Genomic DNA, 56,673 nt, shown 5'->3' on the forward strand with positions numbered 1-56,673 from the left:
TGAGCGCGGTGCGGTCGAACACGAGCACGCTGTTGAGCGCCCCCATGGCGCAGAGCACCTGGGTGATCAGCACGCTGGGGCCCCACTGGTCGCCGAACACCAGCGGGACGACGACGGGCGCCAGGGCGGCGAACGTGGCGTAGGTGAGCACCCCGATCGCCGCCGAGGCCCCGGTGAGGGAGAGGAAGGCCCGGCGGAAGCGCGGCGCGTCGTCCTGCACCCGGGACAGCGCGGTGAGCGAGACGCTCTGGATCACCGCGGTCTGGACGTCGGACAGGATGCTGATGATCCGGGTGCCGATGTAGTAGTAGCCCAGGGCCGCGGGGCTGATCACCGCGCCGATGACGAACTTGTCGGCCTGGGCGTTGAGGAACGCGAAGAGCTGGATGCCGATCACGCTGGTGCCCACCCCGCGCAGGTCCCGCACGGCGGCGCGGCTGACCCGCAGCCGCGGGCGCCAGGGCAGTACGGTCCACAGCACCAGGACGCCGACGACCGCCGAGGTCAGGCTCTGGGCCACGATCGCCCACACCCCGGCACCGAGCACCGCGGCGACCACGCCGACCACCCCGCCGAGCAGGTTCGCGGTCACCCGCCGCTGGGTGAGCCGCTTGAAGCCGAAGTCGCGCTGCAGCAGCGCGGCCGGGGTGAGGCTGAGCGCGGACAGCACGAGCGTCAGGCACAGCACCTGCAGCACCGGGGCCAGCTGCGGGGCGTCCAGTGCCGCGGCGATCGGCCCGGCGCAGGCGGCCAGGGCCGCGGCCAGGACGACGGCGCTGCCCAGCGACACCCAGAACGCGGCCTCGGGGTGCTCCCGGTCCAGGTCGCGGCGCTGGACGAGGGCGTCGGAGAACCCCTGCTCGGCGAGCACCTGGAACAGCGCCACGAAGGTCGCGGCCAGCGCGGCGACACCGATCTCGGCCGGGTCGAGCAGCCGGCCGATGACGGCGAAGACCAGCAGCGAGGCCAGCCGGTTGACCCACTTGTCGGCGGCGACCCACAGGGCGGAGGTGACCGTCCGGCCCCGGAGGTCCCCGGGCGGCACGGGTGCGGTCCCCACGCCGGTCACGCGGCGGGCTCCTCGGCCCGGGCCGCCCGCCGGCGGCGGCGCCGGCCGCGCACCCGCACCGCGGCGAGCACCAGCCGGTCCAGCAGCACCGCGGCCAGCACGGCGACCACCAGCCCGGCCAGCGCGAGGCCGACCACCGAGCGCAGCCGGTCGGGGTAGTCGCGCAGCGGGTAGTCCGCCGGGGAGCCCACGGCGGTGGTGAACAGCTGGTCGGCCGGGGCACCGGCCTCCAGCTGCACCCGCTCGACCACGGTGCCGGCGCCCTCGACGAGGGCGACCATCAGGTCGGTGGCGCCCTCCGGGGTGTCGCTGACCGTGGTCAGCCCGACCAGCTGCGCCGCCTGGGAGTCCCACAGCGCGCTGGCCCGGCCGGACCCGCCGGTGAGCACCTCGTCCTGGACGGTGGCGGTGTTCAGCGCGTCGGCGAGCACCGCGGCCAGCGTGGAGCCACCGGTCTGGGCGTTGAACGGGTTGGTGGTCAGGCCACCGCTGCCCGAGGTGGGCAGCCGGGCGGCGACCAGCGACGGGGAGGGCAGCACCACCAGCGAGGCGGTGACGGTGTACTCGGGTCGGGACTCGCGGTGGGCCTGCACGGCACCGGCCGCCGCCAGCGCCAGGACCACGACGAGCACGTACCAGCGTCGGGCGCACGCGCGCAGGACGTCGGAGAAGGTCACAGGTCCCCTGCCTTCGGGATCGGAGTGGGGGGTGCGGGATCGGGGGTGGGTCCCCAGGAGCTGCGGACGACGACGGAGGTCAGCCCGACCAGGACGAAGACCAGCAGCGCGCTCTGCTGGAAGGCGAGGGTGTCGAAGGTGTAGGCGGCCACCCCGGAGGCGACCAGGCCGGCGAGCAGGGCCCCGGCGAGGCTGGCGCGCTCGTCGTCCCGGGGCCGTCGGCGGGCCGCGACCACCGCGCAGACCGAGGGGACCAGGAGCAGGGCGAGGAACCCGAGCACCGACACCACCCCGCCGCGCACCAGGAAGCCCAGCCACTGGTTGTCCAGCACGCCGTCCCCGCTGGTGAGCACACCGCCCAGCCAGGGGCTCTCGGCGAACACCCGCTGGACACCGACGTAGTCGGCGAGCCGGCCGGAGATGCTGTCGTCGGCGGCCGCGGCGTCGGTGGCCACCCCGCTGAACAGCTCGACGAAGGCGTCGACCACCCGCGGGACGGCGAGCACCGCGAGCGCGGGGGCCAGCAGTGCCCCGGCCAGCACCGACCACCGCTGGGCCCGGGTGGCGAAGGGCACGTAGAGCAGCAGCCCGACCGCGATGCACAGCAGCCCGGAGCGGCTCAGCGCGAACGGGGTCGCCAGGGCGATCACCCCGGCCGCCGCCGCGCTGGCCACCCGCCGGCCGGGGGTGGTGGCGAAGCGGGCCAGGTGGATCGCCAGGGGCAGGGTGACGGCCAGGCAGACGGCGAACTCGATGGGGTGCGAGGTGGTGCCCAGCACCCGGACGAAGTCCAGCCGCTCGCGCAGCACCCCGGGGTTGGAGGTGAACGCCATGCCGGGGACCCGGACCACGTCGGCCCAGGACAGGTCGGCCCCGACCGCCTGGACGAGGCCGACGCCGGCGTTGAGCACGCTGCCGGCCAGCAGCCAGCCCAGCAGGCGCCGGGCCCCGGCGAGGTCGGTGACAGCGACCGCGACGAGCAGGGCGATGCCGACGCCGGCGGTGAGCACCAGCGCGTAACGCAGGCTGGTCGCCGAGGCCGTGGCACTGAGGGTCCGGCCGGCCTCGACGCCGTAGGAGAACAGCGCCTGGGCCAGGAAGAGCAGCAGCAGGACGACGACCGGGTCGACCCGGCGCGGGGTGGCCGGACGGCTCCGCCCGCGGACCAGGCCCAGGGCGACCAGGGCCAGCGCGGCGAAGCCGAGCAGCCGCCCCGGGGACCCGTTGGACTTCAGCGGCCCGGCCAGCACCACCTCGCTGGGGAAGACGAACAACAGCGCGCAGAACACCGCGGCCAGCGCCGCGGGCGGGCCGGCGCCCGGCGGCGGGGTGAGCCGGTCCTCCAGCGAGCGCCGGTGACTGCCCCGGGCGCGGCGGGCCGGGGCCGGCAGGAGCGCGGTCACTCCCGCGGCCCCGCGACCCGGGGGGCGTCGGCGGACAGGAACCGGCCGTACCGGCCGACCTCGATGTCCCGGCGGATGACCACCGCCGGGTTGCCGGCCACGATCGTGCCCGGCGGCACGTCCTTGGTCACCACGGCGCCGGCGGCCACGATGCTGCCGTCGCCGACGGTCACCCCGGGCAGCAGCATGCTGCGGGCGCCGACAAAGCAGTTGCGGCCGACGACGGTGTCGGCCTTGATCCCGCGGGTGCGGTCGTGGCAGAGCACGGTGGCCCCGATCGCGACGTAGCTGTCCGGGCCGACGTGCACCCCGCGCGGGTAGGTGCGGTCGAAGTAGGCCGACAGGGAGAACATCGCCGTGGGGTCGATGTGCATCCCCCAGACGCGGTTGTAGTACTGCCGCTTGGCCCCCTGCAGGGCGGAGCGGAGCAGGCGGAGCCGGTTGAGGCTTCTCACTGGGGCACTCCTCGGTCGGGGGTGGAGGTGCTGCGGCGGCGGATCAGGGCGGTGTCCAGGGCGACGGCGACGGTGACCGCGGCCAGTCCCCCGGCGGCGACCACGACGACGGCCATCCGGGTGCGGGCGGGCCGGTCGAGACCGGGTGCGTCCGGGCCGGACCCGGAGACGGCCAGGAAGGCGGCGTCGGCACCGACGCCCTGCCGGTCCTGGAGGTCGGCCAGCGCCGCGGTGGCGGCGTCCCGGGCCGCGGCCAGGGCGGTCCGGGCGCCGGCCGGGTCGGCCGCGGTGGCCGAGAGCAGCACCAGGCTGGGCCGCAGACCGTCCCAGCTGGCCGAGGTCGTGGCGCCGGCGGGCAGGTCCATCCCGCGGTCGCCGACGTCGACGGTGCGGCTGACCAGCAGGGCCAGGGTCGCCGGGGAGCCGAACGGGTTGGTGTCGCCCGGTCCGTCCTCGCCGACGGCGGGGTCGCGGGCCACGGCCAGCCCCGGTGAGGGGACGACGACCAGCGTCGCGGTCGCCGTCCAGGACGGCTGGGCGCCCTGGGCCAGGTGTCCGGCGAGCAGCACGAAGAGCGGGACGACGACCAGCGGCACGTACCAGCGCCGCAGACAGCCGGCCACCACCTCGGTCAGGTCCACCGGGCCACCACCGACCGTCGTCGGACCGACACGGAGTGCAAGGTCACACCCGGGAGGCCCTCGGGCGTGCCACCGTCGACCGGGTGCTGAGCCTCCGCCGCGCCGTGGCCCTCCTCGCCGCGCCGACGACCGTGCTGCTGCTGGCCGGGTGCGCCGCCGGGACCGACACCGACTACGTCCGGCCCACCGCGTCGGCCGCGGTCGGCGAGCCGGACGACACGCAGCCGCCGGGGCCGGACAACACCGGTGTGCCCGCCGGTGTCACGCTGCGGCCGAGCGGCGACCTGGTCCTCACCGAGGCCGGCGAGGTCGTCGACGGGCTGGACGTGGACGGCTGCGTGCAGGTGCTCGCCTCCGACGTGACCATCCAGAACACCCGCATCCGGTGCGGCGACCCGGAGACCGCCAACGTCGTCCAGGTCGGCGACGGGGTCACCGGACTGCTGGTGCGCGACACCGAGATCGACGGCCTGGGCACCGCGGACATCGGGGTGGGCTGGAACGACTACACGCTGCTGCGGGTCGAGGTCCACGGCACCAACGACGGCGTCCGGCTCGGTGACGACGTGACCGTCGAGCGCTCCTGGATCCACGACATGACCCGCCAGGGCGACCTGCACCCCGACTGCGTGCAGGCCACCCAGGGCAGCGACATCGTCGTCCGCGGCAACACCCTGGACGTCTACGCCCGCGACACCGGCGACCTGAACAACGCCGCGGTGATGCTGGGCAGCGAGACCGGCTCCCGCCGCCTGGAGCGGGTGCTGGTCGAGGGCAACTGGTTCAACGGCGGCAACTACACCGTCAACGTCCGGCAGGACGCGACCCTGGACGACGTGGTCTTCCGGGACAACGTCTACGGACCGGACAGCCGCTACGGCCCGGCCCAGGCCCCGGCCGGTGTGCTGTTCGAGGGCGAGTCCATGGCCGGGTCCGGGGAGGACTGGACGCTCAACGAGGTCGGCTGAGCTCACGCCGTCACCGGGGTCAGCTCAAGGTCGGCGTCCACGTCGGCCGGCACCGGCGCCCAGCCGCTGCGCCACTCGGACCGGCGGGACCACGCCGCCCGCCACACCCGGTCGGCCACCGGCCGTCGCCCCTCCAGCAGGGCGCGCAGCCCCACCCCGGTGTGCAGCAGCAGGGTGGAGACCGCCCGGCGCACCGCGCGCGGGTGCCGGGCGTGCAGCGTGGCCTTGCCGCGCAGCACCATCACCGTCTTCTCGGCCGAGGACGACGACGCCCCGCCGGCGTGGGTGGCCACCACGATCGGCAGGAAGGAACGCCGGGACCCCAGCTCGCCGGCCCGGGTGCTCAGGTCGACGTCCTCGCCGTACATGAAGTAGCGCGGGTCGAAGCCGCCGAGCGCGTCGTAGAGCGAGGCGCGGACCAGCAGCACGCAGCCCGACACCACCCCGATGTCGCGCTCGGAGTCCCGGGCCCAGCCGTGCAGGTCGAAGGTGTTGGCCCAGGCCGAGCGCGGGAACGCCGTCGACAGGCCCGTTCCGAAGCAGACCTCGCTCCACAGCGTCGGGCGGCCCAGCGCCGAGTAGGGGTCCAGCGAGCCGTCCGGGCGCTCCAGGCGACCGGTGACGATGCCCCGGCGCGGGTCGGCGTCCAGGTGGGCGACCAGGGCCTCCAGGGCACCCGGTCGCAGCAGCGCGTCGGGGTTGAGCAGCAGCAGGAGCTCGCCGGTGAGGAGCCGGCGGGCCCGGTTGGCGGCCCGGCCGAACCCGGTGTTGACCTCCGAGCGCAGCGCGGTCACCCGGTCCAGGTGCGGGCGCAGCACCGGGGCCAGCGGCGGGTCCGAGGCGTTGTCGACCACGACCACCTGCACCTCGGGCGGCAGCACCTCGGCGACCGTGGTGAGGCAGCGGTCCAGCCACTCCGGCGATCCGTAGCCGACCACCAGCACGCTGACCCGGGACGGGTCGAGGGCGCTCACGCGGCCACCCGGGACGACTCGTCCCGGCTCCACACCGCGGTGCGGCCACGCCGCACCCGCACCCACGCTGCGACCCGGACCAGCACCGAGACCCCCACGAAGACCAGCCGGTCACCGACGGCGACACCGGGGGTGGCGAGCAGACCGCGCACCCCGCGCGGCCCCTCACCGCCCGCCAGCGCCACACCCGGCGACCCCGACTCCAGCTGCACGTTGCCCGCCCGCACCCGCACCAGCCGGCGGAGCAGGTCGACCAGCCCGCGTGGCGGGTGCGTGGTGAACCCGACGTCGGCGGTGGCCCGCTCGGCCGGTGCGAACACCCGCCGGGCCCACAGGTCGTCGGCCACCACCGGCGGGAACGGGGCCAGCCGCCGGTGCCCGGCAGCCGAGACCGCGAAGACCCCCGAGCCGACGTACCGGTCCTGCAGCACCGGCAGTGCCGCCCAGACCCGGGTGTAGGCGCGCACCCACACCGAGCAGCCGGCCAGGTCCGGGGTGGGCCGGGCGCCGGCGACCTGCACCGTGTCGCCGGTCAGCTCACCGACGACGGCCCGGGCCGCGGCGGTGCCCAGCTCTACGTCGGCGTCCAGGTAGACCCGGGGGAAGGCGACCGCGGCGTCGTCCCCGGCGTTGAGCGCACCGGTCTTGCCGGCGGCCGGCAGCTCCAGCACCGTGACGTCGGGCCCGTGCCGGCGGGCCCGGGAAGCGGTGTCGTCGGAGCAGCCGTTGGCGACCACCACGACCTCGAACTCCCCGGGTGCCGCGCCCTCGAGCAGGGCGCCCAGGCAGCGGTCGATCACCCGGGCCTCGTCGTGCGCGGGCACGACGACGGAGGCCAGGGGGCGGGGTGCGGTCACGGGGTGCTCTCCTCGGGTGGAACGGGGGTGTGACGCAGTCGCAACACGACTTCACCCGACCGGGCGGTTACAGAGGGTCTCTGGTAGCTCACCCTCAGCTCATGAGTTCCGGAGCCGGGTCCCGCCACCTCTCGTCCCGCACCGTCGGTCGCGGCGCGCGGTGGGCGGGCAGCGCGCTGACCCTGCTGCTGGCCGTCGTCGCCGTGCTGTCGGCGCTGCCGCTGCAGCGGGCCGACGCGGCCTCGATGTGGGTGGCCTACGAGGGCAGGTCGGTCAGCCTGGCGCCGGTCCCGGCCACCCGGGTCGAGCTGACCGCGGTCTCCTCGTCCCGGCTGACCGCGGTGTCCTTCGCGGTCGGGGGCACCGTCGTCGCCAGCACCACGACGGTGCTGGAGAACGCCGGCACCTGGCGGGCGACCGCGACCGTCGACCTCACCGGCCGCTCCGGGCTGACCGTGGTGCGCACCCGCTTCACCAACGGCCCGGTCAGCTCCACGGTGGACAAGACGCTGCGCGCCGTCCCGCCGGCACCGCAGCCGGTCGCACCCCCCACGACCGTCGCCGGCCCGGACACCACCGGCGTGCCCGCCGGGGTCACCCTCACCCCGCAGACCGGGGACCTGCTGATCACCACCAGCGGCACCGTGGTCGACGGGATCGACCTCACCGGCTGCATCACCGTGCGCGCCCACGACGTGGTGATCCGCAACAGCCGGATCACCTGCGGCGGCTCGGCCACCACGATGGTCGTGGCCACCAACGGCAGCTTCCGCAACCTGGTGGTCGAGGACAGCGAGCTCGACGGACTGGGCATCGTCGACATCGGGATCGGCTGGCAGAACTACACGCTGCGCCGGGTGGAGATCCGTGGCACCAACGACGGCGCCCGGGTGGGCAGCAACACCACGGTGGACAGCTCCTGGATCCACGCCATGGTCCGCAAGGGCGCGCTGCACCCCGACGCGGTGCAGAGCACCAGCGGCATCGGCATCCGGATCACGAACAACACCCTCGACCCGCGCAACTACACGACCGGCGACCAGGGCAACGCCTCGGTGATGCTGGGCAGCGAGCTGCGGCCCAACGTGCTGCAGGACGTCGTGGTGTCGGGCAACCGCATGAGCGGGGGCAACTACACGGTCAACGTCCGGGGCGACGCCACGATCGCGGGGGTGACCCTGTCGGGCAACACCTTCACCGCGGACGCGAAGTACGGCCCGGTGCTGGCCCCGGCCTCGGTGACCGTCACCGCCGACAACGTCATGGACGGCACGGGCGCACCGGCCCCGGTGGTCCGCACCGCCTGAGGGCGCTCCTGCGACGGACACCTCAGCCGCCCAACAGCGCGACGTGGCGGCGGGCCCGGTCGGCCCAGGTGTGGTCGGCGGCGAAGTCCCGGCAGCGACCTGCGGTGGCCGGGTCGGCGGCGTCGGCCAGCGCGGCGGCCAGCGCGGCCGGCAGCCCCACGGCGTCGTCCACCAGGTGGACGTGCGGGGCGTCCAGCCAGCGCACGGCGGGCAGGTCCGAGGCCACCACCGGGGTGCCGGCCGCGAGGTACTCCAGCAGCTTGAGCGGGAAGCAGGCCCGGTTGAAGTCGCTCTGCGTGTAGGGCACCAGGGCCACGTCACAGGCCGTCACCAGGGAGGCCACCACGTCGGGGGTGCGCTCGCCGAGCAGCACCAGCCGGCCGGTGGCGACCAGGCAGGCCCACCGGTCCTGCTGGCTGAAGGTGGCCTGCTGCCGGCCGACGACGACGACGGTGACCCCGGCGGCGCAGGTGGCCGCCAGCAGGTCGACGTCGATCCGGTCGCTGACCATCCCGATGAACACCGCCCGGGGCCCGGGCACGGCGGCCAGCAGCGCGGCCACGTCGACCCGCCCGGCACCGGGGTCGCAGCCCGGCGGCACCACGTGCACCTCGGCGGGAGCGCCCATCGCGGCGGCAGCCTCGGCGAGCACCGGGGAGACCACGGCGACCGCGTCGACCCCGCGCAGCAGCTGCCGGCGGTGCCGGGCGATCCGGCCGGCGGCACCGCGGATGAGCGCGGCACCGGCGACGTAGTCGTCCTTGAGCAGCAGCTCCGAGCGCCAACCGCGCAGCAGCCGCAGGGACACCGGGTGCGCCGAGGTGACCAGCACGCCCGGCACCCCCGGTGCCCGCCGCCCGGCGTGCCGGGCCAGCAGACCGACCCACAGGCCGGTGAGGGCGGCCAACCCGCGGCGCCGGCCGAAGGGCAGCATGCGGGGGGCCAGCACGGTCACCCCGTCCACCGACCGGCGGTGCGGCGGGGGCGGGCCGGGCTTGCCCAGCCCGAAGACCGGCACCGGCGGGTCGACGTAGACCACGGCACGCTCGGCGGCCAGGGCGCGGGCCAGGCGCTGGTCGTAGAGCTGGTGCCCGGCGTAGGGCGTGGAGGCCAGCAGCACGACGGTGTCCGGGGCGGTGCTCACGCGGCCACCCCCGCACCGACGCCGAGCAGCTCCAGCAGCGGCCGGTGCCGGGCCCGCCAGGACAGTGCCGCGACGTCGGCGAGCCGGTCGGTCTCGGCCCGGCGGCCCAGGGCCAGCGCGGCCCGGGCGCCGGCGACGTGGTCGCCACCGGGCTCGACCCAGACCACCCGGTCCCCGGCGACGGCGCTGCCGGGCAGCCGGGTGGCGACGACGGGGGTGCCCGAGGCCAGGTACTCGTACAGCTTGAGCGGGGACATCGCCTCGGTGAGCGGGGTGCGGTGGTGGGCCAGGACGCAGACGTCGGCGGTCTGGGCCAGCCCGACCACCTCGGCGCGCGGGCGCGGGCCCAGCAGCTCCACCCCGGGCACCGCGGCCAGCGCCGCCCGGACGTCGGCGTCCACCAGCGGCCCGGCGACGCGGACGGCGAACCCGTCCGCGGCCAGCGCCCGGAAGGCGTCCAGGTCCAGCCGGGCGTCGACCGTGCCCGCGTAGAGCGCGACCGGGGCCCCGTGCGGGGTCCGCTGCGGCGGGGGCGTCGACCAGAGGGCGGCGTCCACCCCGTTGGGCACCACGAGACCGGGCCCGGTGGGGTCGATCCGCTCCAGCAGCACCTCCGAGACGGCGACCACGGCCATCCCGCTGCGGGCGATGGCCCGGTAGGCGGCCAGGGTCTGTGCCCGGTGCGGGGCGTGCGAGGGGATGGCCGACTCGTCGTCCTGGGCGTAGAACACCCGCGTGCCGGCCCAGCCGTGGGCGGCGTGCGCGGCGTGCCACAGGTTGAACGTGACCAGCGCCGGACGACGCAGGCCGTGCCAGCGTGCGGCCGCGGCGGTCTGCCGGTCGTACCCGGCGTAGCGGCGGCGCAGCGCGGCCTCGTCCAGCGGCGGCGGCGTGCGCAGGGTGACCGGCCGCACCCCGCGCAGCCCGGGACGGCGGGGGGCCGGACGGTCCCCGGCCAGCCGGCGGCGCACCTGCGAGGCGATGCCGCGCGGGTGGTCGGCGACCAGCACGGTGCCCACCGCGGGCTCGGCCAGCAGCGTGGTCAGGGTCTGGTCCGCGGTGGAGTAGAAGCCGCGGCGCACCGCGTCGGTCCAGGTGTCCGACACCAGGGCGACCACCACGTCGGTGCTCACGCGGCCACCGGCCGGGAGGTGAAGACCCCGGTGTAGGACTCGGCCACCGTGGACCAGTCGCGGCCGGCGAGGTCCGGGGTGGCCGCGGGGTCGCGGCCGGCGGCCGCGGCGAGGGCGTCGGTGAGGTCGGTCGCGGTCAGCGGGTGGGTGAAGCCGCGCACCCACTCCTCCCCCACCTCGGCCCGCAGGGCCGCGGTGACCGGGTTCTCCGGCACGAGCACCGGACGGCCCAGGCTCAGGGCGGCGAACACGACGCCGGAGTTGTGGATCTCCCGGTAGGGCAGCACCACGACCGCGGACCCGCCGACCAGCGCGGCCAGCGCGTCGTCGGCGACGAAGCCCAGGTGCGGGGTCACCCGGGGGTCTGCGCCGGCCGCGTCGGTCACCAGCGCCCGCATCTCGGCCGACGCGGGCTCGCCGGCCACGACCAGCCGGAGCTGCGGGTCGGTGGTGCCGGCGAAGGCGGTGAGCAGCACGTCGAGGCCCTTGTAGGGGCGGAGGTAGCCGAAGAAGAGCAGGCACCGCGGGTCGGCCGGGGTGCCGGCGTCGCCCAGCTCGGCCCGGTAGTGCCCGTGCGGGATGGTCACCGCGGCCGCGCCGGCGCGCACCGGGGTCTCGTCGGTGAGCCGGACGTGCCAGGTGACGGCCCGGTCCAGCGCGCCCAGCAGGGCCGTCTCGACCGGCCGGCCGCCCTCGTGGGGGGTGGTGTTGTGCACGGTGCGGACGACGACGGGCCGGAGCACCCGGATGCGCACCAGCAGCAGCGCGAACAGCACGGTCCGCAGCACCCGGCGGGTCCGGGACCGGTGCCGGACGAGGTTCTCCGGCCAGTGCACGTGCAGCACGTCCCAGCGGCCGGTCAGCGCCGTCCGGTAGCTGAACGACAGCGGCTGCACCCGGGTCGGGTCGAGCCGGCCGGCGACGTGGTCGGCGTAGCTGGGCTGGGCGCCGCCGAGCAGCACCGACTGCAGCACCCGGACGGGTCGGGGGTCAGACACGGGTCTCCTCCGGGGAGGGCAGGACGAGGGGCAGGGGGGTCGGTGGCCTGCCGTCCGGGGCGGGGAGGGCCAGGGCGGCGAGCAGCCGGGCGGCGACCGCGCGCCAGGTGAACAGCGGTGCGCGGGCCCGGGCCAGGGCACCGAGCCGGGCCGCGACCGGCGGGTCGGCCAGCGCGCGCATCGCGTCGCGGAGCGCGGCGTCGTCGGTGGGGTCGACCACCCGCCCGGCGTCCCCGACCAGGTCGGCCGACCCGCCGACGGTGCCGGCGATCGCGGGCAGTCCGGCCGCGAGGGCCTCGGTGAAGACGATCCCGGCCGGCTCGAAGGTCGAGGGCATCACGAAGCAGGTGGCCCGGGCGAACAGGTCGGCCAGCCGGGCCCGGTCGCCGGCGTCGCCGCGGCGGAGCACCCCGTGGGTGCGCACCCCGGGCACGGCCAGCGGCGGGTGGCCGCCGACGACGTCCAGCGTCGCGTCGGGGTGCAGCGCACGGACGGCCTCGAAGGCCCGGACCACCCGGTCGCCGTTCTTGCGCTGCCAGTCCAGCCCCACGAACAGGAAGCGGGGGGTCGACCAGTCACGGTCACCGACCGGCACCGGCGCATCGGTCCCGGTGCCGACGACGGCCAGCCGGTCCGCGGGGACGGCGGCCTCCGCGGCGACGGCGGCAGCAGCCCAGGAGGACTCGGTGCAGCACACCCGGGCAGCCCGGTAGACGGTGCCCTGCAGGGCCGCGCGCCGCTCCACGGTGCCGACGTCGACACCGGCCCAGTGCCCGTAGCCGTGCGCCCGGGCCTGCCGGACGGTCATGTCGTCGTAGACCGCGACCGGGGCGGTCGTGCGCAGCCGGAAGCCGGCGCCGACCTGCACCCAGGCGTCCACCCGGACGCCCCGTGCCGCCCGGGTGGAGACGAGTCCGCGGAGCCCGGCGACGGGGGCGCCGTACAGCCCGCGGGAGCCACGGGCGCGCAGCCGGCCGACCGCCCCGACCGCATCCGGCGCGGGGCTGCCGGTCAGCAGGGCGAGCCCGCGCTCCAGCGCCGCCGGCGGCGCTGCGCGCACCACGGGCACCTGCACACCGAGCGCCCGCAGGCCGGTGACGACGCCGTACGGGGTGCCCGAGCGCTCGGCCGGGTCGGTGGCGTCGCCGGTGGCGACCACGCCGACGGTGAGCTCCCCGCCGGTCACCGCCACAGGTCCACCGGGAACGCGGTCCGCAGCGCGGGGTCGAGCACGGCCGGCGGTTCCCCGCCGGCGGCGACGGCCTCGGCGACGGTCGCGGCCGGGGTGAAGCCGTCCCGCCCGCTGCCCAGGTAGTGGTCCTCGTACTTGAAGAGCGGCTCGGCCCGGGGCAGCACCAGCCGGGCCGGGACGCCGAGGCTCTCGGCGACCACGATCCCGTGCAGCGAGGAGCCCACGACCAGGGAGCTGGCGGCGATCCGGGCGAGCACCCGGCGGACCGGGGTGCGGGGGTCCAGGAACCCGGGGTGCCGGCGGTACGCCGGGACGTCGTGCAGGTTGGGCAGCACGGTCACCCCGGCCGGTCGGCCGCCGAAGGACTCCCGCGGCCACAGCTCCCCCACCAGCAGGCCGGGGTCGCCGTAGACCTCGGGGGCGTCGATGCCGTGCTGGGCCAGGACCGCCCGGGTGCGCGGGCCGCGGACGGCGCGCACGTCCAGCCGGGTGGCGGTGACCGGCGCGGCCAGGGTCTTGCCGTTGACCCCGGAACCCCAGACGACGTCGCCGTCCCGGGCGAAGTGCAGCACCGAGCCGATCGACAGCAGCCGGGCGTCGGTCACCGGGTGCTCCCGACCGGACCGGCGCAGCAGCTCCCGCACCACGAGCGGGCCGAGCAGGTCACCGAAGTTGTCGACCGGGCGGGTGACCCGGGCCGGCAGCAGCCGGGAGACCCGGCGGCGCGGGTTCCAGTGCACGAGTTCCACCGCGGGGGTGCCCACCGCGGCGCTCACGCGGCGACCGCCATGGCCAGCCGCATCTGCTCGGCGGCGTGCCCCAGCGCGGTGGTCCGCTCCTGCACGGCGGCCCGCAGGGGCGCCCGCTCGGTGGGAGCGGCCGCGAGACCGGCGGTGACGAACGCGACGAGGGTGTCGACGTCCAGGTCGCTGGTGCGCAGCACCCGGTCCCCCCGCCCGACCGAGAGCTGGAAGTCCCGGCACTTGGGCCGGTACTCCAGGGCCAGGGTGGGGATGCCGAGCCGGGCGGCCAGCACCAGGGCGTGCAGCTTCTCCCCCACCACCACCGCACAGCCGGCCAGCGCGGTGTCCAGCGCGGCCAGCGTCACGGCGTTCGGGCCCTGGACGGGTGTGCCCGCGGCGCGGCACTCGGCGGCGACCCGGGTGAGGTGCGCGTGGTCCTCGGTGGTGGTGGCCAGCAGGGCGACCTGGTGGCCGGCGGCGACGAGCCGGCCGACCGCGGCGACCACGGTGGCCCGGAACGCGGCGTGGTCCCCGCCCCACAGGTCGTCGGTGACCCCGAAGTTGACCCCCACCCGGGTGCCCGCCGTGGTGCCGGTCGCCAGGCCGTGGGCCGCCGGGGACTGCGGGGGCAGGGCCAGCGCCGGATCACCGGTCACCACGGCCTCGATGCCGGTGGAGTCCAGCGTGCCCGCGCTGAGCGGCCCACGGACCCGGACCCGGTCGAACTGGGTGAGCAGCGGGCGCCAGGCCTCGACCTCGGCACCGACCCCCGCCCGGCGCCCCTCCCGGAACCCCAGGTCCTCGACCCCGACGCCCAGCACCACCCGGGGCGCGTCGGGGGCGGCACGCAGCAGCCGCTCCAGGGTCTCCCGGAAGTGCCCGTTGAGCACCAGCGTGCCGCCGCCCAGGCAGACCACCGAGACCCGTCGCAGGGCGGCGTCGGTGAGCCGGGTCAGCCCCGCGTGGTTGGGCACCTGGACGACGTCCCAGCCCGGCAGCAGCAGCCGGTGCGCGGCGATCATCGCGTCGTCCCCGAGGTTGCCGTTGCCCGACCAGCCGACGTAGGCGACCCGGCGACGGGCGTCGGCCGGCGGCGGCGGGAACGACCGCCAGACCCGGCCGGTGGCGCGGGCCCCGTGGAGCAGCGCACGGGCGGAGGCAGGCATGAGGAGGCCCTTCGGGTGGGGTCGGTGGGAGACCCGCGGAGCAGGGCGGGAGGGGCCGGCGGGGCACGGCCGGGGGGGGGGGCGGAGCGGCAGCCGTCGTGGGCGCGGGTCCGGCGGGGTCGTACGGGTCGTGCGGTGTGGGGTGGGTCAGGCCAGCGCGAACGGGGCCGCGTCGACGCGGCGGCGGACCCGGGTGGCGCTGGCCGCACGGAGCAGCTGGTGGGTGACACCGTCGACCTCGGCGGTGGCGGCCAGGCCGCGCTCACCGAGCATCGCGGCGATCTGCAGCTGGTGGTCGTCGACGTGCTCGCCGAACTCCGGCCGGCGCGGCACGAGCACCGGGAAGCGGCCGGCCTGCAGGGCGGCGAGCGCGCTGCCCGTCCCGGCGTGGGCGACGACGACGTCGGCCTCGCGCATGGCGGCGAACAGCTCGGCGGCGGGCACCCGGGGCCGGGCGTCCACGGGCAGGCCGGTCACGTCGGTGGACCCGGTCTGCCAGAGCACCTCGGCGTCGACGGGCAGCACGGCCAGCAGCTTCTCGACCAGCCGGCGGAAGCCGAAGGACTCCGAGGTGCCCAGGGAGACGACGATCTTCTGCAGCCGGACGGCGTCGTCGGCCCGCTCGAGCCCGACGCCCTCGTAGCCGTCGAACACCGAGCCGCCGTAGGACCAGTGCCGGTCGGCCCAGGCCTCGTGCTGGGTGAACATGCGGATGCCGGGGACGCGGCGCAGCAGCCGGCCCGACAGGGAGGGACCGTGCACGCGCGTCGCGCTCTCCAGGTAGTAGCAGGGGATGCCGTGCGCGCGGGCGACCGGCAGCACCGAGAGGGCCAGGCTGGCCCCGGTGCTGACCACCGAGGTGATCTGCTCGTCGTGGAACGTGCCGCGCGAGGACCAGGCGTTGTGCAGCAGGGCCCCCCAGTCGCGGGTGGGGGCCGGGGCCATCCACTGCACCCGCTCCTCGCTGAGCAGGGAGCGGCTCTGGGCGGTGGGCACGGTCATCCAGAGGCGGTCGTCGGCGACCGGGAGGCGGGGGGCCAGGGTCACCAGCTGCATGAGGTGACCCCCGTCGTTGGCGACCAGCAGAGCGGTCATCGGGCTGTCCTCTCGGGATGGGCGTGGGGCTGTGCGCCTCCCGGGGACGTTCGACGATGAGCGGGTCGGACGGGCGCGGAGGCAGTACACCGTGGAGGGGACCCCCTCTGTCCAGTCCTCACGCAGCTGTGAACAGCCGTCACACGCTGTGGATCTCGTTGCATCGAGAGAGGAACCCGCCGGGATCCGCGCACCCACCTGCGACGTCACCTGGCGGACACGAACGAGCCCGGCCCGACGAGGTCACGCGGTCGTGACAGACATCACAGTGCGTGATCAGCCGATCACGCAATGTTGAACACTTGACCACCGTCCGTGGCCGTCCGGGGTCAGCCGGCGGAGCGGGTGAGCCCGTCGCGGAGGGCGGTGGAGAACGACCGGGCCGGCTCCTCGGCGGGCACCTCGGGCCGGCCGACCGGCAGGACGCCGAGCAGCCGCGTGCGCCGGACGACGTGCCCGCGGACGCTGAGGGTGACCCGACGGCGGCCGGCGCCCAGCTCGTGCCAGGACACCACCACGGTCATCTGGGTGGCGAGGGAGTCCGGGTCGACCACGGCGTAGGACACGGAGCCTGCGTTGGCCAGGTCCTCGCGCACCGCGCCGTCGTGCGGTCCGCCGGACAGCGCCCGACGGCCCGCGGCGCGGATCTCCTGCGGGTCCAGGGCGGTCTCCACCGACCACTCGAGGCCGTCGACTCCCCCGACCACCCCGACGTCCCCCTCACCGCTCACGACCTGCCCACCCCGGGGCTCGGACACACTGACACAGCCGGACAACGAGCCCGCCGCGGATCGGTTCTGGCGGTCCGCGTCGACGGCCGTCGACGGGACGTCGTCGCGCACCGTCGCGGCGTGGTCGGCAGAGGGCGAGCTGTGCGGGGCCATGCCGGTTGCATCGGGTCGGCGGGCGCGGTCCTCCACCCGCGGCCGGGCGTCGTCCCCCCGTGGGGTCAGTCCGCGAGGACCAGCCCGGCCGCCCCGAGCGCGGTGTCCAACCGGGCCAGGGCGATCGGCCCCACCCCGTGCATCGCCAGCAGCTCCGCCCGGCTGGACCCGGCGACGGCCTCCAGCGTGGTCAGCCCGGCCGCCCGGAGGGCCCGGGTCGCCGGCGCGCCGATGCTGGGCAGCGGGGTGCCCTCCGGCCGGGGCGCCCGACGCCGCGCCCGTCCCCCGGCGGCCCGGCGGGCGGCGTCCACCACCGCCTCCCCACGGACCGACAGCCGGTACCCGATGTCCAGGGACTCGGTGAGCCCCAGCTCCTTGAGCTTGCGGACGTCGCGCTTGAACTCCGGCACCGGCCGGCCCACCTCGGCGGCCAGGTCCGGGGCCCGCCGCTCGGGGTGGGCGTCCACCAGCTGCAGGGTCCGGGCGGTCCAAAGGCCGATCGGCGAGGCCCGGTCCAGCCGGTCCAGCCGGGCCTGCAGCTCGGCGACCTCGGCCGGTGTCGGCGGGGTCCGGCGCAGCACCGCCCGGGGGTCCTCCCCGGCGAAGCGCAGGCCCACCCGGAACACCGGCCGCCCGGGCTGCGCCGCGAGCCCCCGGTGCACCGCGGCCAGGTCGGTGGCCCCGGCCCGGCGGGCGTCGTCCTCGGTCAGGTCGGTGGGGTCGACCGGGTCCACCGCGGTGACCTCGACCAGCCCGACCCGGGTGCGCATCCTCGTGCCGGGCAGCACCCGCGGGCGGTCCCAGCGGCGGAAGGCCAGGTCGACGGTGCCGGCCACGATCGCGTCGAGCTCGGACGGGCTGATCCTCACGCCCTCAAACTAGGAGGTGACGTCCTTCGTCGTGAAGTTCGCCCACGCCGCACCGAGCAGCACGACGACGTAGACGGCCTGCAGCCCGATGCCCCGCACCACGTCCCGCCACAGGATCGGGTCGCGGAAGAAGTCGACGAACGCCAGCCAGTACCGGGTGGGCAGGTAGGGCGCGATGGCCGAGGCGGCGTCCAGGGTGAACAGCAGCGAGGAGCCGATCAGCACCGCCAGGGCGCCCAGGGTGGCCAGCTGCGGGGAGTCGGTGAGGGTGGAGAAGAACAGCGCGAAGGCCGCCACCCCGAGCATCGAGATCGTCACGTAGCCGATCGCCAGCAGCGTGCGGCCGGCCACCTGCTCCGGGGTCAACACGGTGCCCGAGAGCCCCGTGGAGGCGGCCAGCGGCTGGACCTCGAACAGCGTCGTCCCCACCAGGTAGCCGACCGCGGCGACGATCACCACGGTGACCAGCACGAACGCGATGACGGCGACCAGCTTGGCGACCAGCAGGCGGGTGCGGCCGGCCGGGCGGGCGAGCAGGTAGCGCAGCGTGCCGCCCTGTGCCTCACCGGCGATGGAGTCCCCGGCGACGACGGCGACCGCGATCGGCAGGAACAGCGGCAGCACGATCGCCAGCGCCGCCAACGGGAAGAGCGTGCCGTTGGTGAGCACCGCCGAGAGGAACGCCGGCCCCTCCCCCGGCCGCGGCGCCAGGTCGGTGAGCACCAGCAGCACCGCGACCAGCACCGGCAGGGCGTTGAGCAGCCCGATGGTGATCCAGGTGCGCGGGCGGCGGAACAGCTTGGTCAGCTCGACGCGGATCACCGGTGCGACTCCACCCGGTCGGCGGAGGTGCCGGCCGCGGCGAGCACGACCTCCTCCAGGGACGGACGCTGCAGCCGCAGCCCGGTGACCGGCACGCCGGCCGACACCAGTGCGGCGTTGACCTCGGCGGGGTCGGTGCCGCGGACGACGGCGGTGCCGCCGTCCACGCTCAGCACCCGGTCGCCCAGCACCGCCCGCACCCGGGCCGGGTCCGGGGTCTCCACCACGGTGGCCCCGGTGGGGGCGGTGAGGGTGGCGAGGTCGTCCTGCACCACCATCCGGCCGCGGTCGAGCACCCCGACCCGGGTGGCGAGCTGCTCGATCTCGGCCAGCAGGTGGCTGGAGAGGAAGACGGTGGTGCCGGTGGCGTTCAGGTCCAGCAGCAGGGTGCGGATCTCGTGGATGCCCTGTGGGTCGAGCCCGTTGGTGGGCTCGTCCAGGATCAGCAGGTCCGGACGACGCAGCAGCGCCCCGGCCAGTCCGAGCCGCTGGCGCATGCCCAGGGAGTAGGCCCGCACCGGTCGCTTGCCCACCCCGCCGAGGCCCACCTGCTCGAGCACCTCGCCGACCCGCTGCTTCCGCGACCGGCGTGCGCCCCCCGGGCCCGCGGCGTCCAGCAGGCGCAGGTTCGCCGTGCCCGACAGGTGCCCGTAGGCGGCCGGGCCCTCGATCAGCGCACCCACCCGGGGCAGCACCGCGCGGGAGGCCTTCGGCATCCGCTGGCCGAGCACCCGCACCTCGCCCTTCGTGGGCAGCACGAGGCCCAGCAGCATCCGCACCGTCGTCGTCTTGCCCGAGCCGTTGGCGCCCAGGAAGCCGTAGACGTCACCGGCCCGGACGTCGAGGTCGATGCCGTCGACGGCGTGCACCGCGCCGTAGCGCTTCTGCAGGCCGTCGGTGGCGATGACGGTCTCGCTCATGAGGTCCCCGTGCCGTTCTGGAGGTCGGTGGCAGCTGCCCCGAGGGCGTCGAGGGTGACGGTGCCGGCGAGCAGGTACACGCCGCCACCGCCCTGGCGCTGGCTGGTGCCGGCGACCATGAGGGCCAGCGGGCCGGAGGTGATCCGGACGCCGAGGTCGTCGACCACGGCGCCGGGGGTGGCCGCCAGCTGGGCGCGCAGGCCCTGCGAGGAGCGGCCCGGCAGCGGGGTCACCGACAGCACGGTGATGCCCGAGCCGTACACGCCGATCTGGGCCGGCACGCCGTCGAAGGACCGGCGGGTCAGCCCGGCCAGCACGTCGGGCAGCGCAGCCCGGTCGCCCCGGCCGAGGTCGACGTCGGTGAGGTCCCGGTCGGAGCTGATCGAGGCGTCCGCGGGCGGGGAGAACGCCGTGGTCGCCGCGGTGGGGGTGGCCGTGTCCAGGTCCAGGAAACGGGTGTCCAGCGCCGGGATGGTCGTGTCGGCACTGCGGACGACGACGCGCAGCGGCAGACCGGTCTGCTCGTCGACGTAGACGTTGACGGCGCTCACCGAGGCCGCCTCGTCGGCCGGGGTGTAGCGCAGACCCAGGGCGTCGCGGCCGGCCACCCGGACCGGGTCGACCCGGGAGAGCTCGGCGTCGGTGGCCTCGGACAGCAGCCGCACCCCCAGCGCACTCGGCAGCAGGTCCGGGGCGGTGGGCAGCGCGAGGTCCGGCGCACTGCCGCGACTGGCCCGCTGGTCGGCGTAGTCCCAGGTCCAGGTGCCGGCGGCGTCCCGGTGGGTGCCGGTCTCCCCGGTGGCGGTGACCACGTCGACCCGCCAGTCGGTCTCCCCGCGGTACCAGGCGCGCATCGTGGTCTGGTCGCTGAGCAGGTCAGCGACCGGGGTGAGCGCGTCGGAGACCGGCAGGGTCAGGCCGCCGGTGGAGATGGCGTAGCCGGAGAACGGCTGGTCGGTGCTGGCCAGCACCCGGGCCCGCAGCTCGGCGGCCGAGGTGTCCCGGTCACCGGCCGGCAGCGCTGCCACCACGACCGGCAGGGCCACCAGCAGGGCCAGGCCCAGGGCCACGACGACCCACCGCCAGCCGAACCGTCGTCCCCCGTTGCGCATCGGGACCACCGTACGTGCGTGCGCGCAGGTGCTGCCGTGTTCAAGCACTTCCACAGGGTCCGCACAGTCGGCGGGCAGACCGCCCCGGACGCCGTTAGGTTGCCCCGCGTGGCAGCCCCCATCTCCGACGACGTGGTCGTCGACGTCCTCCGCAGGCTCGACCGGCTGAGCGGTCCGGTCGTCGACCGGCTGGGGCGCCCGCCGACGCTGCCCGCCGAGGCCCGGGCCGCCTGGTGGGCCGACCGGGCGAGCCGGGTGGCCGCCGCGGTGTCCGCCGCGCCGCGCTTCGCCGGCAAGCTCGCCGACCTGCTGCCGCTGCAGAACTCCGTGGGCGCCGCCGTGCAGGCCGTGGTCGTCCTGGGGGTGGCCGGGGAGCACGACGTCACCGACCCGGCCCGCCGGGTCGCCCTGTTGGCCGAGGTGCTGCTGGACCGCGCGATGACCACCGAGCAGGTGCAGCCGCTGCTGGACCGGCGACGAGGCGCCTACGCCGAGGAGGTGCTCGGCCGCAAGGGCGAGCGCGGCGGGGTCAAGGGCACCGCCCGCACCGTGTGGCGGATGGCCCGGCTGCTCTCCCGCATCGACGACGCCCTCGACGCCCGCCCGAAGGGCAAGTGGCGGCACCGCGCCCTGTCGAACATCCCCGTCGTCGGGGTGGTCGGCGGCTACGCCAGCGAGCACGAGGCCCTGCGGCGGGCTGCCGCCGAGGCCGACGCCGTGCTCTCCGGGACGGCGCCCCAGCGGGTCTGAGGCTCAGGCGGTGGGGGCCAGCTCGGCCAACGCCGCGTAGACCTCACGCGTGGCCGTGGAGCGGTTCATGGTGATGAAGTGGATGCCCGGCACGCCCTCGGCGAGCAGCTCCCGGCACATCTCGGTCGCCACCTCCACCCCCAGGTCGCGCTGGGCCTGCTTCGCCTCCGGGGTGTCCCTGTCGGCAGCGGCGAAGCGCTCGGCCAGGTCGGCCGGGAACGCCTGCCCGGACAGCTGCACGATGCGCGCGATCTGCTTGGTGCTCGTGACCGGCATGACCCCGGCGAGCACCGGGACGTCGCAACCGCGGGCGGCCACCCGGTCGCGCAGCCGGAGGTAGTCCTCGACCCGGAAGAACATCTGGGTGATCGCGAAGTCCGCCCCGGCCCGGCACTTGGCCACGAACATGTCCGCGTCGGCCTCGGCGTCCGGTGACCGGGGGTGCGACTCGGGGAAGGCGGCGACCCCGACGGAGAAGTCCCCGACGTCCTTGACCAGCTCCACCAGCTCGGCGGCGTACCGCAGGCCCTGCGGGTGGGCGACCCAGTCGGCCTGCGGGTCCAGCCCCGGCGGGTCACCGCGCAGCGCCATGACGTTGCGCACCCCGGCGGCGGCCAGCCGGGAGACCACGTTGCGCAGCTCGGCCACCGAGTGGTCCACCGCGGTCAGGTGCGCCAGCGGCAGCATCGTGGTGTCGGTGGCGATCCGCTCGGTCACCGCCAGCGTGCCCTCGCGGGTGGAGCCCCCGGCGCCGTAGGTCACCGACACGAACGAGGGCCGCAACCGCTCCAGCTCGCGCAGCGCCGTCCACAGCTGAGCCTCCGACGCCGCGTTCTTCGGCGGGAAGAACTCGAACGACCAGGTCGGCCGCCCCTCGGCGAGCAGTTCACGCACGGTCCCGGTCACGCCTGACGAGGGTACGGACTGTGCGGACCAGCAGCCGGGACCGACGGACGTGGGCGAGGCCACCCGGGCGGGTGGTCACCCGTTCACCCACCCGGCGGGTCCTGCTCACCCGGGAGAGTGCCTGGGGGTCGTGACCCTGGGTGATCACTGCTGCCCCTGCCATGGTCGTCGCGTCGCACCGACGTGGGTGTCGATCCCCCACACGCCCCGCTCTGCTCACCAGGAGTCACCATGCGCGCCCCCCGTCTCGTCGCCGCCGCTGCCGCCCTCGCCGCCGCGACCCTGCTCTCGGGCTGCTCCGTGCTGCCGGACTCGCTGTTCAGCAGCCCCAGCTCGTCGGCGTCGAGCACCTCGGCCGCCCCCACCTCCGCCGAGCCCACCGTCGAGCCCGTGGCGGCGCCGGTCGCCCCCGAGCGCCCCGGCCCGGTCACCGAGCACCACGGCCTCGCCCCGGCCGAGGAGCTCGCCTTCGCCCAGCGGGTGCTCGCCGGTCTCGTCGCCAAGCAGGACTACGGCTACGCCTGGGCCGACGAGACCCAGGTCCAGGAGACCGTCGACGTGGCCACCGCGACCGCCGACGCCGTCGCGGCCCGGCAGGAGGCCTACCGCGCCTCGGCGGGCACCGGCCCGGAGGACGCCTACCAGATCGACGAGCAGTTCATCGGCGTGCCGGTGATCACCTACGACGCCGACTTCCTGCCCGTGCAGATCGTCGGCACGGTGCAGCGGACCTCCACCGAGCCCGCCGCGGAGCCGGCCGACGGCACCGCCGCCGCGTCCACCGACGCGGCTGTGACCAGCACCGACAGCAACGCCACGGACCACCAGGTCTACACCGTGAGCCTGGTCTGGACCCCGGTCGTGACCGCCGACGGCACCGCCGTGGGCGCCTGGGTGTACTCCGGCGTCACCGCCTGAGAGCACACCCATCCGACCCCGCGGTGACTCGGGTGGGACTGTGGGACTCCCGGAGCCTGGTCATACTCGTCTGGTGACTGCAGGGACCCGAGCGCGCCACCCGTCCACCAGCGCAAACGATGCTGACCTCGGTCGGGTCTCCCGGGCCGCCGACCTCACCCGGTTGCGGGGGGCGGTCAGCGACGCCCTGGACGCCTTCCTGGCCGAGAAGCGTGCCGTGCTCGCCGGGATGGACGCCAGCCTGGTGCCGGTGCTCGAGGAGGTGGCCGCGGTCGCCGAGGGCGGCAAGCGGCTGCGCCCGGCCTTCGCCTACTGGGGCTGGCGGGCGGTCACCACCGCCGCCCCCGAGGACGACGCCGCCGTGCTGCGGGCGGTCAGCGCCCTGGAGTTCGTGCACGGCTCGGCTCTGGTGCACGACGACGTGATGGACGCCGCCCGCACCCGCCGCGGCCGCCCCGCCACCCACATCGGGTTCGGGGACCGGCACACGGCCCTGGGCCTGTCCGGCAGCACCGAGCTGTTCGGCACCGGCGCCGCGATCCTGGTCGGCGACCTGGCGCTGGTCTGGTCCGACGAGCTGCTGCGCCGCTCGGGCATCTCCGCCGAGGCGCTGGCCCGGGCCCGCCCCGTGTGGGACGCGATGCGCACCGAGGTCACCGCCGGGCAGTACCTGGACCTGCTGCGCGCCGCCGGGGGCCTGCCCGGCCCCGAGGGTGCGCTCAAGGTCGCCCGCTACAAGTCCGCCGGCTACACCGTCCAGCGCCCGCTGCACCTGGGCGCGGCCTTGGCCGACGCCGGCCCCGAGGTGGTCGAGGTCTACACCGACATCGCCCTGCCCCTCGGCGAGGCCTTCCAGCTCCGCGACGACGTCCTCGGTGTGTTCGGCGACCCCGCGGTCACCGGCAAGTCCGTGGACGAGGACCTCCGCGAGGGCAAGCAGACCCTGCTCGTGGCGCTGGCCGCCGAGGCCACGGACGACGCCGGCCGCGCCCTGCTGGACCAGGTGCTCGGCGACCCGGCCGCCGACGCCGACGCCCTGGACGCCGTCCGCGACCTGATGCGCTCCACCGGCGCGCTGGAGGCCGTCGAGGACCGGATCACCACCCAGACCGCCACCGCCCGCGAGGCGATCGCCGAGGCCCCGGTGCTCGACGACGCCCGCGCCGCGCTGGACGCCCTCGCCGTCGCTGCCACCACCCGCACCACGTGAGGACCGTCCCCGGGCCCACCGACCGCGTCGTCGTCGTCGGCGCGGGCCTCGCCGGGCTGTCGGCCGCCCTGCGGCTGCGCGGAGCCGGCCGCGAGGTCACCGTCGTCGAGCGTGGCCCGCAGCCCGGCGGCCGGGCCGGCCGGGTCGAGCGTCAGGGCTACGCCCTGGACACCGGCCCCTCGGTGCTCACCGCCCCCGGCCTGATCCGCGACGCGCTGGCCTGCGTCGGCGACGTGCTGGAGGACCGGCTCGAGCTGCTCCCCCTGGAGACCACCTACCGCGCGCAGTACGCCGACGGCACCACCCTCGACGTGCACGCCGACCCCGAGGCGTTCGCCGCCGAGGCCGAGAGGGTCTGCGGACCCGGCTCGGGCGCGGAGGTGCGCGCCTACCTGGAGCACATCCGCGACCTGGACCGGCTCCAGTGGGACGTGTTCATCGACCGCAACCTGGACTCCCCGCTGGACCTGGTCGGCCGGCCGATGGTCGAGCTGGCCCGCAAGGGCGGCTTCGGCCGGCTGGCCCCGCACGTGGACCGCCGGCTCACCGACGAGCGGCTGCGCCGGCTGTTCAGCTTCCAGGCCCTCTACGCCGGGGTCTCCCCCTTCACCGCGATCGCCGCCTACGCGGTGATCGCCGAGCTCGACATCGGCAAGGGCGTCTGGCACCCGGTCGGCGGCATCCACGCCGTCCCCGCCGCGCTGGCCGCTGCCGCCGCCGACGCCGGGGTGGTGTTCCGGTACGACACGTCGGTGGCGTCGCTGGACCTGCGCGGTGGCCGGGCCGTCGGTGTCCGGCTCGAGGACGGCGAGCTGCTGCCCGCCGACGCCGTGGTGGTCACCATCGACCGGCCCGACGACCTCGTGCCCCGCCGGCAGCGCCGGGTGAAGCCGGTCTACTCCCCCAGCTGCGTGGCGATCCACGTCGGCGTCCGGCAGGAGTTCGCCGACCGCGCGCACCACACGATCAGCTTCGGGCAGTCCTGGCGGGAGGTGTTCACCGAGCTCACGAAGACCGGCCGGCCGATGAGCGACCCCAGCCTGCTCATCTCCATGCCCAGCAAGACCGACCGCAGCCTGGCCCCCGAGGGCGGGCAGGTGATCAGCATCGTGGCGCCCACGCCGAACACCGACCGGCACTCCGGCGGCAACCCCGACATCGACTGGTCCACCCTGGGCCCGCGGTACCGCGACGAGGTGCTGCAGACCATGGAGGCCCGCGGCTGGACCGGGCTGACCGGCTCGATCGAGGTCGAGGAGATGCTCACCCCGGCCGACTGGGCCGCCCAGGGCATGGCCGCCGGCACCCCGTTCGCCCTGGCGCACACCTTCGCCCAGACGGGCCCGTTCCGGCCCTCGACCTACCCCCGCGGGGGCCCGGAGAACGTGGTGCTGGCCGGCTCGTCGGTGCAGCCGGGCGTCGGGGTGCCGATGGTCCTGGTCAGCGGCCGGCTCGCCGCGCAGCGGATCACCGGGTGACCCCCCAGGAGCAGCTCGACGCCGCCTACGCGGTCTGCCGCGGGATCGCCGCCGAGCACGGCAAGTCCTACTTCCTGGCCACCCGGCTGCTCACCCCGGACCGTCGTCCGGCGGTCCACGCGCTGTACGCCGCGGCCCGGGTCGCCGACGACATCGTCGACGTGGGCGCCGACCTGCCCGGCCGCGACCCCGAGGGCGAGCTGCTGACCTGGTCCAAGGCCGCGCTGGCCGAGGTCGAGGCAGGCTGGTCCGAGGACCCCGTGCGGCTGGCCCTGGTGCACACCGTGCGCCGCTACGACATCCCGCTCGAGCACTTCATCGACTTCCTGGCCGCGATGACCAGCGACCTCGACGTCACCGGCTACGCCGACCTCGACGCCCTGGACCGCTACATGTGGGGCTCGGCCTCGGTCATCGGCCTGCAGGTCCTGCCCGTGCTGGGGACGGCGCGAGGCGTCAGCCGCGAGGAGGCCGCCCCGCACGCGATCGCGCTGGGCGAGGCGTTCCAGCTGACCAACTTCCTGCGCGACGTCGGTGAGGACGTCGACCGCGGCCGGGTCTACCTGCCCGAGGACCTGATGGCTGCCCACGGGGTCACCCGGGAGCAGCTGGAGGCCAAGCGGTTCGACGACCGGTTCCGGCAGCTGATGCGGGAGATGGTCGACGTGGTCCGCCGCCGGTACGACGACGCGGCGCCGGGCACCCCGATGCTCGCCCCGGAGTCGAGGGACTGCGTGCGGGCGGCCACCGACCTGTACGGCGGCATCCTGGGTGCGATCGAGCGCGCGGACTACCGGGTGCTCGACCAGCGGGTGACGGTGTCCAAGCCCCGCCGGGCCGCGGTGTTCGCCCGGCGGCTGACCGCCGCCCAGGTCGCCCGGGCGCGGCTCAGAACGCGGAGGCCTGCGCCCGCCGGGTGACCTCGGTGTGCCGGTCGTCGCGCAGCGCCTGCACCGGGGTGCCCGGCAGCGACTCGTCCTCCCGGAACAGCCACTCGAAGATCTCCTGCTCGTCGAACCCGCCGTCGGCGAGGACGGTGATCAGGCCGGGCAGGTGCCGCAGGATCTCGCCGTCCAGGACGAAGTCGACCGGGATCTTGCCCTTGCCGCTGCCCGGGACCGCCATCAGCTTGCGGTCGTTGACCAGCTGGCGGACCCGGTTGGCCGAGACGCCGATCAGCTGGGCCACTTCGGCGGGGGTGTACGTCTCCACGACGGTGAGCTTAGGTCGGTGCCATGACCGGTCTCACCCAGCGTCGCCGCGACCCCGGCGAGGAGCCCCTCCCCGACGACCCGGACCGCGACCCGCCCTTCCTCGACCTGGACCGGCTCGAGCGCGAGGCGCGGGGGGTGCTGGAGCCCGGCGTCTACGACTACTACGCCGGCGGCGCCGAGACCGAGACCACCCTGGCCGAGGCGCCCGGGTCCTGGCGCCGCTGGCGGCTGCGCCCGCACGTGCTGCGCGGGGTGTCCGAGGTCGACACGGCCACCACCCTGCTCGGCAGCCCGGTGGACACGCCGGTCGGCGTCGCGCCCTGGGCCTACCAGGCGATGGCCCACCCCGAGGGCGAGCTGGCGACCGCCCGCGGCGCTGCGGCGACCGGCTCGATGATGTGCGTGTCCACCAGCGCCAACCACACCGTCGAGGAGGTCGCCCGGACCGTCCCCGAGGCGCCGAAGTGGTACCAGCTCTACCGGCTGCACTCCCCCGAGCACACCGCCGACCTGGCCCGCCGCGCCGGGGAGGCCGGCTACCGGGCGCTGGTGCTGACCGTCGACCTGCCGCTGCTGGGCCGCCGCAAGCGCGACCTGGTGCACGACTTCGCGCTCCCGGCGGACCTGCGGATGGCCAACCACCCCACCGCCTCCGACCGGCCGGGGCTGTCGGCGAACGCCAGCGCCACCTGGACCTTCGACGACATCGGCCGGTTCGCTGAGCTCAGCGGCCTCCCCGTCGTGGTCAAGGGCGTGCTGCGCGGGGACGACGCCGCCCGGTGCGTGCAGGCCGGGGCGTCGGCGGTGTGGGTGTCCACCCACGGCGGGCGGCAGGTCGACCCGGCCGTCTCCAGCGCGTACGCCCTCCCCGAGGTGGTCACCGCCGTCCGCGGGGAGACCGCCCCGGACGGCTCGGACGTCGAGGTCTACGCCGACGGCGGGGTGCGGACCGGCTCCGACGTGCTCACCGCCCTGGCCCTCGGCGCCCGTGCGGTGTTCCTGGGCCGGCCCACCGCGTGGGGCCTGGCGACCGGCGGCGCGGACGGCGTGGCCCGGGTGCTGGGCGGGCTCACCGACGAGCTGGCGCACACGATGGCGCTGTGCGGGTTGGCAGATGTCGACGAGATCGGCGCCGATCTCGTCGTCCGGGCATGACGGGGGCCCCCGCGTCGTGCCAGCCCGCCCCCAGGGTCCGCTCGTAGACTGCGCGCCGTGGACACCGCCGTGACCGACCCTGTCCTGGGCCTCGTGCTCGAGGGTCGGTACCGGCTCGAGGAGCGGGTGGCCCGCGGCGGCATGTCCACCGTCTACGCCGCCACCGACCTGCGGCTGCACCGGGTGGTCGCGGTGAAGGTGATGGTCGAGCACCTGGCCCGCGACCCCGCCTTCGTCGACCGCTTCACCCGCGAGGCCCGGGCCGCGGCGATGCTCAACCACCCCAACGTGGTCGGGGTCAGCGACCAGGGCGAGGACCAGGGGCTGGTCTTCCTGGTGATGGAGCTGGTCCGCGGGCGCACCCTGCGCGACCTGCTGCAGGCCCGCGGCCGGCTGACCGTGGGCGAGGCCTTCGCCGTCCTGGAGCCGGTGCTGGCCGGGCTGACCGCTGCGCACCGGGCCGGGATCGTGCACCGCGACGTCAAGCCCGAGAACGTGCTGATCTCCACCGACGGCCAGGTCAAGGTCGCCGACTTCGGCCTGGCCCGGGCCGTCGCCGGCACCGGGCACACCAGCCACACCGGCGGCGTGCTCATCGGCACCGTCGCCTACCTCTCCCCCGAGCAGCTCGAGCGCGGGAAGTCCGACGCCCGCTCGGACGTCTACGCCGCCGGCGTCGTGCTCTACGAGCTGCTCACCGGCCACCCGCCCTACGCCGGGGACACCCCGCTGGCGGTGGCCTACCAGCACGTGCACCACGACGTCCCGGCCCCGTCGCTGGAGTCCCCCGGCCTGCCGTGGCAGGTCGACGAGCTGGTCGCCCGCACCACCCGCCGCGACCCGGGCGCCCGTCCGCTGGACGCCGGTGCCTTCCTTGCCGAGATCCACCAGGTGCAGCGCGACCTCGGCCTGGGCCGCACCCCGGTGCCCACCGGCCGGACGACGGTCAACCCGGCCACGCTGCGGCCCACCAACCGGGCCACCCAGCCCCGCCCGACCTCCGGCGACCCGCGCACCGAGGTCCTGGCGGCCCAGCGCGCCAGCGGGCGCACCGCGATGGTGCCGCTGCCCCCCACGGGCGCGGTGCACGGTCGTCGTCCCCCGCCGGTGCAGCACACCGCCCCCCGGCCGCCCGGTGCGCGTCCGGGCGTGCCCGCGCACATCCGCCGCCGACGGGCCCGGTTCGCGATCGCCATCGTCGTGCTGCTGGCCATCACCATCGGGGCCATCGGCTGGTGGCTGGGCTCGGGCCGGTGGACCGACGTGCCCAGCGTCAGCGGGCAGGGCAGCCAGCAGGCGGTCGGCTTCCTGCAGGAGGCCGGGCTGGACCCGGTCTTCGGCGACGAGCAGTTCAGCGAGGACGTGCCGGCCGGCACGGTCATCTCCGCCGACCCGGACAGCGGCCGTGCCGTGATCGGCTCCGACGTGGAGCTGGTGGTCTCCAAGGGGCCCGAGCGCTTCGCAGTGGACGGCGCCCTGGTCGGCCAGCCCTCCGGTGACGTGCAGGCCGCGATCGAGGCCCTGGGCGGCGACCTCGTCGTCACCACCACCCCCGGGCGCAGCGACAGCGTGGCCGCGGGCTCGGTGATGGGGATCGACCCCGTGCCGGGCACCGAGCTGCGCCGGGGGGACACCGTCACGCTCACCGTCTCCGAGGGCGCCGCCACCGCCGACGTCCCGGACCTGGTCGGGATGGACGCCGACGACGCCCAGGGCGCGCTGGAGGACCTGGACTTCGACGTCGTCCGGGTCGACGGCCGCAGCAACGACGTCGCCGCCGGTCTGGTGATGGACGTGTCGCCCACCGGCAACCAGCCCTACGGCTCGACCGTCACCCTCACCGTCTCCCAGGGGCCGGTGCAGGTCACCGTGCCCGACGTCGGCGGGCAGACCCTGGCGGAGGCGACCGCCACCCTCACCGCGGCCGGTCTGCAGGTCACCTCCAGCACCTTCATCACCGGTGACCGGGTGGTGCGACAGAGCCCCGGGGCCGGCGAGGTCGTCGACGAGGGCACCACCGTGAACCTCCTCCTCAGCTTCATCTGAGGACCGTTCCGGTCCGGTCCCCTCCGGCGGGGCCCGACCCGGTCGTTCCGGCACGCCTCTGACCTGCATGAACGCTGTGTTGCGGGATCGATGTCATCGCAGCGGGTCTTTCGCCGAGGTCACTAGCCGTGATCAGGTGTGCACACCTGAGTCCCGGCTGTGCGGCGCACCGCGCACGCCGGGGCACCGCCTCACACTGGAGTGACGCCCGTGCCCACACGCTCTCTGTCCCGCCCGGCCGCACTCGCCGCGGTCGCCGTGCTCACCGCCGCCGGGGTCGGCGCCACCGCCGGCGCCGCGACCGCCGCCCCCGCCGGCCCGCTGGGCTCCTACATCGTCACCCTGGCCCCGGGCAGCCTGCCCACCCAGGTCGCCGCCCTCACCGACGCCCTCGGCGGCGACGTCAGCCACGTCTACTCCAGCGCGCTGACCGGGTTCGCCGTCACCCTGCCCACCGCCCTCGCCGACCGGCTGGGCACCCTGCCCGGCGTCGTCGCCGTCGAGCCCGACGCCCCCGTCGAGCTCGCCGCCACCCAGACCGGGGCCACCTGGGGCCTGGACCGCACCGACCAGCGCCAGCTCCCGCTGAACGGCTCGTTCAGCTACGCGGCCACCGGCGCCGGGGTCACCGCCTACGTGATCGACACCGGCATCACCCTGGCGCACTCCGACTTCGGCGGCCGGGCCAGCACCGGTACCGACACGATCGACGGCGGGGCGGCCACCGACTGCAACGGGCACGGCACCCACGTCGCCGGCACCGTGGGCGGGACGACGTACGGGGTGGCCAAGCAGGTCTCCCTGGTCGGCGTCCGGGTGCTGGACTGCCAGGGCAGCGGCTCCACCTCCGGCGTCATCGCCGGGGTGGACTGGGTCACCGCCGACCACCAGGCGGGCGAGGCCGCGGTGGCCAACATGAGCCTGGGCGGCGGGGTGAGCAGCGCCCTGGACCGGGCCGTGCAGAACTCGATCGCCGACGGCGTGACCTACGCGGTGGCCGCCGGCAACGGCGACGCCCTGGGCGTCCCGCAGGACGCCTGCGGCAACTCCCCCGCCCGGGTCTCCGGCGCCATCACCGTCGGTGCCACCGACCGCAGCGACCAGCCGGCGTCCTTCAGCAACTACGGCTCGTGCGTCGACCTCTTCGCCCCCGGCGTGGGCATCACCAGCGACTGGCACACCTCGACCACCGCCACGAACACGATCAGCGGCACGTCGATGGCCACCCCGCACGTCGCCGGCGTCGCCGCGCTCTACCTGCAGACCAACCCCTCGGCCAGCCCCGCCACCGTCGCCGGCCAGCTGACCTCGACCGCCACCCAGGGCATCGTGCCCACCACCCGCACGGCGCAGAACGACCTGCTGTTCAGCTCCTACTGATCCCCCGCGCCCAACGTGGATCAGGTGACCTGATCGAACACTGGCCGCCCTCACGAACGCTGGTGAGGGCGGCCAGTCGTTGGTGAGGGCGGCCAGTCTCCGGTGCGGGCCGCTACCGACGCAGCAGGGCCCCGAGGACGGCGGCGGCTCGGTCCACGGCGGCGTCGTCGACGTCGAGGTGGGTGAGCACCCGGACCCGGCGGGGGCTGACCTGGCTCACCAGCACGCCCTCGGCCTTCGCGGCGGCAGCGAGCGCCGGGGCGTCGACGTCGTCGAGCACGACCATGTTGGTGTGCACGGTGGCCGGGTCGACGCCGAGCCGGTCGGCCAGCGTGCGGGCCCGGGCGTGGTCGTCGGCCAACCGCTCGAGGTGGTGGTCCAACGCGTAGCTGCAGGCGGCGGCGAGCACGCCGGCCTGGCGCATCCCACCGCCCAGGCGCTTGCGCCACAGCCGCGCCTCACCGATGCGTGCCGACGACGAGACCAGCACCGAGCCGACCGGGGCCCCCAGGCCCTTGGACAGGCAGACCGAGGCGGTGTCGGCCAGCCGGCCGTAGGTCTCCAGCGACACCCCCGACGCGATGTGCGCGTTCCAGATGCGGGCGCCGTCCAGGTGCACGGCGACGTCGGCGTCGCGGGACCAGGCGAACAGCTCCTCCAGCTCCGCGAGGGGCTGTACCCGGCCGCCGCCGCGGTTGTGCGTGTTCTCCACCGCGACCGCGGCGGTCGCGGTGAGGTGCCAGTCGCCCTTCGGGCGCACCTGGGCGATCAGCTGGTCGGCGTCCAGCAGTCCGCCGGGACCCACGACGGTGCGGGTGCTCAGCCCGAAGACGGCGGCCGCGGCACCCATCTCGTAGGTGACGACGTGCGCGTCGGCGTCCCCGAGCACCTCCTGGCCGGGCTGGCAGACCAGCCGCATACCGATCTGGTTGCCCATCGTGCCGCTGGGCACGAACAGCGCCGCCTCGTGCCCGAAGAGCGCGGCGACCCGCTCCTCCAGCGCGTTGACCTGCGGGTCCTCGCCGTAGACGTCGTCCCCGACCTCGGCGTCGGCCATCGCCGCCCGCATGCCCGGCGTGGGCCTGGTGACGGTGTCGGAGCGGAGGTCGATCACCCGCGGAGCATCTCGGCGACCAGGAACGCCAGCTCCAGCGACTGCCCGGTGTTCAGCCGCGGGTCGCAGGCGGTCTCGTACCGGCTGTTGAGGTCCTCGTCGCTGATCTCCTGGGCGCCGCCCAGGCACTCGGTGACGTCCTCGCCGGTCAGCTCGACGTGGATGCCGCCGGGCCACGTGCCCAGACCGCGGTGCACCTCGAAGAAGCCGAGCACCTCGTCGACCACCCGGTCGAAGTGCCGGGTCTTGTAGCCCGACGTCGACTCGTGGGTGTTGCCGTGCATCGGGTCGCACTGCCAGACGACCTGGTGGCCGCTGGCGGTGACCTTCTCCACGATCGCCGGCAGGACGTCGCGGATCTTCCCGTTGCCCATCCGGCTGATCAGCGTGAGCTTGCCGGGCAGGCCCTCGGGGTCCAGCCGCTCGACCAGCTCGGTGGCCTGCTCGGGCGTCGTCGTCGGACCGATCTTGACCCCGACCGGGTTGGCGAGCCTGGAGGCGAACTCGATGTGCGCGCCGTCCATCTGGCGGGTGCGCTCGCCGACCCACACGAAGTGCGCGCTGAGCGCGTAGGGCCTGCCCTCGTGCATCCGGAGCAGGGCGCGCTCGTAGTCCAGGATGAGCGCCTCGTGGCTGTTGTAGAGCTCGACGCCGCGCAACACCGAGTCGTCCACGCCGCAGGCCCGCATGAACGCCAGTGCCCGGTCGATCTCGCGGGCGATCACCTCGTAGCGCACCCCGGCCGGGGAGTTGGCCACGAAGTCCTGGTTCCAGTGGTGCACCGCGTTGAGGTCGGCCAGCCCACCCCGGGCGTAGGCCCGGATCATGTTCATCGCGGCCGCGCTGTTGGCGTAGGCACGCACCAACCGGTTCGGGTCGGGGATGCGGTCGGCCAGCACCGGGTCCAGGGAGTTGACCATGTCGCCCCGGTAGGAGGGCAGGCCCAGCGCGTCGGTGTTGGAGCTGCGCGGCTTGGCGTACTGCCCGGCGACCCGACCGACCTTCACCACCGGCACCGACGCGCCGTAGGTGAGGACGACGGCCATCTGCAGCAGCGTGCGGGTGGTGGCCTGCAGGTGCGGCTCGGTGTTGAGGTCGAAGGTCTCCGCGCAGTCACCGCCCTGCAGCAGGAACGCCCTGCCCTGGGCGACGTCGGCCAGCTGCGCGCGCAGCGTGTCGACCTCGGTGGGCGCGACGATCGGCGGGACGGTCGACAGGGTGGACAGCACGGCGTCCAGGGCGGCCCGGTCGGGCCACTCCGGCTGCTGGGCGATGGGCAGCTCACGCCACCTGTCCAGGCCGGGGACCAGCTCTGCGGGTTCGGTCAGACTCACGACAGGAGGGTACGGCGCCGGTGATCACCCGTCCCCGCCTGCCGTCCCCCACCGGCTGGGCGAGGATCACCCCATGACCCGTCTGATCGCCCTCACCGGAGCCACCGGCGCGCTGGGGGGCCGGGTCGCCCGGCTGCTGGCCGACGCCCCCGCCGACCACGACGTCGCGCTGCGCCTCGTCGTCCGCGATGCCGCCCGCGCCCCGGAGCTGCCCGGCGCCGAGGTGGTCGAGAACCCCGGCGGCTACTCCGACGAGGCCGGGCTGGCCGCGGCGCTGGAGGGCGTGCACACCCTGTTCCTGGTCAGCGCCGCCGAGGCCGAGGACCGCACCGAGCAGCACCTGTCCGCCGTCCGGGCCGCCGTCGCCGCCGGGGTGGAGCGGGTGGTCTACACGTCCTTCCAGGGCAGCGAGCCCGGCGCGACGTTCACCCTCACGGCCACGCACGCCGCCACCGAGGCCGCGCTCGGTGACAGCGGGCTGCGGACGACGGTGCTGCGCAACGCCATGTACGCCGACTTCGTGCCGTTCTTCGCCACGGTCACCGGCGAGGGGACGGCGGAGATCGCGGCCCCCGCCGGGGACGGTGCGGTCTCCTTCGTCTCCCGGGACGACGCCGCCGCGGTCGCCGCCGCGGTGCTGCTGGAGGACCACCCCAGCACCGACGGCCGGGTGCTGGACGTGACCGGCCCGGAGGCGATCACGCTGACCCGGGCGGCCGAGGTGCTCACCGAGGTGACCGGCCGCCAGGTGACCTACCGCGACCAGACGGTCGAGGAGGCCTGGGCGACCCGTCGACCGTCGGGCGCCCCGGACTGGGAGGTCGAGGGCTGGGTGACCAGCTACACCGCGATCGCCGCGGGCGAGATGGCGACCGTCAGCGACGTCGTCGCCGAGCTCACCGGCTCCCCCGCGCTGACCGTCGCCGAGCACCTGGCCCGGCACCCGGAGGACTGGGCGCCGCTCAGGTAGTCAGCGACCGCCAGACGGCGAGGCCGTGCCGGGCGTCCACCAGCGCGTCGTGCGCGTCGGGTGACTTGGGCGGCAGCGGCGGGGAACCGGCGTCCTCCCACCGCTGCTTGAGCTCGTGGGTGAAGCGCGGCACCGGCTTGGCCAGCGCCGGCATCGCGCCCCACAGCTGGCACAGCACGACGTGGTCGTAGGCGGCGATCCAGGCCCACAGCTGGACCTCCTCACCGGGGGCGGTGAGGAAGTCCAGCAGCGAGGTCCTGATCTGGGCCCGCGACCGCCACGCCTTGTCCGCCGGCGGCGGCAGCTTGTCCAGCACGTTGCGCTTCACCCAGGGGATGGCCCGCGAGCCGTCGAACTCCGTGGAGACGGCGTAGAACTCCCGCCCGGTCTCGTCGACGACCCCGATCGACACCAGGTCGATCGTGGTGCCGTCCTCGATGAACTCGGTGTCGTAGAAGTAGCGCCGCACGGCCCGAACGGTAGGCGGTGGTGGGAAACCAGGTGCGTCCCCGTCGAGCGGTGGGGCAGCCTCTCCCGGTGCCCGCCGACCAGACCCTCGCCCGTGCCCGGGGAGAACTCGCCGCCGGCGAGACCGCTCGCGCCCGGGAGCGGTTGCACGGGCTGCTTGCCACCTACCCCCACCGGCTGGACGTGCGGTCTGCGCTGGCCGAGACCCAGCGGGCCGACGGGGACCGCATCCAGGCCGGACGGTGGGGGTACCTCCTCCCCGACAGCGACCCCGCCGAGACCGCGGCGTTCCTCGATGCCTACCCCGCCCCGGTCGCCAGGGTCCGGGCCATGCGGTGGTCCGGACCCGAGGACGCGTCAGGCCCCGCCGTGCAGGCCATGCTGCTCGGTCTCCGGACGGCGGCCGAGACCGACACGGGTGGTCCGGTCAGCTGGACGACTGCGCGCCCCCGACCGACACCACCACCGTCGACGCTGGCCGATGCGCTGGTCCCCGCCGGATGCCTCGTCGTCGTCGCCGTCCTGGCAGCCCTCGTGGTCATCGGGGCAGTCATCGTCGTCGGCTGGCTGCGCTGATGCCGAGAGGGCAGCTGTAGTCGTCGACACGCGTCGGCACGCCGGTCCCGACGACTGCAGCTGCACTCTCGGCCGGCGGGGTCAGCCGCGGGCGCGGCCCCGCTCGACGGAGTTGGCGCCGAACTCCTCGCCGTTCAGCGCCGCGATCTCCTCCTCCAGCTGGGGGACGGCGACCTTGGACTGGGCCAGCACCAGCTTCTCCCCCACGGCGCCGATGACGGCCTGCCGCCAGGCGGAGAAGAACCCGACCGAGCGGGGCACGAACACCCGTCGGCCGCGGGTCTCCAGGTTGCGCAGCAGCGCGTCGGCACAGTCCGAGACCGAGGTGTAGCTGCCCAGCGGGCCGGGGAGCCGGCCGAGGGTGGCCTTGAAGGTGGGCAGCGCCGCCTTGGTGTCGCGCACCATGTCGGTGTCGATCCAGACCGGGTGCGCGCTGGCCACGGTGACGCCGCGGTGCGCGACCTCCAGGCGCAGCACGTCGCCGAAGCGCTCCAACCCGGCCTTGGCCGCGCAGTAGGCGGAGAGCCCCGGCAGCAGCGAGAACGCGGCGGCCGAGGAGATGAGCAGCACGTGCCCGCGGCGCTCGCTGATGGCCGGCAGCGCCGCGTGCGCGGTGAGCATCGCGCCGGTCAGGTTGACCTCGATGGTGCGGGCCAGCGCCCGGGCCGAGGCGGTGGCCACGGTGTTCATGGGGGCGATCCCGGCGTTGGCGACGACGACGTCCAGCCCGCCGAAGACGTCCACGGCGCGCTGCACGGCGGCGGCCATCGCGTCGGCGTCGGTGACGTCGGCCTCGACCCACAGGTGCTCGGGGCCGAGCTCGGTGGCGACGGCGGCGAGCAGCTCGGGCTCCAGACCGACCAGGGCGACCCGGGCGCCGCGGGCGGCGGCCTTGCGGGCCAGCTCGGCGCCGATGCCGCGGGCGGCGCCGGTGATCAGCACGGCCTGGCCGGCCAGGGGACGGGTGGTGCGGGGCATGGCGGGCTCCTCGTCGTCGGTGACGCGTGCTGTTGAGCACTGCTCAACGGCTGTTGTACCGTGTTGAGCACTGCTCAGCAAGCCCAGCCGTCCGCAAGGGAGCGCACCGGTGACCAGCACGATCGAGAGCCAGCCCCAGTCCGACCAGCAGACCCGGCACGTCCGCGTGGCGGTGATCGGATCGGGGTTCGCCGGCCTCGGCATGGCCATCCGGCTGCGCGAGCAGGGCGTGGAGGACCTCGTCGTCCTCGAGCGCGGGGACGACGTCGGCGGCACCTGGCGGGACAACACCTACCCGGGCGCGGCCTGCGACGTGCAGTCCAACCTCTACTCCTTCTCCTTCGCCCCCAACCCGGACTGGCCGCGCACCTACTCCGAGCAGCCGGAGATCCTGGCCTACCTCCAGGACGTCGCCCGCCGCTTCGACGTGCTGCGCCACCACGTGTTCGGCGCCGAGGTCACCGAGGCCCGCTGGGACGCCACCGCCGCCCGCTGGCAGGTGCGGACGACGGCCGGCGACTTCTCCGCGCAGGTGCTGATCAGCGCCGCCGGTGCACTCGCCGACCCCTCCTACCCCGACATCCCGGGCATCGAGGACTTCGCCGGCACCGTCATGCACTCCGCCCGCTGGGACGCCGGCCACGACCTCAGCGGCGAGCGGGTCGCCGTCGTGGGCACCGGGGCCTCGGCCATCCAGGTCGTGCCCTCGATCCAGCCGGTCGCCGGGTCGGTGACGGTCTACCAGCGCACCCCGCCGTGGGTCATCCCCCGCGGTGACCGGCCGACGACGGCCTTCGAGCGGGCGCTGTACCGCCGCTTCCCGCTCGCCCAGAAGGCCGTCCGCGGGCTGCTCTACGCCGGCCGGGAGTTCCTCGCCGTCGGCATCACCAAGGACCGGCGGTTCCTGGCCCCGGTGCAGAAGCTGGCCCGCACGCACCTCGAACGCCAGGTCCGCGACCCGCAGCTGCGGGCCACGCTGACCCCGGACTACACGATCGGCTGCAAGCGCATCCTGATCAGCAACGACTGGTACCCGGCGGTCACCGCACCCAACGCCGAGGTGGTCAACGCACCGATCGCCGAGATCCGGCCGCACTCGGTGGTCACCCGCGACGGCGTGGAGCGCCCCACCGACACCCTCGTGCTGGCCACCGGCTTCCACGTCACCGACCTGCCGATCGCGCACCGCATCACCGGCAAGGACAGCCGCACCCTGGCCGAGGTCTGGACCGAGGGCATGGCCACCAACCGGGGCAGCACGGTCGCCGGCTTCCCGAACCTGTTCCTGTTGGTCGGCCCCAACGTGGGGGTCGGGCACACCTCGATGGTCTACATGATCGAGTCCCAGGTCGCCTACGTCGGCAACGCCGTCCAGGCCATGGACGACGAGGGCCTGGCCACCCTGGAGACCACCCAGGCCGCCCAGGACGACTACCGCGCGCTGGTCGCCGAGCGCTCGGCCGGCACGGTCTGGCTCGACGGCGGCTGCGGCTCCTGGTACCTCGACGAGCACGGCCACAACACCACGCTGTGGCCGGATTTCACCTTCCGGTTCCGCAGGCTCACCCGGACGCTGGACCGGGAGAACTACGTGGGGACGACGGCCGAGGCCCGCGAGCAGGTGTCGGCGTGACCGCGGCGACCGTGCAGCGGACCGTGCACGCCGTCCCCACCACAGACGGCGCCCGGCTGCACGCCACCGTCTCCGGCTCCCCCGACGCCCCGGTGACCCTGGTGCTCGCGCACGGCTGGACGCTGTCGCAGGCCTCCTGGGACGACGTGGCCGACGACCTGGCCCCCGACGTCGCCGCCGGGTCGGTGCGGCTGGTGCGCTACGACCAGCGCGGGCACGGCCGCTCCACCTGGGGCGAGGTGGCCGACGACGAGGTCGAGATCGACCTGCTCGGTGAGGACCTGGCGGCCGTGCTCACCGCCCTGGCGCCCACCGGCCCGGTCGTCCTGGGCGGGCACTCGATGGGCGGCATGACGATCATGGCGCTGGCCGCGGCGCACCCCGAGCTGGTCGGCGACCGGGTGCGCGGCGTGGCCCTGGTGGACACCTCGGCCGGTCAGCTCGCGAAGCCCCCGCGCACGGCGGCCGAGCGGCTGCAGCAGCGGCTGCTGCCCCGGGTCGGCGCGTGGGCGGTCGCGCACAGCCGCCGGGTGGACGGCTGGCGCCGCCGGGTGCCGCCGTCCTCGCCCCGGCACCAGGCGATGGTGCGCGGGCTGCTCTACGGCAGCGTGGCCACCGACGCGATGGTGCTGCGCGGCGCGGAGATCATGTCGGCGTCCTCGGTGCGGTCCTTCGCGGCCTTCTACCCGGCCCTGGGCCGGCACGACAAGGCGCAGGCCCTGGCGACGCTGCGCGCCGTGCCGGTGGAGGTGCTGGTCGGCGAGACCGACAAGCTGACCCCCGTGCGGCACTCGGAGCGGCTGGTCGGGGCACTGCCCGACGCGCACCTGCAGGTGGTGCCCGGCTGCGGGCACATGCTGCCCCAGGAGCGGCCCGACCTGGTGGCCGCGGCGCTGCGGCGGCTGCTGGGGAACCGGTGACCGCGGCCCGCCGGTCGGCCGCCGACCGGCGGGCCCAGCTGGTCGAGATCGGCCTGGAGCTGCTGCCCACCACCCCGGTGCAGGAGCTGACCATCGACGAGGTGGCCCGCCGGGCCGGCATCAGCCGCAGCCTGCTGTTCCACTACTTCGCCACCAAGCGCGACTACTACACCGCGGTGACGACGGCGGCCGCCCGGCTGCTGTGCGACCACGTGCTGGGCCCGGCCGGCGGCACCCCGGGGACCGGGGCGCACGCGGGCATGCTGGACCGCTTCGTGCAGTGGGTGGAGACCTACCGGGACAGCTACGTGGCCTTCGTCGGCGGTGCCTCGGGCGGGGACCCCTGGGTCGCCGAGGTCTACACCGACGCCCGCGAGGAGCTCGTCGACGGGACGCTGGCCGCGGTCGGCCTGCCCGACGACGCCCGCCACCGCCAGCTGGTGCGCTCGTGGTTCGCCTTCACCGAGGACCTGGTGGTCGGCTGGACCGCCGACCCCAGCACGATGACCCGGGACGACGTCCTGGCCCTGGCCGCCGACGTCCTGGACCGGATCACCTCGCGGCCGGGGTCCTCAGCCGGCCAGTGAGCTCGGCAGCCGGTCGGCGGTCTCGTGCGCCGGGGGCTGCAGCTTCCCGACCACCTCGACGGCGCTGGCGCCCGTGGTCTCCATCGACTTCTTGACCTTCGCGCCGTACAGGTCCACGTACTCCTGGCCCGACAGCAGCATGATCTCGTACATGATCTCGTCGGTGATGGACCGCTCGACGAAGCGGTCGCCGGCCATCCCCTCGTAGCGGGAGAAGTCCAGCGGCTCCCCCACGACCACCCGCACCCGCTCGATCTTCTTGCCCAGGACCCGGAAGCTGCTCACCGGCACCATCGCCACCGGGACCACCGGGCAGCCGGTCTCCAGGGTCATCCGGGAGACCCCGGTCTTGCCGCGGAAGAGCCGCCCGTCGGGCGAGCGGGTGCCCTCGGGGTAGATGCCCAGCAGCTTGCCCTGCTGCAGGATGCGCACCCCGGTGGCCAGCGCGGCCTCGGCGGCGTCGGCGCTGGAGCGGTCGATGGGCACCTGGCCGGCACCGGAGAAGAAGACCCGCTGCAGGAAGCCCTTGACGCCCGGGGAGGTGAAGTACTCCGCCTTGGCCAGGAAGGTGACCCGGCGCCGCAGCATCAGCGGCATGAACACCCAGTCCGATGCCGAGAGGTGGTTGCTGGCCAGCACGGCGGCACCGGTGCGCGGCACGTTCTCGGCCCCGGTGACCTGCGGACGGAACACCAGACGCACGATCGGCCCGATGGCCACGAACTTGAGGAACCAGTAGAACAACGCGCCTCCCTCAGGGACTGTCAGACTAGGGAGCACGAGGCCCCCACCACAATCGGGGGCCCGAGCGAGCGGAGGGGGCACCCGGTGAGCGGACGACGTGGGCGCCGGGACAACGGCCTGGACGCCCCGCTGTGGCACCCGCTGCGCGACGTGGACCCCCGGGTCGGGGAGCACCTGCTCGACGTCCTGCGCGAGGAGGGCATCGCGGCCTACCTGGCGCCCTCCCAGGACCTCGGCCCGTACACCCGCACCCAGTTCCTGCCCTCCCCGCCGACCGACCGGCTCTTCGTCGACCGGTCGCGCCGGGCCGAGGCCCGCACCGTCGTCGACACCTGGGGCGACGAGCACGTCGAGGAGCACGCGGCCGAGCCGGTGCCCGCCCCCGTGGAGCCCGCCCGCGCCGACTCCGAGGCCACCGACGCCGAGTTCGCCCGCATCGTGGCCGCCTGGGAGGCCGAGCACGGTCCGGCCGCCGCGGTCACCGAACGGCCCCGGGACGACCCCCCGCCGCCGCCTGCGGAGCCCGACGTGCTCGACCGGCCCGACGAGCACTACGAGCCCCCGGCCCCGCCACCGCTGCCCGCGCCCTCGCCGCACACGCTCTACGCGGTGCTGCTCATCGCGGCCGGCGCGGTCTGCATCATCGCCCCGGGTGCGGTCCGGCTCGGCGCCGACGTCGGCATCCTGATCGGGGTGCTCGCCGTCGTCGGCGGGGTCGCGCTGCTGGTCTCCCGGATGCGCGACCGGACAGACGACGGCGACGACGGCGCCGTCGTCTGACGCCGGCACGGCGCTAGCGTCTGCGGGCATGAGCTCCCAGACGACGACGGTCGCGCTGTCCGGCCACCTGATGGACACCGGCATCCTGGCCCGGGTGCTGGACGACGTCCTGGAGTACGGCGGGGACCACCGCATCCAGAGCCTGGACCTCGGCCGCCAGCACGCCGACGAGTCCCGGGCGCTGGTCGAGGTCACCGCCGACACCGCCGAGCAGCTCGAGCGGATCCTCATGCGCATCCAGGTGCACGGCGCCAACGCCGTCGACCCGGGGACGGCGACCACCGAGCCCGCCCCCCGGGACGGGGTCTTCCCGGCGACGTTCTACTCGACCACGAACCTGGAGACCCTCGTCCGGCTGGACGCCACCTGGCTGCGGGTGCGCCGTCCGGAGATGGACTGCGGCCTGGTCGTGTCGGTCGAGGACGGCCAGACCGTCGTGGACACCGTGCCGGTGAGCGACGTGCGCGCCGGGGACGCCGTGGTGTGCGGTGCGGCCGGGGTGCGGGTGGAGCTGCCGCAGCAGGCCGCCCGCGAGGCCGGCGACGACTTCGGCTTCATGTCCTCGGCGGCCTCGAGCGAGAAGCCGCAGGCGGTCCTGGTGCGCCAGATCGCGGCGACCATGCGCGAGGTCAAGGAGCGCGGGGAGAAGGTGCTGTGGGTCGGGGGCCCGGCCGTGGTGCACACCGGGGCGGCCCCGGCGATGGTGCGGCTGGTCGAGGCCGGCTACGTCGACGTCCTCTTCGCCGGCAACGCGCTGGCCACCCACGACATCGAGTCCTCGCTGTACGGCACCTCCCTCGGCGTCGACCTGGCCAAGGGCTCCGGCGTCCCGCACGGCCACGAGCACCACATCCGGGCGATCAACACCATCCGCGCCGAGGGCTCGATCGCCGCGGCCGTGGGGTCCGGGGTGCTGACCGGCGGGGTCATGCACGCGATGGTGCGGGCCGGTAAGCCGTTCGTGCTGGTCGGCTCGGTGCGCGATGACGGCCCGCTGCCCGACGTGGTCACCGACGTCATCGACGGTCAGCGCGCGATGCGCGCCCAGCTCCCCGGCGTGGGCTTCACGATCATGGTCGCCACGATGCTGCACTCGATCGCCACCGGGAACCTGCTGCCGGCCTCGATCCCGCTGGTCTGCGTGGACATCAACCCGGCCACGGTGACCAAGCTGGCCGACCGCGGCTCGGCCCAGGCCGTCGGCATCGTCACCGACATCGGCCTGTTCCTGGAGCAGCTGGCCCGCGAGCTGTGCTGAGCGGCTAGGCCTCGCCCTCGGCGACCGCACGGCGCACCAGGTCGGCAGCACCCACCAGGCCGGCCTGGGCGCCGAGCTCGGCGGCCACCACCCGGGGTCCGGGGCGGAAGCCGCGACCGGGCAGGGCCCGCTCCAGCCGGGCGCGCGCCGGGCCCAGCACCATCTCCCCCAGCACGCTCACCCCGCCGCCGATGACGACGACGCCCGGGTCGAGCACCGCGGCGAGGTCGGCGATCCCCTGCCCCAGCCAGGTGCCCACCTCGGCGAGCAGCTCCAGGGCCAGCGGGTCGCCCGCGGCCGCGGCGGTGGCCACGTCCTCACCGGTGAGCCGCTCGGCGCGGCCGCCCACCCGGTCCAGCAGCAGGGCAGCCGCGGCCGGGGAGCTGCTGGCCACCTCGCGGGCGGTCTGGCCCAGGGCGTTGCCCGAGGCGTACTGCTCCCAGCAGCCGCGGTTGCCGCACGCGCAGAGCCGGCCGTCGGGCACCACCCGCATGTGGCCCCACTCGCCGGCCACCCCGTGCGCCCCGCGCTGCAGCCGGCCGTCGATGACCATGCCGCCGCCGATGCCGGTGCCCAGGGTGATGACCAGCGCCAGGTCCGAGCCGCGGGCCGCGCCGTAGCGGTACTCCGCCCACGCCGCGGCGTCGGCGTCGTTGCCCACCCACAGCGGGCGCTGCAGCCGGGCCCCGAGGTCGGCGCGCAACGGCTGGTTGCGCCAGGCCAGGTGCGGGCTGAAGAGCACGGTGTCCCCGGTGCGGTCGAACCACCCGGCCGCCCCGACGCCGACGCCGACCAGCGGCCCGCCGTGCCGTTCGGCCAGCTCGTCGACGACGGCGGCGATCGCGTCCTCGGTGGCCTCGACCGACTTCCCGGGGGTCGCCCGGCGCGCGGTGGCGGTGATGGTGCCGTCGGGCAGCACCACGCCGCCGGCGACCTTGGTGCCGCCGATGTCGATGCCCAGGGCCGGCAGCTGCTCGGGGGCGGTCATCAGGCCACCTCGACGTGCTGGACGGGGGCGGGCGGCGGCGGGGTGGCGGGCACGGTCTCCTCGGGTGGGTCGGTCGGTTCGGGGGTGCCGGCCTGCTCCCGCAACGCGGCGGCCGCGGCGGTGAGCACGTCGGCCAGGGCCACGGACAGGTCGGGACGGCGGCCGCGGAGCACGGCCAGCGCGGTGCAGACCGGGCAGCTGCGGCACTCGGCGCCCGGGTGGTCCGCGCCGGCGTCCTCCCCGGCGATGCCGGTGAGCAGCCGGGTGGCGCCGTCGGCCAGGGCGCGCAGGGTGGCCGCCCAGTCCGGCGGGGGCGCGGTCACCCGCGCCCCCGCCGGGTGAGCAGCGCGGTGGGCCACTGGGCCGGGTCGGGGGTGAAGCGGACGGTCAGCGCGGCCCCGGGTGTGCCCGGGTCGGTGACCCTGCCGGAGACCACGGTGCAGCGGCGCAGCAGGGAGTCCAGCGGGATCGACCGGCGCACCCCGCCCGCGTCGACCACCAGGTCGTCCTCCCACCGGGTCAGCGAGACGGCGCCCTTCTCGGCGAAGGGCAGCGGCAGGGCCAGCAGCCAGTCGGTGTCGTCGGGGACCGGTCCGGACGCCGGCAGCGGGGCGGACGGCGTGGTGTCCACCCCGGCCTGCAGGGCCCGCAGGGCGGTGCCGTCCCGGGGGGCCAGGGCGGCCTCGGCGACCTCCCGCAGCGGCAGCCCGGTGTCGGCCAGCGCGGCCCGGACGTCGTCGGTCTGCGCGGCGCGGCGGGCCGACCACTCCCCCGTGCCGGCCGGCAGCACCCGGGACAGCGTCACCGAGGCGACCGGGTGGCCCAGCAGGCCCAGCGCGGTGGCGGCGCGACGGACGGTGCCGGCCGCCCCGGGCTCGGGGGCGTGCACCAGGTGGACGTCGGACCCGGTGGGCAGCAGGTGCAGCAGCTCCTCCAGCGCCCCGACCGCGGCGAGCGCGGCCTCCAGCGCGCCGGGTCGCCCGCGGGCGACCGTCGTCCGCACCTGGGCGAGCACCCGCAGCCGGGGCGGGGCCGCCTGGGCCAGCCACCAGCGGACCGTCTCCGGCAGCGCGAGCAGCCCCAGCGCGGCGGGCAGCGGACCGACGTCGAGCACCACCAGGTCGGTCTCCCCCGCGGCGGCCACCCGGCCCAGGGCGACCAGCACGGCCACCTCGCTCACGCCGGGGACGGCGACGACCGACGTGGCCGGGGGCAGCGTCAGCAGCGGGGCCAGTGCGGCCAGCTCCCCGGCGTGCGAGGACCACGCCTCCGCGAGCGCCCGCTGCCCGTCGACCACCGTCACCGGGAGCCCGGGGACGGCCGGCGCGGCCGTGCTCAGCAGCGCGACCCGGTGGCCGGCGTCCTGGGCGGTCAGCGCGGTGGCCGCGGCGACGGTGGAGGTGCCGGCCCCGCCGGGGCCGGTCACGAGGAGGGTGCGCACCGCCGGGTCAGGCCTCGACGCGCTTCTTGAGCTCCTTGAGCGCGGTGTCGAGGATGACCTTCTCGGCCTTGCGCTTGATCATGCCGATCATCGGGATGGAGAGGTCGATGGTGATCGCGTACGTGACCTCGGTGCGTCCGTCGGTCTCGACGAGGGTGTAGCTGCCGTCCTGTCGCTTCTGCATCTGGCCCTGCACGAGGGTCCAGCGCACCTGCCGGTCGCCGTCCCAGGTGTAGGCGAGCACGTAGTCGTCGGAGACCGCGCCGGCGTCGAGCACGAAGTGCACCTGCTCGGCGCGGCCGTCGGCGTCGGTGCCCAGCACCTCGACGGTGCGGGCGGCGGCGACCCACTGCGGGTAGGCGGGGAAGTCGGCGATCACGGCCATCACGTCGGACGCCGGGGCGTCGACGACGATCGACTGGGTGGACTGGTCGGCCATGCGCGGGAGGGTACGCGGGGACCCCCTCCCGCCAGCGGGGCAGGACTCGTTGCCCCAGGTCACCTACTCGACGGTAGCCCCCAGCCGGTACCTTGGGCAGCCACGATCCCGCGTCCGCAGACGGTACGGCGACGACGCCGACGCACCGCGCGGGGAGGAGAGGACCGGCGTGCGCGAGCTGAGCGTTCCCCCCACCTACACGGTGGGCCCCGACGAGGCACTGCCCGACATGGTGACGGCCAACGCCGCCGAGGCGGGCTCCCGCGTCGGGCTGCGCCGCCAGGTCGGTGACCGGTGGGTCGACGTGACCCACGCCGAGTTCGCCGCGCAGGTCCAGGCGGTGGCCAAGGGCCTGGTCGCCGGCGGGGTCGAGGCCGGTGACCGGGTCGCCCTGCTGGCCCGCACCCGTTACGAGTGGACGGTCCTGGACTTCGCGATCTGGACCGCCGGCGCCGTCGTCGTCCCGGTGTACGAGACCTCCTCCCCCGACCAGATCGCCTGGATCCTGGCCGACTCCGGGGCCCGCGCGGTGGTCGTGGAGAGCGGGGAGCACGCCGCCTCGGTGGACTCCGTCCGTGACCAGGCCCCCGAGCTCGGCCCGGTCTGGGTGATCGACGACGACGCGCTGGGCACGCTGTCCGCCGCCGGCGACGAGGTGCCCGACAGCGAGCTGGCCGCCCGCCGGGCCACGCTGTCCCCGGACAGCCTGGCCACCCTGATCTACACCTCGGGCACGACCGGCCGGCCCAAGGGCTGCGAGCTCACGCACGCGAACTTCCTGTTCGAGATCGGCAACGGCATGACGCTGCTGGGCCGCTTCATGAACATGGACGGCTCGCTGCTGCTGTTCATCCCGCTGGCCCACGTGCTGGCCCGGGTGCTGCAGGTCGGGGCGATCAAGACCCGCACCGTGCTGGGCCACACCCCCGACGTCAAGGACCTGGTCGGCGACCTCGGCCGCTTCCAGCCCACGTTCGTCCTCGCCGTCCCGCGGGTGTTCGAGAAGGTCTACAACACCGCCAAGGCCACCGCCGACGACGGCGGCAAGGGCAAGGTCTTCGACAAGGCCGCGCAGACGGCGATCGACTGGTCCCGCGCACAGGACACCGGCGGCCCGTCGCTGAAGCTGAAGCTGGCACACGGGGTCTTCGACAAGCTGGTCTACGGCAAGCTGCGGGCCGCGCTCGGCGGCAACTGCGTGGGCGCCATCTCCGGCGGCGCGCCGCTCGGCGAGCGGCTGGGCCACTTCTTCCGCGGCATCGGCGTCACCGTCTTCGAGGGCTACGGGCTCACCGAGACCACCGCGGCGGCCGCGGTCAACCACGACGCGGCCTTCCGGATGGGGACCGTCGGTCGCCCGCTGCCCGGCACCGACGCCGCCATCGCCGAGGACGGCGAGGTGCTGCTGCGTGGTGGGATCGTCATGCGCGGCTACTGGAAGAACGCGGAGGCCACCGCCGAGGCCATCGACGCCGACGGCTGGTTCCACACCGGGGACATCGGTGAGCTCGACAGCGAGGGCTTCCTGAAGATCACCGGGCGCAAGAAGGAGATCCTGGTGACCGCCGGCGGCAAGAACGTCGCCCCCGCGGTGCTGGAGGACCGGCTGCGCGCCCACCCGCTGGTCAGCCAGTGCATCGTGGTCGGGGACCAGAAGCCGTTCATCGCCGCCCTGGTCACCCTCGACGAGGAGGCCCTGCCCGGCTGGCTGAAGGCCCGGGGCAAGGACACCTCGCTCACCGTGGCCCAGCTGCGGGACGACCCCGACGTGCTCGCGGCCCTGGACGAGGCCGTCGCCGAGGCGAACAAGGCGGTCTCGCATGCCGAGAGCATCCGCAAGTTCCGGGTGCTCGACATCGACTTCACCGAGACCAATGGGACGCTCACCCCGAGCCTGAAGCTCAAGCGGAACGTGGTGCTGAAGGAGTACTCGGCCGAGGTCGAGGAGCTCTACGCCAAGGGCTGAGTCGAGAGCAGCCGCGTGAGGTCCTGGGCGATCGTCGTCCAGGACCAGCGCTGCTCGACCCAGGCCCGGCCCGCGGCGCCCATCGCCGCGGCCCGGGCCGGGTCGTCGAGCAGGTCGGCGATCGTCGCGGCCACCGTGGACGCCGACCGGGGGTCCACGACGTGCCCGGTGACGCCCTCCTGCACCGCCTCGGGGGCACCCCCCGAGGTGCCGGCCACCACCGGCAGGCCGCACGCGGCGGCCTCGAGGAAGACCATGCCCAGGCCCTCGACGTCCAGCCCGCCACGGCGGGTGCGGCAGGGCATGGCGAACACGTCGCCTGCTGCGTAGTACGCCGGCAGCCGGGCCGCCGGCACGCCCCCGGTGAGGACGACGGAGTCCCCCAGCCCGGCGTCGGCCACCGCCCGGCGGAGCCGCTCCTCCGACGGTCCGCCGCCGACGAGCAGGAGCCGGGCGCGGGGGTGCCGGGCGAGCACCTGCGGCCAGCCCTCGACGAGCACGTCCTGGCCCTTGCGGGGCACCAGCCGGGACACGCAGACCACCACCGGGGCGTCCCCCAGCCCGTGCTGGGCCCGCACGCCGGTGCCGTCCACCCCGGGGTGGAACAGCTCGACGTCGACGCCCGGGGACAGCTGGGCCATCGACGTACGACCGGCGACGGCGGGGGCGAGCCGGTCGTGGGTGTACCCGGAGATGTAGGTGAGCAGGTCCAGGCCACCGGCGATCCGCTGCAGCAGCCGGCGGGCGACGGGGAGCCTCACCCACCCGGTCTCGTGCCCGTGGGTGATCCCGACCAGCCGGCGCACCCCGGCCCGGCGCAGCCCCGGGGCGAGCAGCCCGAGCGGTGCCGCGGCGCCGAAGACCACGGTCTCCGCCCGGTGCTCCCGGGCCAGCCGCTGTGCCGCCCGGGCCGCGCCGCGGGTCGGGAGCAGCATCGCCGTGGGCATCCGGACCACCCGGTAGGGCAGCGTGGCGTCGTGCTCGGCGGCCCCGGGGGACGTGGAGGCCAACACCACCAGGTCCGCGGCCGGCAGCCGGTCCAGCAGCGCGGCCACGAACGTCTGGATGCCACCCTGCCGGGGCGGGAAGTCGTTGGTGACGACCAGCACCCGGGTCACGGACGCCAGTCCTGGGCCGCGGCGACCCGCTGGGCGGTGGTGGGGTGCGAGCCGAAGAACCACTGCCAGGCCGCCGGCGGGTCGGGCTGGTTGAGGTTGGCGACCGCCAGGCGGCGCATCACGTCCTCGAAGGCGGCCGGGTCGTCGGTGAGGTCCAGCGCGTGCTGGTCGGCGCGGGCCTCCAGCTGGCGGGACACCCCGTTCTGCACCGGCGTCGACAGCAGGGTCGCGGCCGCCACGAGGAACAGCACCAGCGGCACCACCCGGGGGTCGCCCGGCCCGTCGGCACCGGCCCGGCGCAGCAGCGGGGCCGAGCCGAGCAGCCAGCCGAGCAGCGCGACCCCGGCCCCGGCCCCCAGCGCGCCGACCAGGGTGCCGGTGAGCACGTCGTCGGTGGCCACGTGGCCCAGCTCGTGCGCCGCGATGGACTCGATCTCGGCGTCGGGGAGCTCGGTGAGCAGGGTGTCGTAGACGACGATCCGTCGCGTCGAGCCGAACCCGGAGACGTAGGCGTTGAGCGCGGTGGTGCGCCGGCTGGCATCGGCGACCAGCACGTCCTGCACCGGGGAGCCGGACTGCTCGGCCAGGTCGAGCAGGTCGGTGCGCAGCTGGGAGGCCGGCAACGGGGTGAAGGAGTTGAACGCCGGCTCGATGACCACCGGGTAGAGGAACGACCCGGCCACGACCAGCCCGGCCGCACCCGCCCCGGCCCAGGCCCACCAGGTGCGGGGCGCCCGGCGGGCGAGCCCGACCAGCAGCAGCATGCCGAGCGCGGTGAGTCCCGCGGTGATCCCGGTGTCCACCGCGACGTCCCGGGCCCACAGCGGCCAGCTGCGGGTGGACAGGCCGTACCGGTGCCGGACCACCTCGCCGTAGGCCGACAGCGGGAGGGAGACCAGCCTGCCCACCACGGTCAGCGCCACGGTGCCCAGGAGCACCCGCCACACCCAGCCGCCGCCGAGCGGGCGCGCCACGGCGGTGACCAGCCGGGCGCCCAGCGGGGTCAGACCCAGGACCCCGGCGACGAGGAGGCCCAGCGCCAGGTTCGCCAGCGACGCCGGCCGCAGGGCCCCGACGAAGGCGTCGGCGCGGGAGAGCTGGTCGGCGGTCAGCCCGCCGGTGGGGTCGGTGACCTCGGGGGTGGCCGCCCACGGGATCCGCACCCACAGCACCACCACCAGGGCGACGCCGAGGACGGCAGCGGTGAGCAGGGCACGACGACGGGGACCCACGCCGGTGATCCTAGGAAGCCCGGCTGTGCGTCCCCGTCGGTGCCGCGCCTCAGACGAGCCGGCGCGCTCCTGCGTAGCCGGACATGTCCACGCTGCCGACCTTGACCACGTCACCGGAGGTGGGGGCGTGCACCATCATCCCGTTGCCGATGTAGATCCCGATGTGGCTGACCGGGCTGTAGAAGTACACGAGGTCACCGGGCTGCAGGTCCCCGCGGGCGACCGGGCTGCCCATCCGCGCCTGGGCCGCGCTGGAGTGCGGCAGGGAGATGCCGGCGGCGGCGTAGGCGTAGGACGTCAGGCCGGAGCAGTCGAAGCTGCTCGGGCCGCCGGCACCCCACACGTAGGGGTCGCCGCGCTGGGCCATCGCGGTGTCCACGATCGTCTGCGCCGCGGCGCCGTCGGCGACCACGGTCGCCGGTGCCTCCACCTCGGGGCCGCTGTGCGCGGTCACGACGACCTGCTGCTGCGCGGCGGTCAGGGCCGCGTACTGCGCCTGGTAGGCCGCGATCTGCTCCTGCAGGTCGGCCTGCTGGGCGGTGACGGTGTCCAGGGCCTGCTGCGCGGTGGCGGCGGCCTGGTCGGCGGCGGTCTGCGCCTCGGTCGCGGTGCGGCCGGCCGCGGCGACCTGGGTGACCAGGTCGTTGGTGTGCCCGGCGATGACGTCCAGGGTGCTGACCTGGGCCAGGAAGTCCTCGGGTGAGCTGCTGGTCATCAGCGCGCTGAAGCTGGAGGGGTTGGTCGTGTACGCACTGCGGGCGACCGTGTCGAGCTGGGTGCTGAGCGTGGCCAACTGGGTCTGCGCGGCGGTGACGGCCTGCGCGGCGGAGGCTGCGGCGGCCTGGTGGTCGGCGAGCTGCACCTGTGCGTCGTTGACCTGCTCGGTGACGACCTCGAGCTGGTGGTTGGCCTCGGCGACCAGTGCGGTGGCCTGCTCGGGGGTGGTGGCCTCGGTGGTGGACCCGGTGGCCCCGGTGGCAGCGGTGCCCGGGTCACCCGGCGCCGCGTAGGCGGTGCCCGGCAGGACGGTGAGGGTCAGCCCGGCGACGGCGCCGAGCAGCATCCCGCGGCCGAGGCGACCGGAGAGACGGGTGCGCCGCGGACCGGTCGGCAGGTCGGGGAGCGCCGGGACGATCAACGCCGCGGGGATGTGCGGGCGGGTGGTCGAGGACGGGATCGGTCCTCGGGCGGTGCGGTGGGACGACACGTGTGCGCGTGCTCCTCATCCTCCTCGACCGCCTACCGGGTTAGCTGACGGGTTCGGGCAGGAAGACGACGCCCTATCCCCGCACGCACCACCGTTCGTGGCGCCCGCGGAGAACTCACCCCAGTGCTGCGGTGGGTCCCCGGTCCGCCCGCCCCGGAGGGTGGGCAGTTCGGCGGTGACCGGTCGGTGTCACCCGGTGGGGCGACGTCCAGCCGACCGGACGACCCCACCGTATCGACGCCGGGGACCTCCGTGGAGAGGTCGATCCGGACCCCGAACGCACAGGAGGTGCCATTTCGGACCGCTCTGCTTCGGCACGTTCTGCCCAGCTCGACGGGAGCGCGGCGTGCCCCCACTCAGCCGACCTCGCGCCTCGTCGGGGGTTGGTGCCGCAGTGGCGGGACCAGTCCAACCTCTGCCAACGCCCGGACCGCGCGACGCTCGACGTCGTCGAGCTCCACGACCACCCCGAGAGCGGGAGAACCGGACCCGCCGGGCGTGTCGGTCGGCCCGGACACCCAGGCGCTGCCCAGGTCGGCCACCACGTCCTCCCGGGGGTGGCCCACCGCCGGCCGCCGGGTCATCGGCACCACGGTCGGGTCGCTCCCCCGCCACCCCGGCGGGGCCCCGAGCAGCACGGTGACGACGCAGTCGTCGCACCCCTGGCCTCGGACGGTGCAGGTGTCGCAGTCGATGAGCACGGTGCCTCCTGGCGGCGGTCGCAGGACCGGTCGGTCCGTCGCCGCGGACGCTAGGTGTCCCCACCGACATTTCCGGGTGCGCAGGTGCACACCCGCCCGCTCAGGTCCCGGCGAACTCCCAGTGCCAGGGCTCCTCGCGGCCGTTGCCCTGGTCGGCCCAGGTCGGGTGCACGAAGCCGAAGCGCCCGGCGTTGCCCACCATCCAGGCGTACTGCGCCGTCCCGTAGGACTCCACGCCGCCGCACAGGTCGACCGCCAGGCCCCACCCGTGGTTGCTCGTGCCGGGCACCGCCGCCAGCGCCGGCTTCTGGCCGTAGAGCGTCACCTGCGCGGCGTAGCCGCGGTAGGAGTCGGTGATGCACAGCGGGCTGCCGAACCGGCCGGCGAAGGCCGCCGACAGGGCCCGCCAGGCCGCCGCGGCGTCACACCGCAGCGCGTGGCCGGCCACGCCCAGGGGACACAGCGCCGAGGGCGGGATCAGCCCGTTGGGGTAGCCGCCCCACGACCGGCTGCCGTCGTAGCTGGCCGGGTAGAGGGAGTTGCCGCACTCCACCGGCAGCGCACCGGCCGTGGCGCCCGGCACGGCGACCGCCGCCCGGGGCGGCAGGCTGGGTCGGCCGATCCCGAGCAGCTGGTCGACGGGCACCGAGCGGACCACCACGGCACCGGCCCGTCCGTCGGCGGCGAGCATGGTCTGCGGGTCCAGGGCGATCCCCACGTGGCCCAGACCGGACTCCGCCGTCCCCAGGAAGACCAGGTCGCCGGGCAGCACGTCGGCCGTGGCCACCGGCGTGGTCGTGGCGAACAACTCGCCCTGCGTCGCCGGCAGCGCGATCCCGCCGGCGGCGTAGGAGGCCTGGACGAGAGACCCGCAGTCGTAGGACGCCGGGCCCGCCGTGCCCGGCGCGTAGGGCAGGCCGAGAGCGCCCATCGCGGTGCTGACCGCGGCGACCGTCTCGGCCGGCAGCACCAGCAGCGAGCTGGGCTGGCGGGGCAGCTGCGCGGCCCCGGGCTGGGCCGCCCCGGTCGAGCCGCCCACCGGCGCCAGCCCCGCGGGAACGCCGGCCGCCGGGTCCTGCAGGGCGGCCGCCGGCGGCAGGGCGACCCCGGCCGCGGTGAGCGAGTCGACGTAGGCCTGCCAGTTGGCCGCCGTCCGGGCGTTGACCTCCACCTGTTCGGCCTGCAGCTGCGCCAGCTGGCGGTCCACCGCGCCCAGGGCCCGGTCCAGGTCCGCGGTCACCGCCGACGCCGCGGCCTCCAGCTCGCCCACCTGGGCCGCGACCTGGTCGGCCTGGGCCGCACTGCCGGCCAGGGCCTGGTCGGCGGCTGCCTGCTCGGCCAGCGCGGCCTGCCGCTGGGCGGCAGCCGCGGTGAGCACGTCGTCGGCGGCGTCGTCGACGAGGTCCAGGTAGCCCATCGCCGCCACGACGTCGCCGGGGTCGCTGCCCGACAGCAACAGGGAGAGCGCCGTCGGGGCGCCGCCGTCCCGGTAGACGGCGGCGGCGTAGCGGCCGACGGCGACCTGCTCGGTCGCCAGGGCCGTCTCGGCAGCGGCCACCCGGGTCGCGGCGGCGTCCGCGGCCTGCTGGGCCCGGGCGAGCTCGGTCTGGGCGGCAGCCACGGCGGCCTGGCGTTCCTGCAGGTCGCCCTGCACCTCCGCGGCCCGGGTCTGCAGGTCGGTGAGCTCGGCGCTGTCCAGGACACCGGTGGTGCCACCGGGCTGCGAGCTGGGGGCCGCCGTGGCGGTGGGGGCGCCCAGGCCGAGCACGGCGAGCACCGTCCCGACGACCAGCACCGAGGACACCCGACGACGTCGCACCCCGTCCACCTCCTGCTCACCCGCGGCGACGGCGTCGTCGACCTCCGGGCACAACGAGCGGACAGTGCCGGGGTGATGCCCGCCACGCCCGCGGGGAGGGCGCACCTCACCCGCACGTGTGTTCGACCCGACGGCGCGTCGGGGCCAGGACTGTCGGACCCCCGACCTAGCGTCCGCGACGTGCCCGGTCCACTCCTCCCCCAGCCCGTGCTCCCGCGTCGCTTCGAGCAGGTGTCGATCGACGACCTGGGCACCCCGCTCGCCGAGGTGACCTTCGTGGTCGTCGACCTGGAGACCACCGGCGGTTCCGCGCACACCGACGCGATCACCGAGATCGGCGCGGTCAAGGTCCGGGCCGGGGAGGTGGTCGGGGAGTTCCAGACCCTGGTCGACCCCGGCCGCGACATCCCGCCCTACATCAGCGTGCTCACCGGCATCACCTCGATGATGGTGGCCGCCGCCCCCCGGATCGACAGCGTGCTGCCGCACTTCCTGGAGTTCGCCCGGGGCACCGTGCTCGTGGCCCACAACGCCCCCTTCGACCTGGGCTTCCTCCGGGCGGCGTGCGCGGCGTCGGGGCTGGCCTGGCCGGCGTTCGCCTCGGTGGACACCGCGGTGCTGGCCCGGCGGCTGCTCACCCGCGACGAGGTGCCCAACTGCAAGCTCGGCACCCTGGCGCCGTTCTTCTCTGCCCGCACCACGCCCACGCACCGCGCGCTGGACGACGCCCAGGCCACCGTGGACGTGCTGCACGGGCTCTTCGAGCGGCTGGGGCCCTTGGGGGTGACCTCGCTGGAGGAGCTCACCGGGCTCACCCGGCAGGTCGACCCGCAGCGCCGCAAGAAGCGCCACCTGGGCGCGCACGTGCCGCACGGCCCCGGGGTCTACGTCTTCCGCGGCCCCCGTGACGAGCCGCTCTACGTGGGGACGTCGACCGACCTGCGCTCCCGGGTGCGCAGCTACTTCTCCGCCGGGGAGCAACGCACCCGGATGACCGAGATGGTCGGACTGGCCCAGCGGGTGGAGGCCCTGCCCTGCGCGCACGACCTGGAGGCCTCGGTCCGCGAGCTCCGGCTGATCGCCGAGCACAAGCCCCGCTACAACAAGAGGTCCCGGTTCCCCGAACGGGCGCTGTGGGTGCGGTTGACCGACGAGCCGTTCCCGCGGCTGTCGGTGGTCCGCCGGGTCCGGCCCGGCGCCGGGGTGTTCCTGGGCCCCTTCCCCGACCGGCGGGCCGCCGATGCCGCCGTCGCCGCCGTCCACGAGGCGCTGCCCATCCGGCAGTGCAGCGGCAGGCTGGCCGTACGCCCGCAGGGCACCGCCTGCGCACTGGCCGACATGGGCCGCTGCGGCGCCCCCTGCACCGGCGCCCAGTCGCGGGAGGAGTACGCCTCGGTGGCCGAGGTCTTCGCCGCCGCCGTGGCCTCGGACCCGGTCCGGTTGTGCTCGCCGCTATTGGAGCGGGTCGAGCGGCTGGCCGGCGAAGGCCGCTTCGAGGACGCCGCGGTGCTGCGCGACCGGGTGGCCGTGCTGGTCCGGGCGGTGCGCCGCCGTCAGCGACTGGAGCTGCTGGCCGGGGTCGCCGAGCTGTCCCTGGCCCGTCCCGACGGCGCGGGCGGCTGGGCGCTGGCGGTGGTCCGCCGCGGTCGGCTCGTGGCCGCCGGCGTCGCCGAGCGCGGCACCTCGGTCCGCGACCACCTGGCCTCGCTCAAGGTCACCGCCGAGACGCCGGTCGGCCCGGACGGCGAGCTCGCCGCCACCGTCGACGAGACCGAGCTGGTGCTGCGCTGGCTGGAGAAGCCCGGGACCCGCCTGGTCGAGGTCACCGGCACGTTGGCCAGCCCGGTGCCCGGCACCGGCGCCTTCAGCTCGTTCCTGGAGCGGGTCGACGCCGGCCGCGGGGCCCGCGACCCGTTCGCCGACGGCCGCAGCCTGGGAACCCGGGCCCGGCCCGAACGGGTCCGGGCCGGTGAGCCCGGTCCGCGCCGTCGGGCGGCGCTAGCCTCCCGGGTGTGATCACCGCCATCGTCATGATCGACGCAGCCACCGACTCCATCGGCGAGGTCGCCGCAGCGATCGCCGACCTCGAGGGCGTCAGCGAGGTCTACTCCGTGGCCGGGGACGTCGACCTGGTCGCCCTGGTCCGCGTCCGGGAGTTCGAGGAGGTCGCCGAGGTCGTGGCCGGGCGGATCAACAAGGTGCCCGGCGTCATCGACACCGCCACCCACATCGCCTTCCGGGCCTACTCCAAGCACGACCTGGAGTCGGCCTTCTCCCTGGGCCTCGAGGGCTCCTGACCCTCCCGGGCCCGACCGTCAGCGGGGGCTGTCGGTCCGGACCTGCTGGCTGACCCAGGCCCAGCGGTCGAGCACCTCGGCGGCCCGCCCGTCGTCCACGGCCTGACCCGCGCGGGCCAGGCCGGCGGCGAGCTGGTCGTGCAACCGCCCGCCGTGCTCGTCGAAGGCGGTCAACGCGGCGGCGGCGTTCAGCAGCACCGCGTCGCGCACCGGACCGGTCTCCCCGGCCACCAGCCGGCGGACGACGTCGGCGTTGAACGCCGGGTCCCCGCCGCGCAGCGCGTCCGCCGCGGGGGTGCTCAGACCCAGCGCTGCCGGGTCGACCCGGTCGGGCACGACCTCGCCGTCCCGGACGACCCACACCGCCGACGTGGTGGCGGTGGTCAGCTCGTCGAGCCCGTCGTCGCCGCGGAACACCAGCGCGCGGCTGCCGCGTCCGGCGACCACGGCGGCCAGCACGGGGGCCATCCGGGCATCGGCGCACCCGATGGCCGCGGCCACCGGACGCGCCGGGTTGGTCAGCGGTCCCAGGAAGTTGAAGACGGTGCCGATGCCCATCTCCCGGCGGGGCGCCCCGGTGTGCCGGAAGCCGGGGTGGAAGACCGGCGCGAAGAAGA

The 56,673-nt window shown here is 75.5% G+C and carries 56 protein-coding genes and 1 riboswitch (2 of these 57 running past the window's edge); of the genes, 20 read left to right on the top strand and 36 right to left on the bottom strand.

Annotated features, from left to right (window positions below; genetic code table 11):
• The 5 genes in view from ASG36_RS01380 to ASG36_RS01400 are tightly spaced (each overlapping or abutting the next) and all read right to left on the bottom strand, a layout consistent with a single transcriptional unit that may run on beyond the window.
• A protein-coding gene (locus ASG36_RS01380; RefSeq protein ID WP_055758445.1) for a lipopolysaccharide biosynthesis protein crosses the window boundary here: on the bottom strand, window positions 1–1,069 show its 5' portion. Its footprint begins 419 nt before the window's first position; the window shows 1,069 of its 1,488 coding nt (coding positions 1–1,069); the start codon lies at window positions 1,067–1,069; its stop codon lies off the left edge, out of view.
• Window positions 1,066–1,746 carry a hypothetical protein gene (locus tag ASG36_RS01385; protein WP_055758449.1) on the bottom strand — a complete coding sequence of 227 codons (681 nt, stop codon included), beginning with the start codon at window positions 1,744–1,746 and terminating at the stop codon, window positions 1,066–1,068. Before ASG36_RS01385 ends, ASG36_RS01380 begins: the two co-directional genes overlap by 4 nt.
• On the bottom strand, window positions 1,743–3,149 hold the full coding sequence (locus tag ASG36_RS01390; RefSeq protein ID WP_055758450.1) for a hypothetical protein: 1,407 nt from the start codon (window positions 3,147–3,149) through the stop codon (window positions 1,743–1,745). Before ASG36_RS01390 ends, ASG36_RS01385 begins: the two co-directional genes overlap by 4 nt.
• Complete coding sequence (locus ASG36_RS01395; RefSeq protein WP_055758453.1) at window positions 3,146–3,604, bottom strand: DapH/DapD/GlmU-related protein; 459 nt, start codon at window positions 3,602–3,604, stop codon at window positions 3,146–3,148. The genes ASG36_RS01390 and ASG36_RS01395 overlap by 4 nt, the downstream gene beginning before the upstream one ends.
• Window positions 3,601–4,245 (bottom strand): hypothetical protein, encoded by a 645-nt coding sequence (locus tag ASG36_RS01400; RefSeq protein WP_055758456.1) that lies wholly within the window; start codon window positions 4,243–4,245, stop codon window positions 3,601–3,603. Before ASG36_RS01400 ends, ASG36_RS01395 begins: the two co-directional genes overlap by 4 nt.
• Window positions 4,246–4,328: 83 nt before the next feature.
• On the opposite strand from ASG36_RS01400, the gene ASG36_RS01405 reads away from it, so the two are divergent.
• Window positions 4,329–5,213, top strand: a complete 885-nt coding sequence (locus ASG36_RS01405) for a hypothetical protein (protein WP_157498492.1) — start codon at window positions 4,329–4,331, stop codon at window positions 5,211–5,213.
• Window positions 5,214–5,215: 2 nt separating this feature from the next.
• Here the strand turns inward: ASG36_RS01405 and ASG36_RS01410 are convergent, their stop codons facing one another.
• A complete protein-coding gene (locus ASG36_RS01410) occupies window positions 5,216–6,187 on the bottom strand; it encodes a glycosyltransferase (protein WP_055758462.1) in 972 nt (323 codons plus the stop codon).
• Entirely contained in the window at window positions 6,184–7,044 is an 861-nt protein-coding gene (locus ASG36_RS01415) for a glycosyltransferase family 2 protein (protein WP_082522706.1), read from the bottom strand. The genes ASG36_RS01410 and ASG36_RS01415 overlap by 4 nt, the downstream gene beginning before the upstream one ends.
• Window positions 7,045–7,145: 101 nt before the next feature.
• Here ASG36_RS01415 and ASG36_RS01420 point away from each other — a divergent pair, with 101 nt between their 5' ends.
• Window positions 7,146–8,351 carry a hypothetical protein gene (locus tag ASG36_RS01420; protein ID WP_055758465.1) on the top strand — a complete coding sequence of 402 codons (1,206 nt, stop codon included), beginning with the start codon at window positions 7,146–7,148 and terminating at the stop codon, window positions 8,349–8,351.
• A gap of 22 nt (window positions 8,352–8,373) precedes the next feature.
• Here the strand turns inward: ASG36_RS01420 and ASG36_RS01425 are convergent, their stop codons facing one another.
• From ASG36_RS01425 to ASG36_RS01480, 12 genes are all read right to left on the bottom strand, one after another.
• Window positions 8,374–9,495, bottom strand: coding sequence for a glycosyltransferase (locus tag ASG36_RS01425; RefSeq protein WP_055758468.1), 1,122 nt, complete (start codon window positions 9,493–9,495; stop codon window positions 8,374–8,376).
• A complete protein-coding gene (locus tag ASG36_RS01430; protein ID WP_055758471.1) occupies window positions 9,492–10,628 on the bottom strand; it encodes a glycosyltransferase in 1,137 nt (378 codons plus the stop codon). The genes ASG36_RS01425 and ASG36_RS01430 overlap by 4 nt, the downstream gene beginning before the upstream one ends.
• The gene (locus tag ASG36_RS01435) at window positions 10,625–11,626 is read right to left on the bottom strand and encodes a glycosyltransferase (RefSeq protein ID WP_157498494.1); all 1,002 of its coding nucleotides are present in this window, start codon (window positions 11,624–11,626) and stop codon (window positions 10,625–10,627) included. The genes ASG36_RS01430 and ASG36_RS01435 overlap by 4 nt, the downstream gene beginning before the upstream one ends.
• Window positions 11,619–12,812: a glycosyltransferase family 4 protein gene (locus ASG36_RS01440; protein ID WP_157498496.1), complete on the bottom strand. Its 1,194-nt coding sequence runs from the start codon at window positions 12,810–12,812 to the stop codon at window positions 11,619–11,621. Before ASG36_RS01440 ends, ASG36_RS01435 begins: the two co-directional genes overlap by 8 nt.
• Entirely contained in the window at window positions 12,809–13,594 is a 786-nt protein-coding gene (locus ASG36_RS01445; RefSeq protein WP_055758479.1) for a polysaccharide pyruvyl transferase family protein, read from the bottom strand. Before ASG36_RS01445 ends, ASG36_RS01440 begins: the two co-directional genes overlap by 4 nt.
• A complete protein-coding gene (locus tag ASG36_RS01450) occupies window positions 13,591–14,727 on the bottom strand; it encodes a polysaccharide pyruvyl transferase family protein (RefSeq protein ID WP_055758482.1) in 1,137 nt (378 codons plus the stop codon). The genes ASG36_RS01445 and ASG36_RS01450 overlap by 4 nt, the downstream gene beginning before the upstream one ends.
• Window positions 14,728–14,874: 147 nt before the next feature.
• Window positions 14,875–15,822, bottom strand: a complete 948-nt coding sequence (locus ASG36_RS01455; protein ID WP_055758485.1) for a glycosyltransferase — start codon at window positions 15,820–15,822, stop codon at window positions 14,875–14,877.
• A gap of 329 nt (window positions 15,823–16,151) precedes the next feature.
• Window positions 16,152–16,553, bottom strand: a complete 402-nt coding sequence (locus ASG36_RS01460) for a hypothetical protein (RefSeq protein ID WP_157498498.1) — start codon at window positions 16,551–16,553, stop codon at window positions 16,152–16,154.
• A gap of 218 nt (window positions 16,554–16,771) precedes the next feature.
• Window positions 16,772–17,575, bottom strand: coding sequence for a hypothetical protein (locus ASG36_RS22490; RefSeq protein ID WP_055758491.1), 804 nt, complete (start codon window positions 17,573–17,575; stop codon window positions 16,772–16,774).
• Between the two features lie 9 nt (window positions 17,576–17,584).
• Window positions 17,585–18,397 carry an ABC transporter permease gene (locus ASG36_RS01470; protein ID WP_055758494.1) on the bottom strand — a complete coding sequence of 271 codons (813 nt, stop codon included), beginning with the start codon at window positions 18,395–18,397 and terminating at the stop codon, window positions 17,585–17,587.
• Window positions 18,394–19,317 carry an ATP-binding cassette domain-containing protein gene (locus ASG36_RS01475; RefSeq protein ID WP_055758499.1) on the bottom strand — a complete coding sequence of 308 codons (924 nt, stop codon included), beginning with the start codon at window positions 19,315–19,317 and terminating at the stop codon, window positions 18,394–18,396. The genes ASG36_RS01470 and ASG36_RS01475 overlap by 4 nt, the downstream gene beginning before the upstream one ends.
• Window positions 19,314–20,429 carry a transcriptional regulator gene (locus ASG36_RS01480; protein ID WP_082522708.1) on the bottom strand — a complete coding sequence of 372 codons (1,116 nt, stop codon included), beginning with the start codon at window positions 20,427–20,429 and terminating at the stop codon, window positions 19,314–19,316. The genes ASG36_RS01475 and ASG36_RS01480 overlap by 4 nt, the downstream gene beginning before the upstream one ends.
• Window positions 20,430–20,537: 108 nt before the next feature.
• On the opposite strand from ASG36_RS01480, the gene ASG36_RS01485 reads away from it, so the two are divergent.
• Window positions 20,538–21,179 (top strand): hypothetical protein, encoded by a 642-nt coding sequence (locus tag ASG36_RS01485; RefSeq protein ID WP_055758500.1) that lies wholly within the window; start codon window positions 20,538–20,540, stop codon window positions 21,177–21,179.
• 3 nt (window positions 21,180–21,182) lie between these two features.
• On the opposite strand, the gene metF is transcribed toward ASG36_RS01485, so the two are convergent.
• Window positions 21,183–22,085 carry a methylenetetrahydrofolate reductase [NAD(P)H] gene (gene metF, locus ASG36_RS01490; RefSeq protein WP_055758510.1) on the bottom strand — a complete coding sequence of 301 codons (903 nt, stop codon included), beginning with the start codon at window positions 22,083–22,085 and terminating at the stop codon, window positions 21,183–21,185.
• Window positions 22,086–22,316: 231 nt separating this feature from the next.
• Between metF and ASG36_RS01495 the strand changes: the two genes are divergently transcribed.
• The 4 genes from ASG36_RS01495 (at window position 22,317) to ASG36_RS01510 (ending at window position 26,611) form a co-directional block, all read left to right on the top strand.
• Entirely contained in the window at window positions 22,317–23,003 is a 687-nt protein-coding gene (locus ASG36_RS01495) for a hypothetical protein (RefSeq protein ID WP_055758513.1), read from the top strand.
• Window positions 23,004–23,076: 73 nt separating this feature from the next.
• Window positions 23,077–24,213, top strand: coding sequence for a polyprenyl synthetase family protein (locus ASG36_RS01500; protein WP_235494473.1), 1,137 nt, complete (start codon window positions 23,077–23,079; stop codon window positions 24,211–24,213).
• Window positions 24,210–25,691 carry a phytoene desaturase family protein gene (gene crtI / locus ASG36_RS01505; protein ID WP_055758520.1) on the top strand — a complete coding sequence of 494 codons (1,482 nt, stop codon included), beginning with the start codon at window positions 24,210–24,212 and terminating at the stop codon, window positions 25,689–25,691. Before ASG36_RS01500 ends, crtI begins: the two co-directional genes overlap by 4 nt.
• Window positions 25,688–26,611 carry a phytoene/squalene synthase family protein gene (locus ASG36_RS01510; RefSeq protein ID WP_055758522.1) on the top strand — a complete coding sequence of 308 codons (924 nt, stop codon included), beginning with the start codon at window positions 25,688–25,690 and terminating at the stop codon, window positions 26,609–26,611. The genes crtI and ASG36_RS01510 overlap by 4 nt, the downstream gene beginning before the upstream one ends.
• On the opposite strand, the gene ASG36_RS01515 is transcribed toward ASG36_RS01510, so the two are convergent.
• Entirely contained in the window at window positions 26,580–26,903 is a 324-nt protein-coding gene (locus ASG36_RS01515) for an Rv2175c family DNA-binding protein (RefSeq protein ID WP_055758525.1), read from the bottom strand. The two genes, ASG36_RS01510 and ASG36_RS01515, sit on opposite strands and share 32 nt — an antisense overlap.
• Before the next feature lie 23 nt (window positions 26,904–26,926).
• On the opposite strand from ASG36_RS01515, the gene ASG36_RS01520 reads away from it, so the two are divergent.
• From ASG36_RS01520 to ASG36_RS01530, 3 genes are all read left to right on the top strand, one after another.
• Window positions 26,927–28,060 (top strand): alpha-hydroxy acid oxidase, encoded by a 1,134-nt coding sequence (locus tag ASG36_RS01520; protein ID WP_055758528.1) that lies wholly within the window; start codon window positions 26,927–26,929, stop codon window positions 28,058–28,060.
• A gap of 57 nt (window positions 28,061–28,117) precedes the next feature.
• Entirely contained in the window at window positions 28,118–30,106 is a 1,989-nt protein-coding gene (gene pknB / locus ASG36_RS01525; RefSeq protein WP_055758534.1) for a Stk1 family PASTA domain-containing Ser/Thr kinase, read from the top strand.
• Between the two features lie 210 nt (window positions 30,107–30,316).
• Window positions 30,317–31,486: a S8 family peptidase gene (locus ASG36_RS01530; protein WP_055758537.1), complete on the top strand. Its 1,170-nt coding sequence runs from the start codon at window positions 30,317–30,319 to the stop codon at window positions 31,484–31,486.
• Window positions 31,487–31,598: 112 nt separating this feature from the next.
• Here the strand turns inward: ASG36_RS01530 and ASG36_RS01535 are convergent, their stop codons facing one another.
• Both ASG36_RS01535 and ASG36_RS01540 read right to left on the bottom strand, forming a co-directional pair.
• On the bottom strand, window positions 31,599–32,600 hold the full coding sequence (locus ASG36_RS01535) for a low specificity L-threonine aldolase (RefSeq protein ID WP_055758540.1): 1,002 nt from the start codon (window positions 32,598–32,600) through the stop codon (window positions 31,599–31,601).
• Entirely contained in the window at window positions 32,597–33,934 is a 1,338-nt protein-coding gene (locus ASG36_RS01540; protein ID WP_055758543.1) for a class II 3-deoxy-7-phosphoheptulonate synthase, read from the bottom strand. The genes ASG36_RS01535 and ASG36_RS01540 overlap by 4 nt, the downstream gene beginning before the upstream one ends.
• A gap of 73 nt (window positions 33,935–34,007) precedes the next feature.
• Here ASG36_RS01540 and ASG36_RS01545 point away from each other — a divergent pair, with 73 nt between their 5' ends.
• Complete coding sequence (locus ASG36_RS01545; RefSeq protein WP_055758545.1) at window positions 34,008–34,904, top strand: NmrA family NAD(P)-binding protein; 897 nt, start codon at window positions 34,008–34,010, stop codon at window positions 34,902–34,904.
• Here the strand turns inward: ASG36_RS01545 and ASG36_RS01550 are convergent.
• Window positions 34,897–35,373, bottom strand: coding sequence for a polyadenylate-specific 3'-exoribonuclease AS (locus tag ASG36_RS01550; RefSeq protein ID WP_055758548.1), 477 nt, complete (start codon window positions 35,371–35,373; stop codon window positions 34,897–34,899). The genes ASG36_RS01545 and ASG36_RS01550 overlap by 8 nt on opposite strands.
• Before the next feature lie 68 nt (window positions 35,374–35,441).
• Between ASG36_RS01550 and ASG36_RS01555 the strand changes: the two genes are divergently transcribed.
• Window positions 35,442–35,948, top strand: a complete 507-nt coding sequence (locus ASG36_RS01555; protein ID WP_055758551.1) for a DUF6584 family protein — start codon at window positions 35,442–35,444, stop codon at window positions 35,946–35,948.
• 81 nt (window positions 35,949–36,029) lie between these two features.
• Here the strand turns inward: ASG36_RS01555 and ASG36_RS01560 are convergent, their stop codons facing one another.
• Window positions 36,030–36,926 (bottom strand): short-chain dehydrogenase/reductase, encoded by an 897-nt coding sequence (locus tag ASG36_RS01560; protein ID WP_055758555.1) that lies wholly within the window; start codon window positions 36,924–36,926, stop codon window positions 36,030–36,032.
• A 109-nt stretch (window positions 36,927–37,035) separates the two neighbouring features.
• Here ASG36_RS01560 and ASG36_RS01565 point away from each other — a divergent pair, with 109 nt between their 5' ends.
• The 3 genes from ASG36_RS01565 to ASG36_RS22135 are packed head-to-tail and all read left to right on the top strand — an operon-like array spanning window position 37,036 to window position 40,066.
• Entirely contained in the window at window positions 37,036–38,559 is a 1,524-nt protein-coding gene (locus ASG36_RS01565) for an NAD(P)/FAD-dependent oxidoreductase (RefSeq protein WP_055758558.1), read from the top strand.
• The gene (locus ASG36_RS01570; RefSeq protein ID WP_055758561.1) at window positions 38,556–39,479 is read left to right on the top strand and encodes an alpha/beta fold hydrolase; all 924 of its coding nucleotides are present in this window, start codon (window positions 38,556–38,558) and stop codon (window positions 39,477–39,479) included. The genes ASG36_RS01565 and ASG36_RS01570 overlap by 4 nt, the downstream gene beginning before the upstream one ends.
• Window positions 39,476–40,066: a TetR/AcrR family transcriptional regulator gene (locus ASG36_RS22135; protein WP_055758563.1), complete on the top strand. Its 591-nt coding sequence runs from the start codon at window positions 39,476–39,478 to the stop codon at window positions 40,064–40,066. The genes ASG36_RS01570 and ASG36_RS22135 overlap by 4 nt, the downstream gene beginning before the upstream one ends.
• Here the strand turns inward: ASG36_RS22135 and ASG36_RS01580 are convergent.
• On the bottom strand, window positions 40,052–40,810 hold the full coding sequence (locus ASG36_RS01580; protein ID WP_055758566.1) for a 1-acyl-sn-glycerol-3-phosphate acyltransferase: 759 nt from the start codon (window positions 40,808–40,810) through the stop codon (window positions 40,052–40,054). The two genes, ASG36_RS22135 and ASG36_RS01580, sit on opposite strands and share 15 nt — an antisense overlap.
• An 84-nt stretch (window positions 40,811–40,894) precedes the next feature.
• Between ASG36_RS01580 and ASG36_RS21700 the strand changes: the two genes are divergently transcribed.
• Both ASG36_RS21700 and ASG36_RS01590 read left to right on the top strand, forming a co-directional pair.
• On the top strand, window positions 40,895–41,590 hold the full coding sequence (locus ASG36_RS21700; protein ID WP_157498500.1) for a DUF308 domain-containing protein: 696 nt from the start codon (window positions 40,895–40,897) through the stop codon (window positions 41,588–41,590).
• Between the two features lie 28 nt (window positions 41,591–41,618).
• Complete coding sequence (locus ASG36_RS01590) at window positions 41,619–42,848, top strand: TIGR00300 family protein (protein WP_055758569.1); 1,230 nt, start codon at window positions 41,619–41,621, stop codon at window positions 42,846–42,848.
• A 4-nt stretch (window positions 42,849–42,852) separates the two neighbouring features.
• Here ASG36_RS01590 and ASG36_RS01595 read toward each other — a convergent pair whose 3' ends face one another.
• From ASG36_RS01595 to ASG36_RS01610, 4 genes are read right to left on the bottom strand one after another with little or no spacing between them, the layout of a single operon-like run.
• Window positions 42,853–43,836, bottom strand: a complete 984-nt coding sequence (locus ASG36_RS01595) for an ROK family protein (RefSeq protein ID WP_055758572.1) — start codon at window positions 43,834–43,836, stop codon at window positions 42,853–42,855.
• A complete protein-coding gene (locus tag ASG36_RS01600) occupies window positions 43,836–44,159 on the bottom strand; it encodes a hypothetical protein (RefSeq protein ID WP_157498502.1) in 324 nt (107 codons plus the stop codon). The genes ASG36_RS01595 and ASG36_RS01600 overlap by 1 nt, the downstream gene beginning before the upstream one ends.
• Entirely contained in the window at window positions 44,156–45,277 is a 1,122-nt protein-coding gene (locus ASG36_RS01605; protein WP_055758582.1) for an ArsA-related P-loop ATPase, read from the bottom strand. Before ASG36_RS01605 ends, ASG36_RS01600 begins: the two co-directional genes overlap by 4 nt.
• A gap of 7 nt (window positions 45,278–45,284) precedes the next feature.
• Window positions 45,285–45,716 (bottom strand): SRPBCC family protein, encoded by a 432-nt coding sequence (locus ASG36_RS01610; RefSeq protein ID WP_055758585.1) that lies wholly within the window; start codon window positions 45,714–45,716, stop codon window positions 45,285–45,287.
• A 169-nt stretch (window positions 45,717–45,885) separates the two neighbouring features.
• Here ASG36_RS01610 and ASG36_RS01615 point away from each other — a divergent pair, with 169 nt between their 5' ends.
• Window positions 45,886–47,682, top strand: a complete 1,797-nt coding sequence (locus tag ASG36_RS01615) for a long-chain fatty acid--CoA ligase (RefSeq protein WP_055758588.1) — start codon at window positions 45,886–45,888, stop codon at window positions 47,680–47,682.
• On the opposite strand, the gene ASG36_RS01620 is transcribed toward ASG36_RS01615, so the two are convergent.
• The 5 genes from ASG36_RS01620 to ASG36_RS01640 all read right to left on the bottom strand — a co-directional run bounded on the left by ASG36_RS01620 (window position 47,667) and on the right by ASG36_RS01640 (window position 53,813).
• On the bottom strand, window positions 47,667–48,800 hold the full coding sequence (locus ASG36_RS01620) for a glycosyltransferase family 4 protein (protein WP_055758591.1): 1,134 nt from the start codon (window positions 48,798–48,800) through the stop codon (window positions 47,667–47,669). The genes ASG36_RS01615 and ASG36_RS01620 overlap by 16 nt on opposite strands.
• The gene (locus ASG36_RS01625; RefSeq protein ID WP_055758593.1) at window positions 48,797–50,032 is read right to left on the bottom strand and encodes a M48 family metallopeptidase; all 1,236 of its coding nucleotides are present in this window, start codon (window positions 50,030–50,032) and stop codon (window positions 48,797–48,799) included. Before ASG36_RS01625 ends, ASG36_RS01620 begins: the two co-directional genes overlap by 4 nt.
• A gap of 49 nt (window positions 50,033–50,081) precedes the next feature.
• On the bottom strand, window positions 50,082–51,239 hold the full coding sequence (locus tag ASG36_RS01630) for a C40 family peptidase (RefSeq protein ID WP_055758596.1): 1,158 nt from the start codon (window positions 51,237–51,239) through the stop codon (window positions 50,082–50,084).
• Window positions 51,240–51,254: 15 nt separating this feature from the next.
• Window positions 51,255–51,424, bottom strand: a riboswitch (cyclic di-AMP (ydaO/yuaA leader).
• A 171-nt stretch (window positions 51,425–51,595) separates the two neighbouring features.
• Window positions 51,596–51,940, bottom strand: coding sequence for a hypothetical protein (locus tag ASG36_RS01635; RefSeq protein WP_055758598.1), 345 nt, complete (start codon window positions 51,938–51,940; stop codon window positions 51,596–51,598).
• 100 nt (window positions 51,941–52,040) lie between these two features.
• Window positions 52,041–53,813, bottom strand: coding sequence for a M15 family metallopeptidase (locus tag ASG36_RS01640; protein WP_055758601.1), 1,773 nt, complete (start codon window positions 53,811–53,813; stop codon window positions 52,041–52,043).
• Between the two features lie 126 nt (window positions 53,814–53,939).
• Here ASG36_RS01640 and ASG36_RS01645 point away from each other — a divergent pair, with 126 nt between their 5' ends.
• Together ASG36_RS01645 and ASG36_RS01650 are read left to right on the top strand one after the other, a co-directional pair.
• A complete protein-coding gene (locus ASG36_RS01645; protein ID WP_055758603.1) occupies window positions 53,940–55,775 on the top strand; it encodes a DEDD exonuclease domain-containing protein in 1,836 nt (611 codons plus the stop codon).
• Window positions 55,772–56,056 carry an Lrp/AsnC family transcriptional regulator gene (locus tag ASG36_RS01650; protein ID WP_055758606.1) on the top strand — a complete coding sequence of 95 codons (285 nt, stop codon included), beginning with the start codon at window positions 55,772–55,774 and terminating at the stop codon, window positions 56,054–56,056. Before ASG36_RS01645 ends, ASG36_RS01650 begins: the two co-directional genes overlap by 4 nt.
• Window positions 56,057–56,074: 18 nt before the next feature.
• On the opposite strand, the gene trpD is transcribed toward ASG36_RS01650, so the two are convergent.
• A protein-coding gene (gene trpD / locus ASG36_RS01655; protein ID WP_235494474.1) for an anthranilate phosphoribosyltransferase crosses the window boundary here: on the bottom strand, window positions 56,075–56,673 show its 3' portion. 463 nt of this gene lie beyond the right edge of the window; only the last 599 of its 1,062 coding nucleotides appear in the window; the start codon falls outside the window, past its right edge; its stop codon occupies window positions 56,075–56,077.

Origin of the sequence: Geodermatophilus sp. Leaf369, from assembly GCF_001424455.1 — a bacterium.
Taxonomy (GTDB): Bacteria; Actinomycetota; Actinomycetes; order Mycobacteriales; family Geodermatophilaceae; genus Klenkia.

Bases quoted from the DNA above. Each gene is read 5' to 3' on its own strand.
- ASG36_RS01545 (WP_055758545.1), top strand. From the start codon at position 34,008: ATGACCCGTCTGATCGCCCTCACCGGAGCCACCGGCGCGCTGGGGGGC.
- ASG36_RS01495 (WP_055758513.1), top strand. From the start codon at position 22,317: ATGCGCGCCCCCCGTCTCGTCGCCGCCGCTGCCGCCCTCGCCGCCGCG.
- ASG36_RS01450 (WP_055758482.1), bottom strand. From the start codon at position 14,727: ATGCCTGCCTCCGCCCGTGCGCTGCTCCACGGGGCCCGCGCCACCGGC.
- ASG36_RS01455 (WP_055758485.1), bottom strand. From the start codon at position 15,822: ATGACCGCTCTGCTGGTCGCCAACGACGGGGGTCACCTCATGCAGCTG.
- ASG36_RS01475 (WP_055758499.1), bottom strand. From the start codon at position 19,317: ATGAGCGAGACCGTCATCGCCACCGACGGCCTGCAGAAGCGCTACGGC.
- ASG36_RS01560 (WP_055758555.1), bottom strand. From the start codon at position 36,926: ATGCCCCGCACCACCCGTCCCCTGGCCGGCCAGGCCGTGCTGATCACC.
- ASG36_RS01595 (WP_055758572.1), bottom strand. From the start codon at position 43,836: ATGACCGCCCCCGAGCAGCTGCCGGCCCTGGGCATCGACATCGGCGGC.
- ASG36_RS01610 (WP_055758585.1), bottom strand. From the start codon at position 45,716: ATGGCCGACCAGTCCACCCAGTCGATCGTCGTCGACGCCCCGGCGTCC.
- ASG36_RS01520 (WP_055758528.1), top strand. From the start codon at position 26,927: ATGACCGGTCTCACCCAGCGTCGCCGCGACCCCGGCGAGGAGCCCCTC.
- ASG36_RS01590 (WP_055758569.1), top strand. From the start codon at position 41,619: ATGAGCTCCCAGACGACGACGGTCGCGCTGTCCGGCCACCTGATGGAC.
- ASG36_RS01480 (WP_082522708.1), bottom strand. From the start codon at position 20,429: ATGCGCAACGGGGGACGACGGTTCGGCTGGCGGTGGGTCGTCGTGGCC.
- ASG36_RS01420 (WP_055758465.1), top strand. From the start codon at position 7,146: ATGAGTTCCGGAGCCGGGTCCCGCCACCTCTCGTCCCGCACCGTCGGT.